The organism is Rhodococcus sp. no. 34 (assembly GCF_054589475.1).
The window spans coordinates 409,827-454,399 of sequence record NZ_BAAILK010000026.1; the positions used below are offsets into that span (position 1 = coordinate 409,827).

General features: G+C 61.8%; 43 protein-coding genes and 1 pseudogene. 19 read left to right on the plus strand and 25 right to left on the minus strand.

The window, feature by feature from the left end:
• A partial coding sequence (locus ACYP01_RS10960) for an ABC transporter substrate-binding protein (protein WP_459679914.1) occupies nt 1-695 on the plus strand: 695 nt, incomplete at its 5' end.
• Nucleotides 696-705: 10 nt separating this feature from the next.
• On the opposite strand, the gene ACYP01_RS10965 is transcribed toward ACYP01_RS10960, so the two are convergent.
• Nucleotides 706-1,305, minus strand: a complete 600-nt coding sequence (locus ACYP01_RS10965; protein WP_007734129.1) for a TetR/AcrR family transcriptional regulator — start codon at nt 1,303-1,305, stop codon at nt 706-708.
• A 118-nt stretch (nt 1,306-1,423) separates the two neighbouring features.
• On the opposite strand from ACYP01_RS10965, the gene ACYP01_RS10970 reads away from it, so the two are divergent.
• The gene (locus ACYP01_RS10970; protein WP_459679916.1) at nt 1,424-2,368 is read left to right on the plus strand and encodes an alpha/beta hydrolase family protein; all 945 of its coding nucleotides are present in this window, start codon (nt 1,424-1,426) and stop codon (nt 2,366-2,368) included.
• A 226-nt stretch (nt 2,369-2,594) separates the two neighbouring features.
• Here ACYP01_RS10970 and ACYP01_RS10975 read toward each other — a convergent pair whose 3' ends face one another.
• Entirely contained in the window at nt 2,595-2,741 is a 147-nt protein-coding gene (locus ACYP01_RS10975) for a hypothetical protein (protein ID WP_251014658.1), read from the minus strand.
• A gap of 125 nt (nt 2,742-2,866) precedes the next feature.
• On the opposite strand from ACYP01_RS10975, the gene ACYP01_RS10980 reads away from it, so the two are divergent.
• On the plus strand, nt 2,867-3,301 hold the full coding sequence (locus tag ACYP01_RS10980) for a cupin domain-containing protein (RefSeq protein ID WP_003945598.1): 435 nt from the start codon (nt 2,867-2,869) through the stop codon (nt 3,299-3,301).
• Here ACYP01_RS10980 and ACYP01_RS10985 read toward each other — a convergent pair.
• Nucleotides 3,290-4,495: a cytochrome P450 gene (locus ACYP01_RS10985; RefSeq protein WP_459679920.1), complete on the minus strand. Its 1,206-nt coding sequence runs from the start codon at nt 4,493-4,495 to the stop codon at nt 3,290-3,292. The two genes, ACYP01_RS10980 and ACYP01_RS10985, sit on opposite strands and share 12 nt — an antisense overlap.
• Nucleotides 4,496-4,634: 139 nt before the next feature.
• Between ACYP01_RS10985 and ACYP01_RS10990 the strand changes: the two genes are divergently transcribed.
• The 3 genes from ACYP01_RS10990 (at nt 4,635) to ACYP01_RS11000 (ending at nt 8,373) form a co-directional block, all read left to right on the plus strand.
• Nucleotides 4,635-5,495: an SDR family oxidoreductase gene (locus ACYP01_RS10990; protein ID WP_047269612.1), complete on the plus strand. Its 861-nt coding sequence runs from the start codon at nt 4,635-4,637 to the stop codon at nt 5,493-5,495.
• Nucleotides 5,492-6,220, plus strand: a complete 729-nt coding sequence (locus ACYP01_RS10995; RefSeq protein ID WP_003945787.1) for an acetoacetate decarboxylase family protein — start codon at nt 5,492-5,494, stop codon at nt 6,218-6,220. Before ACYP01_RS10990 ends, ACYP01_RS10995 begins: the two co-directional genes overlap by 4 nt.
• 95 nt (nt 6,221-6,315) lie before the next feature.
• Entirely contained in the window at nt 6,316-8,373 is a 2,058-nt protein-coding gene (locus tag ACYP01_RS11000; protein ID WP_459679923.1) for a neutral/alkaline ceramidase, read from the plus strand.
• A gap of 81 nt (nt 8,374-8,454) precedes the next feature.
• Here the strand turns inward: ACYP01_RS11000 and ACYP01_RS11005 are convergent, their stop codons facing one another.
• The gene (locus tag ACYP01_RS11005) at nt 8,455-9,651 is read right to left on the minus strand and encodes an MFS transporter (protein WP_459679925.1); all 1,197 of its coding nucleotides are present in this window, start codon (nt 9,649-9,651) and stop codon (nt 8,455-8,457) included.
• A 143-nt stretch (nt 9,652-9,794) separates the two neighbouring features.
• Here ACYP01_RS11005 and ACYP01_RS11010 point away from each other — a divergent pair, with 143 nt between their 5' ends.
• Nucleotides 9,795-10,241: a MarR family winged helix-turn-helix transcriptional regulator gene (locus ACYP01_RS11010; protein ID WP_003945852.1), complete on the plus strand. Its 447-nt coding sequence runs from the start codon at nt 9,795-9,797 to the stop codon at nt 10,239-10,241.
• Here the strand turns inward: ACYP01_RS11010 and thrS are convergent.
• The gene (thrS, locus tag ACYP01_RS11015; protein WP_459679928.1) at nt 10,238-11,458 is read right to left on the minus strand and encodes a threonine--tRNA ligase; all 1,221 of its coding nucleotides are present in this window, start codon (nt 11,456-11,458) and stop codon (nt 10,238-10,240) included. The genes ACYP01_RS11010 and thrS overlap by 4 nt on opposite strands.
• A 330-nt stretch (nt 11,459-11,788) precedes the next feature.
• Between thrS and ACYP01_RS11020 the strand changes: the two genes are divergently transcribed.
• Both ACYP01_RS11020 and ACYP01_RS11025 read left to right on the plus strand, forming a co-directional pair.
• Complete coding sequence (locus tag ACYP01_RS11020) at nt 11,789-13,063, plus strand: DUF445 domain-containing protein (RefSeq protein WP_003945674.1); 1,275 nt, start codon at nt 11,789-11,791, stop codon at nt 13,061-13,063.
• Between the two features lie 2 nt (nt 13,064-13,065).
• On the plus strand, nt 13,066-13,890 hold the full coding sequence (locus ACYP01_RS11025; protein WP_003945623.1) for an Abi-alpha family protein: 825 nt from the start codon (nt 13,066-13,068) through the stop codon (nt 13,888-13,890).
• Nucleotides 13,891-13,958: 68 nt separating this feature from the next.
• Here ACYP01_RS11025 and hsaB read toward each other — a convergent pair whose 3' ends face one another.
• From hsaB to hsaA, 4 genes are read right to left on the minus strand one after another with little or no spacing between them, the layout of a single operon-like run.
• On the minus strand, nt 13,959-14,543 hold the full coding sequence (gene hsaB / locus ACYP01_RS11030) for a 3-hydroxy-9,10-secoandrosta-1,3,5(10)-triene-9,17-dione monooxygenase reductase subunit (protein ID WP_003945677.1): 585 nt from the start codon (nt 14,541-14,543) through the stop codon (nt 13,959-13,961).
• On the minus strand, nt 14,540-15,442 hold the full coding sequence (gene hsaC / locus ACYP01_RS11035) for an iron-dependent extradiol dioxygenase HsaC (protein ID WP_003945585.1): 903 nt from the start codon (nt 15,440-15,442) through the stop codon (nt 14,540-14,542). Before hsaC ends, hsaB begins: the two co-directional genes overlap by 4 nt.
• Nucleotides 15,442-16,320, minus strand: coding sequence for a 4,5:9,10-diseco-3-hydroxy-5,9,17-trioxoandrosta-1(10),2-diene-4-oate hydrolase (gene hsaD, locus ACYP01_RS11040; RefSeq protein WP_003945808.1), 879 nt, complete (start codon nt 16,318-16,320; stop codon nt 15,442-15,444). The genes hsaC and hsaD overlap by 1 nt, the downstream gene beginning before the upstream one ends.
• A 10-nt stretch (nt 16,321-16,330) precedes the next feature.
• Nucleotides 16,331-17,506, minus strand: coding sequence for a 3-hydroxy-9,10-secoandrosta-1,3,5(10)-triene-9,17-dione monooxygenase oxygenase subunit (gene hsaA, locus ACYP01_RS11045; RefSeq protein ID WP_039973406.1), 1,176 nt, complete (start codon nt 17,504-17,506; stop codon nt 16,331-16,333).
• A 195-nt stretch (nt 17,507-17,701) separates the two neighbouring features.
• Here hsaA and ACYP01_RS11050 point away from each other — a divergent pair, with 195 nt between their 5' ends.
• Both ACYP01_RS11050 and ACYP01_RS11055 read left to right on the plus strand, forming a co-directional pair.
• Nucleotides 17,702-18,862, plus strand: coding sequence for a Rieske 2Fe-2S domain-containing protein (locus ACYP01_RS11050; RefSeq protein WP_003945847.1), 1,161 nt, complete (start codon nt 17,702-17,704; stop codon nt 18,860-18,862).
• A 2-nt stretch (nt 18,863-18,864) separates the two neighbouring features.
• The gene (locus tag ACYP01_RS11055) at nt 18,865-19,236 is read left to right on the plus strand and encodes a hypothetical protein (protein WP_003945499.1); all 372 of its coding nucleotides are present in this window, start codon (nt 18,865-18,867) and stop codon (nt 19,234-19,236) included.
• 1,336 nt (nt 19,237-20,572) lie between these two features.
• Here the strand turns inward: ACYP01_RS11055 and ACYP01_RS11060 are convergent.
• The 8 genes from ACYP01_RS11060 to ACYP01_RS11095 all read right to left on the minus strand — a co-directional run bounded on the left by ACYP01_RS11060 (nt 20,573) and on the right by ACYP01_RS11095 (nt 26,817).
• Nucleotides 20,573-20,698: a hypothetical protein gene (locus ACYP01_RS11060; protein ID WP_268248251.1), complete on the minus strand. Its 126-nt coding sequence runs from the start codon at nt 20,696-20,698 to the stop codon at nt 20,573-20,575.
• Nucleotides 20,699-20,707: 9 nt separating this feature from the next.
• A complete protein-coding gene (locus tag ACYP01_RS11065; protein ID WP_113682122.1) occupies nt 20,708-21,223 on the minus strand; it encodes a hypothetical protein in 516 nt (171 codons plus the stop codon).
• Nucleotides 21,224-22,656: 1,433 nt separating this feature from the next.
• On the minus strand, nt 22,657-23,274 hold the full coding sequence (locus tag ACYP01_RS11070) for a TetR/AcrR family transcriptional regulator (RefSeq protein ID WP_113682120.1): 618 nt from the start codon (nt 23,272-23,274) through the stop codon (nt 22,657-22,659).
• A 74-nt stretch (nt 23,275-23,348) separates the two neighbouring features.
• Nucleotides 23,349-24,605 carry an NAD(P)/FAD-dependent oxidoreductase gene (locus ACYP01_RS11075; RefSeq protein ID WP_459679934.1) on the minus strand — a complete coding sequence of 419 codons (1,257 nt, stop codon included), beginning with the start codon at nt 24,603-24,605 and terminating at the stop codon, nt 23,349-23,351.
• Nucleotides 24,605-24,796, minus strand: a complete 192-nt coding sequence (locus ACYP01_RS11080; RefSeq protein WP_459679936.1) for a rubredoxin — start codon at nt 24,794-24,796, stop codon at nt 24,605-24,607. Before ACYP01_RS11080 ends, ACYP01_RS11075 begins: the two co-directional genes overlap by 1 nt.
• 30 nt (nt 24,797-24,826) lie before the next feature.
• Nucleotides 24,827-24,997, minus strand: coding sequence for a rubredoxin (locus ACYP01_RS11085; RefSeq protein ID WP_007734092.1), 171 nt, complete (start codon nt 24,995-24,997; stop codon nt 24,827-24,829).
• A complete protein-coding gene (locus ACYP01_RS11090; protein ID WP_003945652.1) occupies nt 24,994-26,169 on the minus strand; it encodes an alkane 1-monooxygenase in 1,176 nt (391 codons plus the stop codon). Before ACYP01_RS11090 ends, ACYP01_RS11085 begins: the two co-directional genes overlap by 4 nt.
• 171 nt (nt 26,170-26,340) lie before the next feature.
• Nucleotides 26,341-26,817 (minus strand): HIT family protein, encoded by a 477-nt coding sequence (locus ACYP01_RS11095; RefSeq protein WP_007734089.1) that lies wholly within the window; start codon nt 26,815-26,817, stop codon nt 26,341-26,343.
• A gap of 140 nt (nt 26,818-26,957) precedes the next feature.
• Here ACYP01_RS11095 and ACYP01_RS11100 point away from each other — a divergent pair, with 140 nt between their 5' ends.
• Complete coding sequence (locus tag ACYP01_RS11100) at nt 26,958-28,565, plus strand: FAD-dependent monooxygenase (RefSeq protein WP_459680237.1); 1,608 nt, start codon at nt 26,958-26,960, stop codon at nt 28,563-28,565.
• Here ACYP01_RS11100 and ACYP01_RS11105 read toward each other — a convergent pair.
• The 6 genes from ACYP01_RS11105 to ACYP01_RS11130 are packed head-to-tail and all read right to left on the minus strand — an operon-like array spanning nt 28,552 to nt 34,131.
• Nucleotides 28,552-29,040, minus strand: coding sequence for a VOC family protein (locus ACYP01_RS11105; RefSeq protein WP_003945419.1), 489 nt, complete (start codon nt 29,038-29,040; stop codon nt 28,552-28,554). The two genes, ACYP01_RS11100 and ACYP01_RS11105, sit on opposite strands and share 14 nt — an antisense overlap.
• Nucleotides 29,037-29,789, minus strand: coding sequence for an SDR family NAD(P)-dependent oxidoreductase (locus ACYP01_RS11110; protein ID WP_003945607.1), 753 nt, complete (start codon nt 29,787-29,789; stop codon nt 29,037-29,039). The genes ACYP01_RS11105 and ACYP01_RS11110 overlap by 4 nt, the downstream gene beginning before the upstream one ends.
• 3 nt (nt 29,790-29,792) lie before the next feature.
• A complete protein-coding gene (dmpG, locus tag ACYP01_RS11115) occupies nt 29,793-30,836 on the minus strand; it encodes a 4-hydroxy-2-oxovalerate aldolase (protein WP_007734084.1) in 1,044 nt (347 codons plus the stop codon).
• Entirely contained in the window at nt 30,833-31,735 is a 903-nt protein-coding gene (locus ACYP01_RS11120; RefSeq protein WP_054826815.1) for an acetaldehyde dehydrogenase (acetylating), read from the minus strand. The genes dmpG and ACYP01_RS11120 overlap by 4 nt, the downstream gene beginning before the upstream one ends.
• 8 nt (nt 31,736-31,743) lie before the next feature.
• Complete coding sequence (locus ACYP01_RS11125) at nt 31,744-32,529, minus strand: 2-keto-4-pentenoate hydratase (RefSeq protein WP_459679942.1); 786 nt, start codon at nt 32,527-32,529, stop codon at nt 31,744-31,746.
• Between the two features lie 3 nt (nt 32,530-32,532).
• A complete protein-coding gene (locus tag ACYP01_RS11130) occupies nt 32,533-34,131 on the minus strand; it encodes an FAD-binding protein (RefSeq protein ID WP_459679944.1) in 1,599 nt (532 codons plus the stop codon).
• A 115-nt stretch (nt 34,132-34,246) separates the two neighbouring features.
• On the opposite strand from ACYP01_RS11130, the gene kstD reads away from it, so the two are divergent.
• From kstD to ACYP01_RS11165, 7 genes are all read left to right on the plus strand, one after another.
• A complete protein-coding gene (gene kstD, locus ACYP01_RS11135) occupies nt 34,247-35,971 on the plus strand; it encodes a 3-oxosteroid 1-dehydrogenase (protein ID WP_007734077.1) in 1,725 nt (574 codons plus the stop codon).
• Nucleotides 35,961-36,818, plus strand: coding sequence for a MaoC/PaaZ C-terminal domain-containing protein (locus ACYP01_RS11140; protein WP_003945880.1), 858 nt, complete (start codon nt 35,961-35,963; stop codon nt 36,816-36,818). The genes kstD and ACYP01_RS11140 overlap by 11 nt, the downstream gene beginning before the upstream one ends.
• Before the next feature lie 69 nt (nt 36,819-36,887).
• Nucleotides 36,888-38,651 (plus strand): cholesterol oxidase substrate-binding domain-containing protein, encoded by a 1,764-nt coding sequence (locus ACYP01_RS11145; RefSeq protein WP_459679946.1) that lies wholly within the window; start codon nt 36,888-36,890, stop codon nt 38,649-38,651.
• Between the two features lie 856 nt (nt 38,652-39,507).
• The gene (locus tag ACYP01_RS11150) at nt 39,508-39,795 is read left to right on the plus strand and encodes a MerR family transcriptional regulator (RefSeq protein ID WP_003945791.1); all 288 of its coding nucleotides are present in this window, start codon (nt 39,508-39,510) and stop codon (nt 39,793-39,795) included.
• A 133-nt stretch (nt 39,796-39,928) separates the two neighbouring features.
• Nucleotides 39,929-41,116: a serine hydrolase domain-containing protein gene (locus ACYP01_RS11155; RefSeq protein WP_459679949.1), complete on the plus strand. Its 1,188-nt coding sequence runs from the start codon at nt 39,929-39,931 to the stop codon at nt 41,114-41,116.
• 188 nt (nt 41,117-41,304) lie between these two features.
• Entirely contained in the window at nt 41,305-42,114 is an 810-nt protein-coding gene (locus tag ACYP01_RS11160; protein ID WP_003945630.1) for a PE-PPE domain-containing protein, read from the plus strand.
• 82 nt (nt 42,115-42,196) lie between these two features.
• Entirely contained in the window at nt 42,197-43,045 is an 849-nt protein-coding gene (locus ACYP01_RS11165) for a sterol desaturase family protein (RefSeq protein WP_007734069.1), read from the plus strand.
• A gap of 18 nt (nt 43,046-43,063) precedes the next feature.
• On the opposite strand, the gene ACYP01_RS11170 is transcribed toward ACYP01_RS11165, so the two are convergent.
• Nucleotides 43,064-44,371 (minus strand): FtsX-like permease family protein, encoded by a 1,308-nt coding sequence (locus tag ACYP01_RS11170; RefSeq protein ID WP_459679952.1) that lies wholly within the window; start codon nt 44,369-44,371, stop codon nt 43,064-43,066.
• Nucleotides 44,368-44,573, minus strand: a pseudogene (locus tag ACYP01_RS11175) (ABC transporter ATP-binding protein); the annotation flags it as partial. The gene ACYP01_RS11170 and the pseudogene ACYP01_RS11175, both read right to left, overlap by 4 nt.

Sequence of the window (44,573 nt, forward strand, 5' to 3'; positions counted from 1 at the left end):
AGATCGTCGGTGCGACATTCCAGAAGAATCCGTTTGCGATTGTCAGTTCCGCTGCGGCACCGATCAACTCACCACAGGACATGATCGGCAAGAAGATCGGCGTCCAGGATTCCAATCAGCTCGTCTTCGGAGCTCTCCTGGCAGCAAACGGCCTGACCGAAAGCCAGATGACGATCGTGCCCGCGCAGTTCGATCCGAGCCCCTTGGCGAACGGCGAGGTGGACGGCTGGGTCTCCTACGTGACCAATGAGCCGATCACACTGGCCGCCAAAGGTTTCCCCAACGCCCACTTCCTCTTCGCGGACTACAACCTGCCGTTGGTCGCCGAATCGTTCACGGTTCTCCAGTCCACCATCGACAACGAGAGGGACAAACTCAAGGCATTCCTGAAGGCCGAGATCCAAGGATGGAAGGATGCGGTCGCCGATCCGGCAGAGTCGGCACGGCTTGCCGTCGAGGTCTACGGCAAGGACCAGAACCTCGAACTCGAAGAGCAGATCAAGGAAGCCACCGCCCAGAATGATCTGGTGGTGTCGGCAGATACCAAAGCCAACGGGTTGTTCACGATGACACCCCAACTGATCGAACAGAACATCGCGGCACTGTCGAAAGCGGGGCTGGAGATTACGGCGGAGCAACTGTTCGACATGTCGATCCTCGAGGAGGTGTACGCCGAGAATCCGGAGTTGATCTGACTGCCGAGCGTCAGCGAACCTCCCGCGCGAGTACGCCCGAGATGAATAGCTGTACAAGGACCTCGGCCTTGTACCGGTCATCGGACCCAGCACCGATACAAAGGTTCCCGATGCCTTTGAGCACGTTGTACGCATCGACCCGCGAAGCAGTGCCAACGGACTCGAGCGCTGCCGCGAGGAGGGAGTCACATACCGGAACGAGGCGGTCGACGAAGTAGATATGCAGAGCGTCGGACCCGGCGCTGTCTCCTTGCAGTGCACCGGCGAGCCCATGCTTGGTTACCAGGAACTCCACGAACAAAGCCACCCATGCCCGCAAAGCCGCCTCGGGCGTTGCACTCTCCGCGAGCATCTGTGGGCCCGCGTCCGCACACGCCTCGACTTGGTGTCGGTATACGGCTACCACCAACTCGGGACGCGTCGGGAAGTGGCGGTAGATCGTCCCCATGCCGACGCCGGCCTTCGCCGCAATCTCCCGCACCGGAGCGTCGACTCCGGACTCCACGAACACTGCTGCCGCCGCGTCGAGCAGCGCCTGCTCGCTTCGACGTGGGCGACCGACTTGCTTGGGAGACGCGACGCGCGACTGCTCGTCCTGGGCATCAGCCATGTGCACTCCTCGCTGACTCACAACATATGTTTGCATTACGGAACAACGCTCCGTAATGTTGCGGAGCGACGCTCCGATAAACAGTATCGCAGGGTGCAGCCTCAGCAAGGAACTTGCCATGACCTCATCAATGATCGACACTCTGAACGGCATCATCGGCGCCGGCACCCCGGTCGTCTCCGTTGCCCCCGTCGAGTTGTTCGCCCCCGATCGACCTGTCCCGCTGGAAGTACGTGTGTCTGCTCCGGCAGCAGGCACGAACCTCCCCGTTGTGGTGTTCTCCCACGGCAACGGCTGGAACCTCGATGGATACTCGCCACTCACGGCATTCTGGGCATCCCACGGATTCGTGGTGATCCAGCCGACACATCTGGACTCGCGCCGGAACGGTTTCGGGTTCGACCACCCGGTTTTCCCGACGATCTGGACCGAGAGGATCGCGGATCTCACACGCATCCTTGATCAGCTCGACACCATCGAATTTGCCGTGCCCGGGCTTGCCGGCCGCATCGACCGCAGTCGAGTTGCCGCCACTGGTCACTCCTGGGGCGGGCAAACCGCTCAGTCGCTCCTCGGAGCAAGGATCTTCGACGAGGCCGGCCAGGTCGGCCAGGACATGTCCGACAGTCGCGTCACCGCGGGAATCCTGTTCGCAGCAACCGGTCTCGGCGGCGAGAACCTGCATCCGTTCGCGCAGGCGAACTTCCCGTTCATGCGCCCCTCGATCCAGGAACTGACGACGCCGACACTCGTCGTCGCGGGCGACCACGACCAGTCCAAGATGTCCAGCCGCGGACCTGACTGGTTCACCGACGCCTACACGCACAGCCCCGGAGCCACCGACCTCCTTTCCTTCTACGGTGCCGAGCACGCACTCGGTGGAATCGTCGGATACGAAGTCGCCGAGACCACCGACGAGAACCCAGAGCGGGTCGCCGCCATCCAACGGATGAGTACTGCCTACCTTCGGACCGCGTTGCGCATCGATGAGACCAGTTGGCCAGCGGCCCGGGCCGCGTTCAGCGACAACGCCGACCCGATCGGCCGAGTCGACACCAAGTAATGCGGCAGTGATCCAACTTATTGGCCGAAGTTGAACCTGAGATTCGCATTTATCAAAGTGTTGAGCCGCTTTCGCATTCTGACAACCTCTGCCTCGGGCGGTATCGGATCGTCCAAGAAGAGCGTCCAACGCAGCATCGTGCTGTTTCCGACCGCCTCGATGTCGAATCGGATGACGGCGTCGGGTCGGTCCGGCCAGATCGACGTCCAGATCACCAGCTCCGGTTCTACAGCCTGACGATCTCCGGTGAGATCTCGCTCTCGAGAAGTTCCAGCCAGTGCCGGGCGGGCTGGCGGTACGGATCGATCAATGCCTCGAACATGAAGCGCGCAGGCGGCGGCTGGCTCCGGCGCCTCGTCGCGACTTGCTGCATGACACGAGCGTAACCGCCTCTCAAGGGCATACCTCTGCCTTCACCCTGCAAGATCCACGAAAACCGGGATAAATCGGACACTGTCGGAGGACACTCAGGAGCACATCCGTCTGGGAGGGCCGCTCATGCGTAAACGCCATCAGGTTCTGCTTGCAGTGTCCGCAGCGATCGGACTGTCGCTGACGCCGATCAATGCGTCGGCAACACCGAGCACGGGAGTACACGGAGAAATCCTCGGGCAGGTGACTTTCGACGGCAAGGACTACATCCTGCGCCAGATCACCATCGACCCCGGCGGTTCCACCGGTTGGCACTTCCACGACGGGACGCTCTACGCGCTGATCGCGCAGGGCACGTTGAGCCACTACCGATCCGATTGCTCCGTCGACGGGATCTACAGCGCCGGAAATACTTTGATCGAACCGAGCGGTTCAGATCATGTGCACATCGGAAACAACTCGCAGACAACACCATTGGTGCTCGAGGTCGTCTACGTCAATCCGGCGGGCAGCCCCCTCTCCGAAGATGCTGCGCCGCCCAACTGCCAACTACCCGGCTGACGGGGCAGAAGAGTTAAACCGCACCGGCATCGATTCGAGCCCGGACACGAAGTTGGCCGCACGCCGCTGCAACGGCGCGTCGGTGGCAAGTTCCATGTCCGGCAGCCTGGCGAAGAGTTGCTCGAACATGATCCGTCCCTCCAACCTGGCCAGCTGATTGCCCAGACAGAAATGAGTTCCGAAGCCGAAGGCCACGTGCGGATTCGGTGTGCGGCCGACATCGAACCGTTCGGCGTTCAGGAACACGGACTCGTCGAAATTTGCCGATTCGAAGAGCAGCAGCATCTTCTCGCCTGCCTTCAGCTGCGCGCCGAAGAAATCGGTGTCACGGGTCAGGGTTCGAGCCATGTTCTTGATCGGCGAGGACCACCGCAGCATCTCCTCCATTGCCAAGGGAATGGCATCGGGATCGTCGACTAGCTCCCGGCGCTGGTCCGGATGGCGCAGTAGCTGTTCCATGCCGCCGCTGAGCACGTGCCGTGTGGTCTCGTCACCGCCGATCAGGATCAGCAGGGATTCGTTGACGATTTCCTGATCGGAGAGGGCTTCGCCGTCGACCGCACTGTGAATCAACGTGCTCACCAAATCGTCGGCCGGGTCGCTCCTCCGCTCGGCGATGGCCCGCATCATGTACGCGGTGAAGTCGACATACGCAGTCATCATGGCCTGCAGCTGCTCCGGGGAAGCGTTGCTTCCCAGTGCTTTCACCAGATCGTCCGACCACCGCAGAAACAACGCGCGTTCTTCCGGACGGACACCCAACATGTCGCCGATGACGGCCATAGGCAGCGGTGCCGCCAAGTCTGCGACGAAGTCGGCTTCTCCTTTCTCACAGACGGCGTCGATCAGTTGATCGCAGATCTCCCGGATACGGCCGGCCTTGGCTTCGACCTTCTTACGTGTGAAACCCGCGTTGACCAAGCGTCGACGCGTGAGGTGCTGCGGGTCGTCCATGTCGATCATCTGCGGCAATGGACCCGTTTCGGGACGGATGCCGCCGGCGTTGGAGAACAGTTCGGGATCCCGCTCGACTGCGACGACGGCGTCGTAGCTCGCGGCCGCGGTGATTCCGTTGGCGTCGTCTCGGTACACGGGCTCGTGATCACGCATCCAGGCGTACGCGTCGCGCACATTCCCGAGGTCTCCGCTGTAGAAGCGTCCGTCGATCAAATCGAAGGTCGGTCTGGTAGCCATCACTCCACCTCTCGCACAACCCTTGCCTCAATAAGTAGAACCTGTTCCTATATAGCGTGGGGCGTTTTCACCGAAGCCGAACCGGAAAACCTCCAGAATCAGCACGCGAGCCCGCCGGAGCAACGACCAGGAGACACGCATGGACGACGACACCGCCTCAGCGGGCATACCCACTTTCGCCGGCACATCGATACTGGTGACCGGCGGCGGTAGTGGCATCGGCCTGGGCATCGCTCGTTCGCTGGTTGGGTCCGGCGCTCACGTCACGATCTGCGGACGCAACAAGGAGAAACTCGATGCTGCCGCCGAATCGATCCGGCAGTCGAGTCCGGAAGGATCGGTCAGCGTCTCCCCCGCCGACGTCACGATCGAGACAGACGTCGTCGCCGCTGTCGCCGCGGCGGTGTCCGTCACCGGAAAGCTCGACGGAGTCGTGGCCTGCGCCGGCGGGAACGAAACCATCGCACCGGTCACGCAACTCGACGTCGACGCCTGGCGCCGCACCGTCGACCTCAACGTCACGGGGACCATGCTGACGATCAAGCACGGCGCGCGGGCACTGGTGGCAGGAGGCGGTGGATCCATCGTCGCGATCTCGTCGATCGCCAGCAGCAACACACATCGCTGGTTCGGCGCGTACGGAGTCTCGAAATCCGGCGTCGACCACCTGGTGCAGTTGGCAGCAGACGAACTGGGCGCCAGCAACATTCGTGTCAACGCGATCCGCCCGGGGCTGACCCGAACGGATCTGGTCGCGCTCATCACCGACGGTGGCCCCATCCTGGACGACTACCTGGCCAACACGCCGCTCGAACGCGTCGGCGAGGTCGAGGACGTCGCCGGACTCGCTTCCTTCCTCCTCGGACCGCACTCCACCTGGATCACCGGGCAGATCATCAACGTCGACGGAGGCCAAATGCTGCGCCGCGGACCGGATTTCCGCTCGATGCTCGAACCCGTCTACGGCTCCGACGGACTCCGCGGGGTGGTGGCGCCATGAGCTACACGATTCTGGGCAAGAAGGTCGAGATGCCCGTCGAAGTTCGCACCGCGTCTGCCTTCATGGCGTTGTACTCGGTACCCAGCACAACCGCGCAGTCGATCATCGATTACACCGGCTTGACCGTGCTCCAGTACCGTCCCGGCCGGGCGCTGTGCGGCCTGGTTTTTGTCGACTACATCGACGGGGATCTGGGGCCGTACAACGAATTCGGAGTGACGTACATGGTGCGCAGCCACACTGCGCCTCCCGAAACCTCGGTGCTGGGAGATCTACGTTCGCTCGCTGCCGGAACAGCAGGGGCACTCATTCACGAGTTGCCGGTGGACGGAGAGTTCACCAAGGCCGCCGGCCGGGAAATCTGGGGATTCCCGAAGGTGCTCGCCGAGTTCGACACCGAGCACGTCGGCTCGGTCAAGCGCGGATCCGTCTCTCGCGACGGCAAACTCATCACACAGTTGAGTGTGAAATCCGGCGTCAGCGTGCCTGGCGGCGGAGCCAACATGTCGTTGGCCGCGTACTCACATCTCGACGGCGCCACCAGGTGCACGTCGTGGGACATGGCACCGACCGGCGTCAAATCTCGCCCTGGTGGAGCCGAGGTTCAACTGGGCAGTCACCCGATGGCGGCGGAGCTTCGGAAACTGGGACTCCCCCGCCGGGCCCTGATGACCACGACCATCAAGAACCTGGCGATGACGTTCGGGGAGGCCACAACAATCTGAGTGTCGGCCGACGGCACCCCTTTCGGTCACGTGTGACTCGGGCTACACTCCTGGACGGTTGACCAACTCGCGTCAGACCGCCCGAAAGGACACTCGTGCAGATCACCCGACGCACCGTACTGGCAGGCGCTGCCGCCGCACCTGCGCTCGCCGCTCTGTCGACGAACCAGGCCGTCGCAGCTTCGCCGGCACGCACCGTTTCACCCGCACGCACCGACAAGTCGTCGGCGTCACTGCAGGTGGGCGTCGGAATTTCCGACGTGACCGGACCGGTCGCCGAAGTCGGCATGATGGGCTACTCGAGCTTCGATCAACGCGCCGAAGGCCTGCACCAGCGAATGCGCGCACGCGCCTTCATCTTCGAGTCCGGCGGGTCGCGGGTCGCCTACGTGTGCGTCGACAACTGCATGATCTTCCAGTCCGTTCACGACGAGGTCCTGCGCCGACTGGCCGGGAGTTTCGGTGACATCTACACCGAACGCAACGTCATGTTGACGGCCATCCATTCACACGCGGCATGTGGCGGGGCCTCGCACAACTACGCGTACAACCTCGCAGTTCTCGGCTTCGAACTGCAGGTGTTCGAAGCCGAGGTCAACGGCATGGTCGAGGCGATCAGCGCTGCGCACGAGAACCTGGCGCCAGGCACGGTCCGTTTCGGGCGGTCCGATCTCACCGATGCCAGCGTCAACCGATCGCGAGTGGCGTTCGACCTCAATCCCGAAGAGGACAAGGCCTACTACCCCGGTGGCAACGACCACCACATGCGTGTCATGCGGATCAGTCGGGGCAGCAAGGACATCGGGGCGATCAACTGGTTCGCCACCCACTGCGCCTCGCTCACGAACGAGAACCATCTCATCTCCGGGGACAACAAGGGCGCCGCGGCGTACTTCTGGGAGCACGACGACCGGGGTGTGCGTTACCTCGACGGCGACACCAGCTTCATTGCTGCTTTTCCGCAGACCAACAGCGGCGACATGTCACCGAACCTCTTCCTAGAGCCCGGACGCGGACCGACCGAAGACGAATTCGAGAACGCACGCATCATCGGACTGCGCCAGGTAGCGGCGGCTCGAACTGCCTTCGACGCGGCGTCCGACACCGTCACCGGTGGCGTCGACAGTCGGATCATGTACCTGGACATGGCAAATCAGGTGGTGAGCGGAAGATTCACCCCCGACGGACGCGAGCACCGCACCGCTCCGGCCGCGATCGGCGCGGCAATGAGCGCCGGAAGCGTCGAGGACGGACCGGCAATCCCGATCTTCCCCGAGGGCACCCGAAACCCCATGATCGACGCCCTGGGCGGTATGGATGCTCCTGTGCCTCAATGGCTTCAGGATGCACAGGCGCCCAAACTCGTAGTCGTTCCGGTCGGCCTGCTGCCACCGGGAGGATGGGTGCCGAACGTACTCAAGATCCAGATCCTGCGGATCGGTCAGTTCTACATCGTCGGTGGCCCTGCGGAATTCACCATCGTCTCCGGATTACGAGTGCGTCGAACCGTCGCCGAGGAGCTTGGGGTTCCCCTCGAGAACGTCATCTTCCAGGGATACGCGAACTCGTACTCGAGCTACTGCACCACACCACAGGAATACGATTCGCAGCAGTACGAGGGCGGTTCGACGATGTTCGGTCGTTACACACTGCCGGCCTATCAGCAGGGGTATGCCGCCCTTGCAGCCGCGATGCGCGACGGCACCGAACCTCCTCGCGGCCCCGCTCCGGCCGACCTGTCCGGGTTCCAACCCAGCTTCGGACCTGGCGTCGACTTCGACGAGCCCTTGCCGGGAACACAATTCGGCGATGCGACCGTCCAGCCCGGCGACAGCTCACCGGGTGCGCAGGTTGCCGTCGAGTTCGTCACCGGCCACCCCAAGAACGACACTCACCGAAACGGGACCTTCTACGAGATCCAGCGCAATACCGGCGGATCCTGGACACGGGTCGCCGACGACAACGACTGGTCCACCAAACTGCACTGGCGCCGGGTCGGGAGCAACGGTTCCGTCGTGCGCATCACGTGGGATGTTCCGGCCGATACTCCGGCGGGTACGTATCGAGTCCAACACTTCGGTGCGTCGAAGGCTCGGGGTAGCGGCGCGATCACGCCTTTCTCCGGGGTGACCGCCGAATTCCGCCTCACCTGACCCGCGTGAACGTATCGCTCCCCTTGTTGGACAAGGGGAGCGATACGTTCACGCGATGGGGTCAGAGCGCAGTGGACAGGTTCAGGCGGCGGTCGGGTGTAGCGAGGTGCTCGGCGTCGACGGCTCTGACGCTGCCGGGCGGTCGATCTTCGCCGCGACGAGCAAGACCAGCAGACCGGCGACAGTGACTGCCGCTCCCATCCAGATCGGGGAGGTGAAGCCGAGTCCCGCGGCGATGGTGATTCCGCCCAGCCATGCCCCGAGTGCGTTGCCGACGTTGAAGGCGGCAATATTTGCACCCGACGCCATGGTCGGTGCGGCCGACGCGTAGTTCATGATCCGCATCTGCAACCCGGGTACCGTCGCAAAACCGAAGGCGCCCATGAAGAACAGTGAGATCACGGTCATGACCTTGCTCTCGGCGGTGGCGGCGAACACGATCAGAACAACGGTCAGGATCGCGAGAATCCAGACCAACGCCTTCGTGAGCGAGCGGTCGGCCGCCTTGGCGCCCAGGAAGTTACCGACGAACAGGCCCGAACCGAAGAGGATGAGCAGCCACGGAACGCTGGACGTCGCGAAGCCGGTGACCTCGGGGAGGGTGAAGGCGATGTAGGTGAAGGCTCCGAACATTCCGCCGTAGCCGAGGATGGTGATGGCGATCGAGAGCCATACCTGCTTGTTGCGGAATGCCCCCAACTCTCCGCGCAATCCGCCACCGGTCGTGCTGGCGGGTGTCGTCGGGACGAGTGCTGCAATTCCGATCAGGGCGATGACGCCGATAACGGTGATGGCCCAGAACGTCGAGCGCCATCCGAGTTGCTGGCCCAGCAGCGTGCCGAACGGAACGCCGAGAACGTTGGCGATGGTCAGGCCCGCGAACATCATCGCGATGGCGCCGGCGCGCTTGTTGGGCGCGACCATGTCGGCGGCAACCACCGAGCCGATTCCGAAGAACGCACCGTGGCACAGCGCCGCGACGATGCGTCCGCCCATCATGACCTCGTAGGAGGGAGCGAGCGCGGACATCAGGTTGCCGATGATGAACAGCACCATGAGCGAGAGAAGGACCTTCTTGCGCTCGAAGCGGGTGACGGCAGCGGTCAGGAGGATCGCGCCGATCGCCACCGACAGTGCGTAGCCCGAGATCAGGTAGCCCGCGACGGACTCGGTGACCTCGAAATCAGCCGAGACCTCGGGCAGGAGGCCCATGATGACAAATTCGGTGAGGCCGATCCCGAACCCGCCCATAGCGAGGGCAATGAGACCCAATGGCATCTCGATGTTCCTTTCACAGATTTACGCGTAAGCCGTTAGCGGGCGTGTGCATTAGTTGCAGGCGCGCTATAAATAGTTGCACGCGCGCGCTACATGCGCAAGCTGGTAACCTGGAGGCGCAGGAAACGGACAAGGAGAATCACATGGGGATCGCCGACGACGCCGTCGAAATCCGTTCGCAAGGGTGGCGCACGCTCGCAGCACTGCACGGCGCCCTCGACACCGAACTGGAACGCGCGCTCCAGCGTGAGCACAAACTGTCCGTCGTCGAATACACCGTGCTCGACGCACTGAGCCGCCAGGATGGCTGGCACATGCGGATGGCTCAGTTGGCTCGCGCTGCCGCACTGAGCAGCAGCGCCACGACGCGCTTGGTCAATCGACTCGAAGATCGAGGACTATTGACGCGCATCCTGTGCGCCGACGACCGTCGAGGCATCTACACCGAGCTGACGCCGGCCGGCCGCGAGCTTCTCGAAAGCGCACGGCCGACGCACGACGCCACCCTCGAAGCCGCACTCGACGAGGCATGCAAGACACCCGAACTCGCGCCACTGGTGCGCGCCCTCCACGAGCTCCCCGTCGGCTAGAAGTCTGCCGGAAGCAGGGCACGCTCTTTGATGCCCGAGACCACCTGAGCGACAAACACACTCGCATCGACGACCACGCGCCCACCACGCGCGGGGACCAGAACGTCGACGGTGCCGCCGTGCACCTCGTTGTCCCCGATCACCGCGATGTACGGGTCACGGTGAGTGCGTGCCTCGCGGATGCGACGTCCCAACGATCCGTCAGGCGCGATCGCCACTCGAACATCGCGAGCCTCGAGATCGGCCCGCAAACGCTCGGCCTCAACCTGGTGCCGGTCGCCGACGGGCAGAATCGAGACTTGGTTGGGTGCCAGCCACGGCGGCATCCGCCCTTCGAACCTTTCGATCAATAGTGCAGTCATGCGTTCCATCGACCCGAGCAAGCCCCGATGGATCATGACGGGGCGAGCCTTGGATCCATCTTCGGCGGTGTACTCGAGTTCGAACCGCTCCGGTTGGTTGAAGTCGAGTTGCACGGTCGAGAGTGTTTCCTCGCGGCCGTGCGCGTCTCGCACCTGGACGTCGATCTTGGGACCGTAGAACGCTGCCTCCCCCTTCGCTTCCACGTACTCGATCGAGCGTGCATTCAGTGCTCCGCGAAGGTGATCCTCGGCGTCCGCCCACTGCTCGTCGGTGCCGAGATACTGCCCCTCTCCCCCTCTGATCGAGAGGCGGTACTTCCGTTCGGCAATCCCCAGAGTCGAGTAGCAGCGCTCGATCGCGTCGAGCGCGACGATCACTTCCGCTTGCACTTGTTCGCGACTACAGAAGACATGTGCGTCGTCGAGATTGATCTGTCTGACTCGACTCAATCCGCTGAGAACTCCGGAGAGTTCGCTACGGAACATCGAGCCGAGTTCACGAACGCGGAAAGGTAGCTCGCGATAACTACGACCGCGAGCGGCGAATACCTGAGCGTGATGGGGACAGTTAGCCGGACGAAGGAGAAATGACTCTCCGCCTATCTTCATTTCGGGAAACATGTCGTCCGAGAACTTGGACCAATGCCCAGATCTCTCGTACAACTCTTTCTTCGCCATAACGGGGGTATAGACACCCCGGCATCCGGATCGCGCTGCTTGTTCGGCGGCGAGCTTTTCGAGTTCGTTCCTGATGATCGCGCCGTCCGGTAACCAGAGTGGGAGGCCCGCCCCGACGGTGGGGGTGGTGGCGAAAAACTCCAGGTCGCGCCCGAGTTCGCGGTGGTCAACGCTCATGAGAGGTCTCCAAATCGTTCAAGGGGAGACGCACACGGAGCGACGAAACAGGAAAGCCCCGGGGCGATAACTCCCGGGGCTGAAAGGGTTCGGTCAGCAGTTGCTAAACGATGCGCCGGAAGAGAACCGGCGTCGTCGTGTTGTGCGCAATACTGACCATGTACGTGAGGTTACATCAACTTCCTACCCACCTACAGCCCGAATTGTCGGGCCTCTATGCTGACGCAACTGGGAAGGCGCAGCAGTAGCCAACGAAACACCCACGAAGAGCGAAGTTTCGGCAATCATGTCCGAACGTGAGGTTCTCGGATATGAGGAGGATGTGCGACGGTGCCGGACCACTTGCTCGAACAGTTGATCACCATTCCTTTGTTCACGGGAATCATCGGGTACATCACCAATTGGTCGGGCGTCCTGATGCTTTTTGCGCCGATCAACTTCCACGGGATCAAAGTGCCCGGACTCAAACTGCTCTTCCCGTTCCTCCCCCGGCGCGTTCAGGTGATCCCCGCGATCACCAGCGACGGCAGATTCGGTTGGCAAGGCATCGTCCCCTCGCGGGCGGAGAAGATGGCGTCGATCGCCGTCGACAAATCCCTCGCGAAAGTCGGCAGCATCGCCGATTTCTATCGCGTCCTGGACCCGGACAGCATCGCCGAGCACTTGGTGAACATTTCTCGCAGTGAAGTGCGCGGCGTGGTCACCAGAATCATGACGGCCGAGAATCCTCAGCTCTGGCACAACCTTCCGACGTCGGTGAAGGAAGCCGTCTTCCGCAAAGTGGAGGACGATCTGCCGGCCAGCGTGCGCATGATCACCGACCGCATCGAAGAGGACATCGACGAGTTCATCGACGCGAAGCTGATGGTGATCCGCTACCTCTCTTCGCACCCCAAACTGCTCAACGACATCTTCCGCACGATGGGCAACAAAGAGCTCAGGTTCATGCAGAACTTCGGCTTCTACTTCGGATTCCCGATGGGCTTCGTGCTCGTCGGAATCCTCCATCTGGTTCCGCAGTGGTGGGTGCTTCCCATCGGCGGTGTGATCATCGGATACATCGTGAACTACCTCGGCATCACGATGATCTTCGAGCCGATCACCCCCAACCGTTGGGTGCCGTGGAGGCAGGGGCTCTTCCTGAAGCGACGCACCGAGATCATCGCCGGGTACGCAAAAACCCTCGCCGATCACGTCGTGACGCTCGAGAACATCGGCACCGAACTCCTCGAAGGTCCCCGCTCGGACCGAACGCGGCGGATGCTCGATCAGGTACTGCGCGAATCCGTCGACGACGCAGCCGGCTGGGCAAAGTCGGTGGTCAAGATGACCGTCGGTTCACAGAGCTACAAGCGTCTGCCCGGACTGGCCACCACCGAAGTGCTCGACCTGTACCCAAGGGTCTTCGAGGACGCGGAGTTCGCCGAGAACCAGTCGGAGAAGATTCGTGTCTTCGTCACCGAACGCATGAGCATCCTTTCACCGGAAGATTTCAGCGAACTACTACGCTCAGCCGTCAAGCAGGACGAGTGGCTGTTGTTCGTACACGGGGCCGTGCTGGGCTCGTTTGCCGGTTTCCTACACCTCGCAATATTCGGAGTATGAGCATGAGTGAGCACGACCATCGCATGATCGTCGAAGCGGAATCGTACGACTGGGCTGCGGACATCACGCCGGTCGAATCCGTCGAAAAGCGTCTGATCCGTAGCCTCGTCGGGCTGACCGCCACGACGACGCTCACGTCGATCAAGCTGACGGGTTGGGCTTTCGGAACGGCGAAGGAGGCGACGCGGCAGATCGTTCAGGCTGCGGCCGAAGCCGCGGCAGAGGCCGCTGAATCGGCCAATGTTCAATCCGAACGTCGGGCCGAGAACTCCAATGGAGACGGCTCGCGGACCGAGAACCTACGGGCAGCAATGGCAACTCGAACCAATCGCAAACAGAGTGTCGAAGCCACTCTCGCGGCGCTGCGGGCACGCGGCGACAGGTTGCTGGACCGTTCCGCGGACGTGACCGATCGCGACGATCTGCACCCGGCCTACGACCGGATCCTCGACGAGATCGCGCCGGACGAAGCTCGAATTCTTCGGTTGTTGGCCACTTCAGGTGCGCAACCGAGCGTGGACGTACGTACGGCGCGGCCGTTCGGCGTCGGCTCGGAGATGATCGACGAGGGTCTGTCGATGATCGGAGAACTGGCGGGATGTCGCCATCTGGACCGCATCAGCGCCTACCTGAACAACCTGCATCGGCTCGGTTTGGTGGCGTTCTCACGCGAGCCCGTCGAGGCCGACCGGTACCAGGTGGTCGAGGTACAGCCATCGGTGATCGAGGCGGTCAAGCGAGCCGGACGATCGAACAAGATAGTGCGTCGTAGCATCCTGTTGACGCCGTTCGGTGACGACTTCTGTCATACCTGTTTTTCTCTGTAGGGCCTCCGGCCCTGTGCGCCTTTTTGGTAGTTACCACTACCAAAAAGGCGCACAGGGGGGCTTGCCCCCTACAGCCAGGTATCTTCTGTCGTGGTCGTCAGGAACGCTTCCAGATCGTCACGCCAGGTAGCCGGAACAGTCTTGTCCGGCTCGATGCCCGTGTACTGCCCGCGATAGAAGAGCAGCGGGCGTTCGGTCTTGATCTCACTCATCGACGACACCCGACCGAAGACGACGTAGTGATCGCCGCCGTCGTGGACGGTTTCCACCGTGCAGTCGATGTGTGCAAGGGACTTGTCGATGATCGGCGAGCCCAGAGGCGATGGCGTCCAATCGATGCCCGCGAACTTGTCCGGCTCACGTGACCCGAAACGAGCACACACCGCCTGCTGTTCCTCCGCCAACACGTTGACGGCGAACTTACCGGTCCGCTCGATTGCCGCCCACGACCGAGAACCCTTGGTGGGGCAGAACAACACCAAAGGCGGGTCGAGTGACAGGGCCGCGAAAGACTGACATGCGAACCCGACAGGCTCACCGTCGTCGACTGTCGTGATGATGGTGATGCCCGTGCAGAATTGCCCGAGAACCGTGCGGAACTGGCGTGGATCGATCGCCTGCTCCGCACTCACCGACGCGTCGGGCGAACTCACGGCTTCATTCCCACCGTGAAGTCGTGACCCCACAGGCTCACGGCCGTGCTTTCCCTCGCGATCCAGTTTTCGTCCTCGACCTCTAGCCCCTCACAACCGAATTCGATGTCGAACCCGCCTGGAGTCTTCATGTAGAACGAGAGCATCTCGTCGTTGACGTGGCGACCGAGAGTCGCCGACATCTTGACCTTCTTGCGCAGTGCCCGGTCGAGGCACAGTCCGACGTCGTCGGAGTTCTCCACTTCGAGCATCAGGTGCACGATGCCCGTCGGGTTGGGCAACGGCAGGAACGCCAAGCTGTGGTGACGCGGGTTGCAGCCGAGGAACCTCAGCCACGCCGGGTCGCCGTCCGCGGGCCGGCCGACCATCTGCGGAGGCAGACGCATCGAATCGCGAAGCTTGAATCCGAGTACGTCGCGGTAGAACCGCAGCGAAGCATCGTCATCGTCGGTGGTGAGCACGACGTGGCCGAGCCCCTGCTCACCCGTCACGAACCTGTGCCCGTACGGGCTCACGATCCGGCGGTGTTCGAGAGCAGCTCCGTGGAACACCTCGAGGGAGTTGCCCGAGGTGTCCTCGAACGCGATCATCTCGACGACGCGACGGTCCTTGAGCTGCTCCGCCGTGCCTTCCTTGAACGGAACACCGGCTGCCGACAACCTGTCACGGATATCCTGCAGCTCAGCGGCATTCGCGGTTTCCCAACCCGAGACGAGCAGACGGTCCGTGTCGTTCGGAACGATGACAAGACGCGCCGGGAAGTCGTCCATACGCAGATACAGCGATTCCGCGTCGACGCCCTTGCCCTCGATCATTCCGAGGATCTTGAGTCCGTATTCGCGCCACGCAGCCATGTCGGTGGCCCCGATGCGCATGTACGCCAGAGATCGAATACCCATCATTTACCTCCGTCGAGCAGGAAGTCGGTTGCGAGCCGGTTGAATTCGTCGAACTTCTCGAGCTGCGCCCAGTGACCGCAACCGCCGAAGACGTGGAGCTGCGCGCGCGGGATCATCTTGAGCGCGACCAGTGCGCCGTCGAGAGGGTTGACCCGATCCTCACGGCCCCAGATCAGCAACACACGCTGACGAAGCTTGTACGCCTCGCGCCAGAGCATGCCGAGCTCGAAGTCACCGCTGGAGAAGGACTTACCCATCGCCTTGGCCGCAGCCAGCGACTCGGGAGTGCTGGCGGCAGCAAAACGTTCGTCGACGAGTTCCGGCGTGATCAGCTTCTGATCGAAGACCATGATCCGCAGGAATGCTTCGAGGTTTTCTCGGGTGGGCTGGTAGCTGAACTTTCCGAGGTTCTTGACGCCCTCGGTGGGGTCCGGCGCAAACAGGTTGACACTCAGACCGCCGGGGCCCATCAGAACGAGGCGACCCGCACGGTCCGGGTAGTCGAGCGCAAAGCGAACAGCAGCGCCACCACCGAGCGAATTGCCCAGCAGATCAACGCGACCGGTGATCTCGAGCGTGTCCAGGAGATCGTTGAGCGCCGACGCACTGTGAACGAAGTACTGCGGATGCTCCGTCGGCTTGTCGGACTGCCCGTAACCGGGCTGATCGACCGCGATGACGTGAAAGCTCTTCGCCAACACCGGAATGTTGCGGGCGAAGTTAGACCACGACGACGCGCCTGGGCCACCGCCGTGCAGCAGCACGATGGTCTTGTCGTTTCCGACGCCCGCCTCGTGGAAGTGCAGTTTCAGATCGGGGCGCACTTGCGCGAACCGTGAAGTGGACTCGTAGGTGAGGGCTTCTTCGGTGGTTGTCACTGAGCCTCCTCTAGACCATCGTGTCGGTGATCGGCAGACCGAATTCGCCGGTTCCGAACATGACGTACGCGCGTTCGGGATCGTTGGCGGCGTGGACGCGACCAGCGTGAGCATCGCGCCAGAAACGCTGAATAGGAGTGCCGTTCTGCAGCGCCGTGGCGCCGGAGTTCTCGAAGAGCTTGTCGATCGAGGCGATCGCGCGGCCCGTGGCGCGCACCTGGTCACGTCGAGCGCGCAGCCGCAGTTCCATCGGAACCTCTTCGCCCGCAAGGATCAACGCGTACTCGTCGGCGACGTTGCCGGAGAGCTGACGCCACGCGGCGTCGATGTCGCTGGATGCCTCGGCGATGCGCACCTTGGCAAACGGATCGTCCTTCGACTTCTCGCCGGCGAACGCAGCGCGAACACGCTTGCCCTGGTGCTCGACGTGCGCTTCGTAAGCTCCGTAAGCCATTCCGACGATCGGCGCCGAGATCGTGGTGGGGTGAATGGTTCCCCACGGCATCTTGTAGACCGGCGCGGTGTTGTTCTCGAGGCCCGGGGCGGTCAGTTCGCTCATCGCCCGGAAGCTCAGCACGCGATGCTTGGGAACAAAAACATCCTTGACCACAACGGTATTGGAGCCGGTTCCACGCAGGCCGACCACATTCCACACGTCGTCGATCTGGTAGTCCTCGCGAGGAATCAGGTAGCTCACGAAATCGACCGCGCGGCCGTCTTTGAACACCGGACCACCGAGAACGGCCCAGCTGGCGTGGTCACAACCCGAGGACCACGCCCACGCACCGTTGACCTTGTATCCGCCCTCGACTACTTCACCCATACCCATCGGGGCGTAAGAGGACGAGATGCGAACGTCAGTGTCGTTGCCCCACACGTCTTCCTGCGCCTGCTGAGAGAAGAGGGCGAGGTGCCAGTTGTGTACCCCGATGATCGAGGAGACCCACCCTGTGGAACCACACGCGCTGGCGATCTTCTTGACCGCGGAGTAGAACAGCACCGGATCGGCTTCGTATCCGCCCCACTGCTTCGGCTGCAGCAAGCGGAAGAAGCCTGTTTCCTGGAGAGCCTTGATGGACTCGTCGGGGATACGACGCAGATCCTCGGTCTCCTGTGCGCGCTCGCGCAGTGCCGGCAGTAGTGCGTCGAGCCTCTGCATCACCTCGTGGCTGTCATGGTTACCCACTTCGACGCTCCCGTCTTCCTCGATCGGTTGGTTCACTTACACTTGAGACTAGAACACGTTCTCTTTTCTGTCGAGACGCTGACAAAGGTCCCGTTTGTGGCCGCAATGCTGTAACAAGTGCCCCCAAAATCTGGCGGAACCGGATCGAGTTCTATAACGTGTTCTACTAACAGCTAGAAGGGATGTGAGGTCACAATGGCGCAGATTCGCGAGATCGACGTCGGAACGGTGCAAACTCGTTTCGCCCGCGGTTGGCACTGCCTGGGTCTACTGAAGACCTTCAAGGACGGCAAACCGCACGCGATCGAGGCTTTCGGTACGAAGCTCGTGGTGTTCGCCGACAGCAAGGGCGACATCAAAGTTCTCGACGGATACTGCCGTCATATGGGTGGTGACCTCACACAAGGCGAGGTCAAGGGCGATTCCATCGCCTGCCCCTTCCACGACTGGCGCTGGGGCGGCAACGGCAAGTGCACCGGCATTCCTTATGCCCGCCGCGTGCCTCCGCTCGCACGCACCCGCGCGTGGACGACCCTCGAGCAGAACGGTCAGCTCTTCGTCTGGAACGACCCCGAGGGCAATCCGCCACCCGAAGAGATCGTGATTCCTCGTATCGAGGGCGCGTACAGCGACGAATGGACCGACTGGACCTGGAACTCCATGGTCATCGAGGGGTCCAACTGCCGCGAGATCATCGACAACGTGGTCGACATGGCGCACTTCTACTACATCCACTACGCCTTCCCGACGTACTTCAAGAACGTCTTCGAAGGTGAGATCGCCACTCAGTACCTCAACACCACGGGCCGTCCCGACATCGGAATGGCCTCCCAGTACGGCGGCGACACGCTGCTTCGCTCCGAAGCTGCGTATTACGGACCGTCGTACATGGTCAATCCCCTGTGGAACAGCTACAGCGGATACGAGGTCGAGAGTGTTCTGATCAACTGCCACTACCCGATCAGCCCGGACTCGTTCGTGCTGCAGTGGGGCGTGACGGTGAAGAAGCCGACGGGTGTCTCCGACGAGATGGCCGACAAGTTGGCCGGCAAGTTCACCGAGGGCATCAGCGAGGGATTCCTGCAGGACGTCGCGATCTGGAAGAACAAGACCAAGATCGAGAATCCCCTTCTCTGCGAAGAAGACGGCCCCGTCTACCAGCTACGACGCTGGTACGAGCAGTTCTACGTGGACAAGGCCGACGTCACCGAGAAGATGACGCAGCGCTTCGAGTTCGAGGTGGACACCACCAAGGCAAACGAAGCCTGGCACGCCGAGGTCGAGGAAAACCTCGCACGCCAGAAGGCCGAGAAGGAAGCTGCAGCAGAAGCGGCAAAGAAGGAAGCAGAGGTCTAGTCGTGAGCGCCTCGATCGGAACCGACGCACGGTGGGCTCGTTGGGCCAAGGCACCGGACTTTGCCGGGCAAACGGAACGGCTCGAGGCGATCGCGGCCCAGACGATCGAGGACAAGCACGAATACCTCGACTCGGGTCTGCAGGAAGTCGACTGCAAGGCATGCGGCGCGTGCGTACTGGTTCGCAAGAACACGTACAAACACACCAGCGTTCAGTGGACTTCCGACCCGGCGCTGCGTTGCCACACCTTCAAAGAGGCAATTGCTTCCGGGCAGTCGTCGGCATTGAAAGACGGATGCCCGAAACTGCACGACAGCATCGCCGACGCGGTTAGGGACGGCACCATCACAGTGCGTGATCCCGAGGTCAGCTGACCGAAACCAACCAACGAGGGCCGATCCGTACTGGGTCGGCCCTCGTTCTGAACGGCGAGGTTTCCGCGGTTATGCCTGATGAATCCAGTCTGCCAAGTCCAGTCCATCGGAACGTGCGACGCACCTACCTGTGTGCATCTGGGCGTTCTGGCGCCGCGCTGCTCGCCCACGCCGCGTTCGGTGAGAGAGCGCTCATGCGTGTTGGTGTGCGTTCGACAAGTCGAGTGCACTCCGTCCGCCACGATCATGCCTGCCCATTCCTATAGCGTTAACTCGCCTGCGGAGGTCTCGATCGCAAGGTGACATTCGTACTGTGCAACAAAGTCTTTCATAAACTTTTGGAGCGTAGCCAGATCGTCCAGGGGCACGATCTGACCGCCCATCGCGATGAGTCTCGTTCGAGATCGGCGTTATGCGAATCTGCCGATCGGGCTACACGCGCGGGCCACCTTGGTCGCCGCGGCGATGCTCCAGGAAAGACGCCTTCCCAAGTGACGGAATCGCCTCGCGCGCAGAGTGGAATGTCGATGTGCGCGCGTGCGGGTGGCGGAATTCCACACACGGCGCGTTGGCGGCCGTTACGGTGCCTCACTCGAATCGTTCGAATGCTGATTCTCAAGCTGTGTGGCAATGGGAAGAAGCACGCGTTAGATCGGCATCGAAGTTTCCGGCGGGCGAGGCGGGTTGCGTGCCGTGGGCTTGTTAAGCAATCAGCATCGCTTTTCGATTCGTCCGGAAACTCTCCCACAGCAGACTTTCCGGAATCCCAAGCGTCGTTCACGTAATCCCCTACGAGCGTGGTGGTCCCGACTCTAGTCCGTAGGCCGTTCCTGCGGGCCCAGCACTCCGTGAGCGCTGGTACACATGCACGCCGGTGGGCTCCATGCGGGATTTCTGCATGGAGCCCACCGGTGTTACCGCCGTCTTGTCGGCCCTGTTAGAGCCGGGGACGAGGGTTAGTTACTGCTCATTGACTCAAGACTCGACCACCCTGCGCCTGCGCTTGACGCGGTGCTCAGTCCGGACAGTATGAGGATTCCGACGACATTCGTAAGATTGACGACGCCGGTCCAGAAGTCGGATGACATTGGTGTACCTCCTGTCAGGATAGTCCGATAAGGAATGGCATGACCGCAGCGCTCGAGCCATCCCACGATCCCGTCATGACCGCCAAAAGGTCGACGAAAATATTTTGAAGTGACATCGTTTCCCTTCCGTGTTATTCAAACCCGATTGACAGCTGCAGTGGAGCGACGAACAGGAGCTCAAAGAGCACAGGCACCATCTGCTGCACTGTTTGCCCGAGTGACGCTGTGGACTCGGCTATGGATCCCATCTAGCTTCCTCCATCACTTGAATAGCTGGTCATGGACATCGTGTTGAGGCCGTCGAGGGAACCGGCGAGTACCGGTGTCATTCCGTAGACCAGGCCACTCAACAGCCTGACGAACTGTGCGATCAAGACCTTCTCCTATGAAACTGTGAAGTGGAACGAGTTGGCCGAATCGAGACCAGATACCTTGTGCTGCAAGAAGGTTCCCGTCTTGATCTGGGTCGACTTGGTGATCAGTCCACCCTTCCACGGATTGGAGCTCGTCACGCTGGTGGCTGCGGGGCTGGACGTAGCCAGGCTCGTGACCTCCAAGGTGACGTAGCCGCCGCCGATGATCGTCGGAACCAGTGTCGAGTCACCCGCGATGCAGTACCCGCCATCTGCTCCTGTCGATACCGTTTGGTTCAGGATCGGCGTCGTGCCGCCGGAAGCGTAGAGCTTTCCTGTCACCTGTACGTTCTCAACCGCCACTGCAGCAGCCGGCGGTGCTCCGGTCTCCGCCCATGCGGCGGACTTGTATACGTTGCCGCAGACTTGGTAGTCGGCGCTCGGCACCTTGTTGACCGCGGGGGCGGCCTGGGCGACGCCGGTAAACAGGAGGGCAGAGGCGGAGGCGACTGCTGCCGCTCCGACAAGGTTTCGTGTAATGCTCATCGTCAAGTGAACCTTTCAGGTCCGGATGGACACGGTTATTTTGTTTTGCGATGTGCGGATCGGAGAAACTCCGGTTTGCACCCTCATACAAACAATCACTCGCCACACAGGCCTCCTATTACCTTCTCTGCGCAGGGCGAAAGCGTGCCGAGAATTAGATAGGAGAACCCATTCCTCTCCCCAACTTCCGTAACCGTGGAGAGTGGTATCGGAACCTGAACTCGTAGTCAACCTATGAATCGCTGTCCCGACTACGTCACCATATACAACGTGTTCTACTTTTTGAGTGATTTCGTCAAAGTTTGCGAAAAGTTTGAAATTTGCCAAGCCTCGGCCACGAAGAATGCCGCGTTCGTTCTTGGCTTGCTGGGCGATCAGGAACGATTGACCATTGGGTGCCGACTGGCTTTCGACGAGGGTAGACGCCAGCGATGCAGCGGCCTGCGGTTCGCTTTGGCGCTCGACAGGAACTCGTTCGTTTGCATTCCTGCGTCCACTGCCGAGCTGCCATGCCTGCGTCTGCAACGGGAGTGAACAGCGCTTTCATGACTCCATGGTGCGGCGGAGTTGGCGCCAGAGCGGTGACATCGACGACCTCCGGTGATTCACCATTTCGGTTGAGGGCTCGGAAGGAGAATCCACGATCGCGCATCCCCGAGGAGGAAACTTCAAGTAACGGACGTTGTAAAGCTTCGTTAGGTTAAGTTAATTCCCGACCACACGGCCAGTCGCCAGCCAAATAGAAGACCTGCCCACCCTGTACTTGTTACTCCACCGTTTGGAGGTTCGAAGAGTTCATACTTTTGAGGGATATACGAAATGAGGAATGTTGATATAATTGGCATCTAAAAAATCTTGCTATGTGCACTATCGCGTCACAATTAAATTAAGGTCACTGATCTATTTACGGTCGACTCCGGGACGCATCAAGGCTCTATGAAAATGAAAAAGTCAATCGGGAGAGAGGTTGGTTCGGCCTCGCCAACTGGATGGGGGGAGGCTGAACGCAAATCGAAATGCAGTGACTGAAATACGCCGTCCAAGTAGTTGTTGATGCCGCATTTTCTGCGTTTGTCAACTTTAGTGTGGACGGCGACCGAGTCTTACAGTTTTCACGGTAGTGCCGCACGGAGCCGCGGTGATGTCGTGTTGACCGATCGAAGGGTTGTCGTGGCGGGCTTCCCATCGGATAGTTTGGTTGCCGCCCGTCACCGCTCGCCTTCAGCGTAATTCGTCGCCGGACAAACCACGTGCTAAGCACCAAAGATGCCGCCACACAGATCCCGGCGACGAAACGACCGCAACACCCCCCCAAGAGCTGCATATCGGTGCCGTCGTACGCCTGCAGCGCGAGCGTAATTGCGTTGGCGAACAACGAAATTGCCAAGGCACAAGCCGCGAAGGTCTGGATACTCCGCATCCCGGTATCCGTTTCAGGCTGTGCCCGAACCGATGACCTGATCGAGGAACGGCCCGAACATCTCCCCCAGGTTCTCGGCGATCTGATCGGGAGCACCGAAGGACAACGTCACGTGACTGATCGCCAGACGCACTATCGTGCTGCCGAACATCTCGGCATGGATGCGGTCGACGTTCGCCCAACTTGTCATGAAGATCTCGGCCAACCTCGCGCTCGCATGTTCGAGCAGCGGAGTCCCGTCGGTGGTGACCAAACTCAGCAGGTCGTGCTGCGGCCGGGGACCGACAATGCTGACCACCATCGGATCCCGGGCACCGGCGTCGAAGAAGGCACGAAATGCAGCCGAGACCGCGCCACGCGGATCCGAATGATGCAGCGTTACTTCGCGTTCCACTTCTTCGAGAAACTCGTCGACAAACCGGATGAGGTATCCGGACGCCAATCCCTGGCGAGACGTGAACTCCTTGTACAACGTCTGCCGGCTCATACCCGCAGCTTCCGCGATATGCGCCATCGTGATGTCGTTCCACGATTTCTCGGTCAAGAGTTCGCGTGTGGCGTCGAGCGCTGACGCACGGAGGAGTTGACGAGCTGCCTCGTGGTACGGGACACGGGCACGAGCGGTGGACATATCGGGAAGATTTCCATCGCCCGTGCTCGGTGTCAAAACGGTGGACACGCAAGCCACAGAAGTCACGAGTGCACTCAGAGCACCGGTGAGGCGACAAGACCCGCCGCAAGTTCGGTCAGATCCCTGTTTGTATCGGCGAGTACGTCGGCGCTGATGTCCGGGGAGCGTTCGATAAGGGTTCGGACGGCACGAAGGTCCTTCGGCCGGCCCACGCTCACAGCACCGACGATATTTCCGTCGCGCATGCAGATCGCAGTGAAGTCATAGGAGTCCAAGTCTCCTCGAACAATCACGGTGTCGTCCGCGCCTGGCCAACCCGCTACTTGAATGTTGCGGCCGAATTGGTTCGACCAACTCCAAGGGACGGATTCGAAGGGTTCTTCCTTCCCGACGATGGTCTTGGCAACTGCAACTGCGTGGTCCTGCGCAGTGTTCCAGTGCTCACCACGGTGCATGCCGCCGAGAAAACCGTTGGGCACGTTGGCCACATCGCCGATCGCGTACACATTGTCGACGGAGGTCCGGAGGTATCGGTCTACCGAAATCCCGTTGTCCACCGCAATACCCGCAGCAGCAGCCACATCGGTATCGGGCAAGGATCCGATTGCGACGACGGCCAACTCCGCTGTCCACTCGCGTCCGTCACGCGCACGTGCGGTGACGCCGTCGGCACCCGTCGTGAGCGTCTCGAGGTCGACTCCCGTCTGCAAGGCGACGCCCGCCGAGACGTGCAGCGCGGCGATCTTCTCCGCTATCGACGGTGGAAGCAGCCTGGACAGGGGCACCGGTTGCGCTTCGAGAACCTGCACACTGCAACCCAAGTCGCGTGCCGTTGACGCCACCTCCGATCCGATCAAGCCACCGCCGACCACCAATAGCGAGGATCCTTCGATCAGCTGGGATTGCAAGCGTCGCATGTCTGCGATATCCCGAAGATAGTGAACGCGCTCGGAATCTTCCGCGGCCAACCGTCGGGACCGTCCACCCGTGGCAAGAATCAGAACGTCGTAGTCGATGCTGTCACCGTCGGCTAAAAGTACTGTGCGGGAATCTGTGTCGATACTCGTGACAGTTGCGCCGATCCGAAGATCGATACCCTGCTCGTTCCAGAAAGTCGACGGCCGCAACCGAACCCGATCGAACGACGCTTTCCCGGACAGTAGCTCCTTCGACAGCGCTGGGCGGCGGTACGGCTCCTCAGGTTCGCTTCCGATCAGGATGATGCTGCCGCCGAACCCTTCCTTGCGCAGGGCCTGCGCGGCACCGGAACCGGCGATGCCCGTGCCCACGATCACGACGGTGCGTGTGTCGGGCTCGCTGACCGCTGTCATCAGCGGTCCACCTCCACCATTTCGAAATCGACTTTGGCGGCACCACAATCAGGGCAGGACCAGTCTTCGGAAATCTCGTCCCAGCGAGTACCCGGCTCGATACCGTCGTCGGGCCAGCCGATCGCTTCGTCGTATTCGAACCCGCACTGGAGGCAGCGGAACAATTTGTAAGCAGTGGCAGTCTCGGACATCGGTTTTCCTTTCACCGGTGGGTATTTCGATCAGGATTGCGTGACGAGGGTGAAGTCGACCTTCTCGCGGACGCCGCAGTCGGGGCAGCACCAGTCGTCCGGAATACTCGACCACGGCGTGCCGGGCGGAAAGCCTTCTCGCGCAGCGCCTGTCGATTCGGTGTACGTGTAGTCGCAGATCGGGCAGATGTAGGCGTTCATGCGTTCACCCCGTAGGCTGCGAGGATCTTGGCCCGCTTCTTCGGCGCGATGTTGACCTGGGTGATGTCACCTCGGTAGTGCTCGAGAACGCGGTGGTCCATCACCTTGCGCCACAGGGGCGGGACTGTTGCGAGCATGATCATGCTGGCGTAGCCGCTCGGGAGCTGAGGGGCCTCTTCCATACTGCGAAGCGCTTGGTAGCGCCGTGTCGGATTCGCATGATGATCGCTGTGCCGCTGCAAGTGATAAAGGAAGACGTTGGTGCAGATGCGATCACTGTTCCAGCTGTGCGCCGGCGTGCATCGCTCGTACCGTCCGCTTGCGGTTTTCTGACGTAGGAGTCCGTAGTGCTCGAGGTAGTTGATCGCTTCGAGCAGCGAAAACCCGATGAACGCCTGGATCACGAGGTACGGCGCGATGCCGATCCCGAACACTGCAAGCGCGACACCGAACAGAACAACCGACATGAGCCAGGCGTTGAGCACGTCGTTCTTGATGCTCCAGTGCGTGGTGCCCAAACGCTCGAAGCGGGTCTTCTCGAGATGCCACGCCGACTTCAATCCCCCGCCGACGCTGCGCGGCCAGAAACCGTAGAGGGTCTCACCGAAGCGCGAGGTCGCCGGATCTTCCGGAGTCGACACTCGCACATGGTGGCCACGGTTGTGCTCGAGGTAGAAGTGACCGTAAGCACTCTGTGCGAGAACGATTTTGGACAACCAGCGCTCGACGCTCTCCTTCTTGTGCCCGAGTTCATGGGCTGTGTTGATGCCGATTCCGGCCGTCACACCGATCGTCACTGCGAGTCCGATATTGGAGAGAACGCTCAAATCCCAACGCGCCCAGATGTAGCAGGACAGGAAGAAGGCCGTGTACTGCAGCGGCAGATAGGCGTAGGTGCACCACCGGTAGAAGCGGTCGTTCTCGAGTTCGTCGATCACCTCGTCGGGCGGATTCTTCCCGTCCTCACCCGCCAGGATGTCGATGACGGGAATGAGAGCAAACGCGATCAGTGGGCCGGTCCACCAGAAGACATTCCATCCGGTGGCGGTAACAAGCCCCACGGCGATGAAAGTTGCCGATGACGGAATCAGCGCCAGCAGCCACAAGTAGCGTTTCCGGTCTCTCCAAGTTGCGAGCCGACCATCTGGCTCGGTGTACACCAACGCCGCCATCGAATTCTCCAGTTCTCGTTCGGATCAGTGAGTGCGTCCTGCGCGGTAATCCGCGACACGAACAACATCTATGTATAGAGAGTGGACAAATGATAGCGTTTTGTCAACGATTTTTGAGGTAAAAGTTTTACAAACACGCAGATTTGTACATCACTTGGATGTGGCGGCAGATCAGCGTTCAAGGAATCGAGGGCGCAAAAGTGCGCCGAAAGGCGCTCGCGCCTCAGGCGGAACGTAGGCCGCCTCGCCATGCCGGGAATACAGGTGGTCGTCCTCGTATCGCGGAAATACGTGGACGTGGTGGTGCCAGACGTCCTGGTTGCCCGCCGGTTCGTTGTGCTGCCGGGTCGAGACGCCGTCGCAGCCGTAGGCTTCACGAATTGCAACAGCCACGGCCTGAACCAGGTCGAAAACCGAGTGCCCGACGCTCGTGGGCAAAGTGTAGAGATTCTCGAAGTGCTCGATCGGCGACACAAGTACGTGGCCGGGGTTGCCCGGCCACCACTTCGGGGAAATCCGAGCGATTGCGTGGTCGGTTCGAGCAACCAGGTCGGTCGACGAGTTGTGCTCGTCGAACTCGCCCAGCGCGAAGCGACAGAACGGGCACCGGTACCCCGGCGGCTCATGATGCAACTCGCCTGCCTTCACGTCGCGATCTTCCCACGACCTCAACGTCTGCAACCCGTGCGGAAAGCCCCAAAATGCCCGATCTGCGCGAATTTCCCCAAAACAAAAGTTCGCGTACCCATACTGAAATGACCGACTGTCCCCGACGTGAGTGGGTCCTCATGGATACCGACGTATTGGTAGCGGGCGCCGGCCCGATCGGATTGACCACCGCGATCGAGCTGCGCAGACGCGGTATCTCCTGTCGAATAGTCGACCCCCTCGACGAACCGCGGCAATACGCGAAAGCCGTCGGGATTCAGCCACGCACTCTCGAACTCTTCGAGAACATGGGGGTGCTCCGCCAGGCACTCGACGCCTCGACATTGATGCGCGGTCAGATCATGTACACGAACGGCGTCGAGGTCGGCCGCGTCGACCTCACCCTCCCCGACGACGTTCCTTACTGGTTTCTCTGTCTGCCTCAGTACTCGACGGAGCGCATCCTCACCGAGCGCCTCACCGAGTTGGGAACAACCGTCGAACGCGGAGTCGGCCTCACTGCATTCGAACAGTCCGACGACGCCGTCACCTGCACCCTCAGCGACGGCAGTACCGTGACGGCTCAGTACCTGGTGGGTTCCGACGGCGCGCACAGCGTGGTCCGCAAAGGGCTGGGCCTGAGCTTCGAGGGCGGCGCATTTGCCGAGAGCTACATGCTCGGTGACGTCGAAGTCGACTGGTCGATACCCAGCGGCTACTCCGTCCGCGCCAACCACACCGCCGACGACGGAACCACCGACGACCTACTCGTCTGCATCCCACTTCCCGGACACAAGCGGTACCGCATGTCGATGCTCGTTCCGGACGAGTTGATGCCGGACGAATCGTCGAACAAAGCCGCTGTACAACACGGTTTTTCAACCGGAAAGACACCTGAACTCCATCACATCCAGGCTGTGCTCGACAGACTGTCCCCAGAACCGACAACCGCCTCGATGCTGCGATGGTCCTCGGTCTTCCGCATCAGCCACCGCATCGTCGACGCTTACAGCCGCGGACGGGTTTTTGTCGCCGGCGACGCCGCGCACATCCATCCCCCGACTGGCGCGCAGGGCATGAACACCGGGATCCAGGACGCCCACAACCTCGCATGGAAGATAGCGCTCGCCGTCAAAGGTGTTGCGAAAGCGGATCTTCTCGAGACCTACGACGCCGAAAGGCGGCCGGTCGGTGAAGAAGTCGTCGGGATGACGGTCCGAAATGCTCGAGAAGGAATCGGTTCGGGAGAGTCCTCCATCGACACGGCAATGCGGCGCCAGGCTCAATTGTTGATCGACTACTCGGAGAGTCCGCTGAACACCGGGCGTAATTCTTCGAGTCCACACGTTCAACCGGGCGAGCGTGCACCCGATGCACGCGGAATGCGCCGAGACGGTGTGCAGTATCCAATTCGGTTGTTCGACTTGCTGTCCGGAGTCGACCACACGTTACTGCTGACTTCGGACGGATCCGCGGAGAGCATCAACAGCTTGGAGAAGGTCGCCGACGCCGCAATTCGATCAGCGCACGGCTTGCTGGACGTCTACGCGATAGTGCCACCGGGAACCGTGACCGTCCACTCGCTGGTGCCGATCATCGAGGACAACGCCTCGCAACTGTGCGCCGCGTATGGGGTCGAAGGTACGGCGGCGCTGGTCATTCGCCCCGACGGCTACCTCGGATTCCGTGGTCACCCGGAGAACGTTTCCGATTACTTCACGAAAGTGTTTGCCGTCAATCAGGAATGAGCGAAGCGAACATCAACCGAATCTCGGGCGAGAGCTTCATCAACTCGACGTATCCACCCAACGGCCCGGCATCGAGGTAGGAGAACTCCATGCCGGCGCCCTCTACCCGACCTTGTTGCACCACCGACATTCCGCGACGCTCGGCCTCGAGCAACGTCGCCTCGTAATCGTCGGGAACCCAAGCCATGTGATGAACTCCGACGCCGTGAGTCTCCAGGAACTCCGTGTACAGGTTGCGTCCGGACACTGGTTGGATCAACTCGAGCTGTTGGCTGCCCGCATATCCGATCGACACGTGAACGACATAGTCCGCGGGCTCACCTCGATACGTTGTGGTCTCGGGACCAAAGGCGATGTCTGGCATACGTAGCCATCGCTCCACTCCCCACTGCCGAGTGAACTCCTGTTCGGCGGCCTCGATCTCCTCGACCACCCAGCAGATCTGGAAGATCGGTCCCGAGACCAACGGGGTCATGCCATTTTTCCGTTGTCCACCGAGTAGACGGCCCCGTGTATCGCCGAGGCGTCGTCGGAGGCGACGAAAGCCACCATCTTCGCAACGTCCTCGGCTTCCATCAAGCCACGCGGCGAGGCAACCTTCATGACGAGGTCGAAGTCGACTCCGTCGGGGAAGGTGAATCCGGTGACTTGAGGAGTCATCATGCCGCCGGGGCAGATTGCGTTGACACGCAGAGACTTTCCGGTGAACTCCATCGCCATCGCTCGGGTCAGTCCGATGAGTCCGTGCTTGGCAGCACAGTATCCAGCCGAGTACGCCTGCCCTTCCAGTCCCGCGATCGAGGAGACGTTGACGATGTTGCCGCCCCGTTCCAGCAAGTGCGGCAGTGCTGCTCGGGAAAGGAAGAACGGTCCGTTCAGATTGACCGCAAGGTCATGTGCCCATTCGGAATCCGCAATGTCTGCCGTATGACGAAGCGAGTGCGATCCCGCCACGTTGACGAGGATGTCGATACCACCGAGTTCGTCGACGCACGCCTGCACGGCCGCATCACACTGAGCGGAATCCGAGACGTCCGTCGCCGCGAAACGACGCTCTCCATCCGCGCCGACCACCTCGACCATCGACTGTCGCAGCTTTTCCTTGTCGCGGGCGATACCGAAAACCTGTGCGCCCCTGCGGTGGAGTATCTCGGCCACCGCGCGCCCCAACCCTGAGGACGCGCCGGTCACCAAGGCCACTTTTCCGGCCAGCACGTCTGCCATGACCTAGGAAGCCGCTGCTTCGCGCTGGAGTTCCAGCGCGATGTCGATCAACTGATCTTCCTGTCCGCCGACCAACTTGCGCTTACCTGCGCGCACCAACAGCTCCGCGGACGACACTCCGTACCGCTCGGCCTGACGCTCGGCATGCTTGAGGAAGCTCGAGTACACGCCGGCGTAGCCCATCATCAGTGCTTGACGATCGAGCAGGCATTCCTGCGGCATTGCCGGGCGCACAACATCTTCGGCTGCATCGGCGATGGCGAAGAAGTCGATACCGGTCTTGACGCCGATCTTGTCGCAAACACCGACGAAGGCCTCGACCGGGGCGTTGCCGGCGCCGGCACCGAACCGACGGGTACTACCGTCGATCTGCTTGGCTCCCGCACGAACTGCCGCAATGGAATTGGCGACGCCCAGGCCCAGGTTCTCGTGGCCGTGGAAGCCGACCTGAGCGTCGTTGCCGAGTTCCTGAACCAGCGCCTCGACGCGATCGGATACCTGCTCGAGTACCAGCGCGCCGGCCGAGTCGACCACGTACACACACTGGCAACCCGCGTCGGCCATGATGCGAGCCTGCTTGGCCAGCTTCTCCGGCGGAATCGAGTGAGCCATCATGAGGAATCCGACTGTTTCGAGTCCACGCTCACGCGCGAGGCCGAAGTGCTGGATGGATACGTCTGCCTCGGTGCAGTGAGTTGCAATGCGGCAGATGGACGCACCGTTGTCCTGTGCGATGACGATGTCGTCCTTGATGCCCAACCCGGGCAGCATCAGGAAGGCGATCTTCGCGTTGGTCGCCGTCTCGACTGCAGCTTTGATCAGTTCCTGCTCGGGAGTCTTCGAGAAGCCGTAGTTGAAGGAGGATCCGCCGAGGCCGTCGCCGTGAGTGACCTCGATGACCGGCACTCCGGCTCCGTCGAGGGCACCGACGATGGCTCGTACTTCGTCGACGGTGAACTGATGACGCTTGTGGTGGGAGCCGTCGCGCAGCGACGTGTCGGTGACGCGGATGTCCCAGCTCGAATCGAAATGAATCATGTCGCTCATGCCTTCACACTCAGAAGCTTCTGGGCGATTTCCTCGCCCACCTTGGTGGCTGCTGCCGTCATGATGTCGAGGTTGCCCGCGTACGGCGGTAGGAAATCGCCTGCGCCTTCGACCTCGACGAACGTGGTGACCGTTGCATAGCCACCGGAAACGACGCTCGGTTCGTCGAACTGCGGTTCGTTGAGCAACCGGTAGCCGGGCACGTACTGCTGGATGTCCTTGACGACGCGGTGAATGGAGTCGGTGATCGCGGCCTGGTCGGCGTCTTCGGGGATAGCGCAGAAGATTGTGTCGCGCATGATCATCGGCGGGTCCGCGGGGTTGAGGATGATGATCGCCTTGCCGCGCTGTGCGCCGCCGATGGTCTCGATACCGCGGCTGGTGGTCTTGGTGAACTCATCGATGTTCGCGCGAGTTCCCGGGCCGGCGGACAATGATGCAACGGAGGCGACGATCTCGGCGTACGCCACGTCGACGACACGCGACACCGCGTAGACGATCGGAATGGTTGCCTGCCCACCGCAAGTGATCATGTTGACGTTGGGTGCGTCCAGGTGCTCACGCAGGTTCGCGGGCGGAACCACAGCCGGGCCGACCGCGGCCGGAGTCAGGTCGACGGCACGGATACCGGCGGCCTCGTAGCGTGGTGCTGCCTCGCGGTGCACGTATGCCGACGTCGCCTCGAAGACCAGGTCCGGTTTCTCCGCCTGGCTGAGCAACCAGTCGACGCCCTCGGCGGAGGTCTCGAGTCCCATCTTGCGGGCGCGCGCCAATCCTTCACTCTCGGGATCGATTCCGATCATCCATCGCGGTTCGAGCCACTCGGAACGCTGCAGTTTGTACAACAGATCGGTACTGATGTTTCCCGATCCGACGATCGCCACACTTGCCTTGGTCATGACTACTCCTACGTGAACTGAAGAGAGACGGAACCGAGGCCGCTGAACTCGGCTCGGAAGTTGTCGCCTGGATGAGCGTCGATCGCTCGCGTGCACGAACCCGGCAGAACGATGTCGCCGGCCTTGAGCCGAACTCCGAACGTGTCGACCTTCTGCGCCAACCACGCGACAGCGGTGACCGGGTTACCGAGAACCGCATCGCTGCGCCCCTCCGCAATCCGCTCGCCGTTGCAGGTCAGCACCGCGTCGATCGCCTTGATGTCGATGTCCGACGGGCGAACTCGTTCCTTGCCGAGAATGAACCCGGCGGAGGACGCGTTGTCCGCGATAGTATCCGAGAGGCCGATCTTCCAGTCCTTGATCCGGCTGTCGATCAACTCGATGGACGGCGCATAGGCGACAGTGGCGTCGATGACGTCTTGTTCGGTGCACCCGGCGCCCGGCAGATCTACTCCCAGAATGAAGGCGACCTCCACCTCGACGCGCGGGAAGCAGAAGCGCGACGTGTCGACCGGACGGTTCTCGAACTCTTCCATCTCGGCGAGCAGGTGACCGTAATCTGGCTCGTCGACGCCCATCATCTGCTGCATCGCCAGTGACGAGAGTCCGACCTTGTGTCCGACCACCTTTGCGCCACCGGCAACACGACGCCTGATGTTGATGAGCTGGATCTCGTAGGCGTCGACGACGTCGATGTCCGGATACGTGGCGATCAGCGGGCTGATCGGAGCGCGATCCCGTTCCGCCGAGTCGAGATGGTCGGCAAGTTCGCCGCGGATCTGCGTCGAGAGCATCGTTCAGGCCTTTCCGACTGTGGAGAATGCGGCTGCGTGCTGACCGGCTCGTCGTCCGGAGAATACGCAGTCGGCGAGCGACAAGCCGCTCACATACGAGTTGGAACAGATACCGACCGCGGTACGGCCGGCGGCATACAGACCAGGGATACCCTCCCCGGCCTCGTTTTTCACCATGCCGGACGATTCGTCGACCACCAATCCACCGAGCGTGAGCATCGGGCACGGATTCATCATGTTGGGCTTGATCGAGACGTCGTACATCGTGAACGGCGCAGACAGTATCGGCCTGACGAAGTCCGACGGTTTACCCATCGGATCAGGTTGTCCGGCAGCGGCAGCGGAGTTGTGCGCGTCGACGGTGGCTTGAAGGCCGGCGACGTCTATCCCCGCTTTACGGGCGACCTCGGCAATGGTGTTGCCACGCACTGCGGTACGCATCATGCCAGTGGTCTGTACCCGCTGGAACCACATCGACTGGTCACTGATCTGCGATTTCGCTTCGCGAACGAGTTCGGAATCTGCCAGCAGCCAACCGATTCCGTTGCTCTTCTCTGCCATCGCCTGACCGAGAGCGGCACCGTAACGTGACTCGTCGACGATTCGCGCACCGGATTCACCCACCAAAATGGAACCGAGCAAAGCACTCGGCGGGACGATGAATCGCCAGGCGGACACATTGCCGAGCTTGTCGGTGGCTCCCCCGGCTTCGACACCGAGGTTGATGCCTTTGCCATCGTCCCCGGAGGTGCCGAGCGGGATACCGCCCTTGTAGGCGGGAGCATGGGTGCGCATCATCTCGCGATTGGACACGAAGCCGCCGGCGCTCAGGATCACGCCGCCGCGTGCCTGGATGCGAATCCGCTTGGCGTGCTTCTTCTCGATCTTCGCGATGAGTGCGTCGAGAATCGTGCGCAACTGCGGTGCGTAGACGCCGGGCTTGGAGGACAGGGACCCGAGCGTCGCGTGACGGCGACGAACTCCGGCAGGTGCGTCACGCAGCGTCAGTGCTTCGACGCCGATCACCCGGCCGTCCTCGATGATCAGCCGGTCCGCTCGCGTCTGGCCGAGCAACTGGACGCCCTTCGCCTCCGCGGACTTCGCGAGCGGGCCGTACAGCATCTTTCCCGACGTGCCACGCCCCTTGGCGCGATGACCACGCGGAGCAGGTTTTGCGATGTCACGGAACCCGCCGGCCGATTCGCTACCCGAGAAGTAGAGGTAGTGCTTGTTGCTCGGGTACGACGTCTTGTACGGACAGAGTGAGGCCTCGAACGGCACGCCGTGACTGCGCAGCCAGTCGATCGACGCCGGGCTCTCGTCGACGAACCGGCGCAGAGTCTGCGGCGTCACCGCGTCACCGACCTCGCGGTTCAGGTAGGCGAGCATGGCTTCGGGACTGTCCTCGACACCGGCTTCCTTTTGAATCACGGTGCCGCCGCCGGCGTAGTAGATTCCTCCGGAAATCGTGCTGGCACCACCACCGAGTGCTCGGTCGATTGCCAAAACCGACGAACCGGCCGCTACAGCTTCGAGCGCCGCACTGGCGCCCGCCACACCGAACCCGACCACAAGGACGTCAACCGAAGTATCCCAGGTCACACCGCACCATCCTCAATCTCACTGCAACGTGTTTCGTTATCAATGACAACGTCCGGAAATACTTCCTGGCAGAAAGCATGGACTGACACCCCCATCATTCTATAACGTGTTCTACATGAGCAAGCAGGAATACGACATCGTCGTCGTCGGCAGTGGTGCCGCAGGTATGACAGCGGCCTTGACCGCAGCCCACCAGGGCTTGAGTGTGGTCATCGTGGAGAAAGCCGCCCACTACGGCGGATCGACCGCCCGTTCCGGTGGTGGGGTCTGGATCCCCAACAACGAGGCACTTCAAGCGGACGGTGTCACCGATACACCGGAGGCCGCACGTTCCTACCTGCACAGCATCATCGGCGACGTTGTCGCTCCCGAACGCATCGACACCTATCTCGAGCGCGGTCCCGAGATGCTCTCGTTCGTGTTGAAGAACAGCCCGCTCGAGCTGCAGTGGGTTCCCGGCTACTCCGACTACTACCCGGAAGCACCCGGCGGACGCCTCGGTGGCCGCAGTGTCGAGCCCACCCCGTTCGACGGCAACAAGTTGGGCGCCGACCGCAAGAACCTCGAGCCTGACTACGTCAAGGCCCCCAAGAACTTCGTCATCACCCAGGCCGACTACAAGTGGCTCAACCTGCTGATGCGCAATCCTCGCGGACCCCTGCGCGCCATGAAGGTCGGCATGCGATTCCTCGCAGCGAAGGCCACCAAGAAGGATCTGCTGGTTCGCGGCCAGGCACTGGTCGCCGGTATTCGACTCGGACTTCAGTCCGCCGGAGTACCCATCCTGCTGAACACCCCGCTGACCTCCCTGTACACCGAAGACGGCGCAGTTCGCGGCGTCAACGTCATCGTCGACGGCGAGGAGCAGGTCATCCGCGCTCGCCACGGAGTCGTGTTGGGATCCGGCGGATTCGAGCACAACAAGGAAATGCGTGAGAAGTACCAGCGCGCACCTATCGGCACCGAATGGACCGTCGGCGCGAAGGCAAACACCGGCGACGGTATCCGCGCAGGCCAAGAAGTGGGCGCTGCAGTCGATTTCATGGACGACGCCTGGTGGGGCCCGTCCATTCCGCTGACCGGCGGACCGTGGTTCGCGCTCTCCGAGCGCACCCTCCCGGGCTGCATGATGGTCAACATGTCGGGCAAGCGCTTCGGCAACGAGGCGGCTCCGTACGTCGAGGCAACCCATGCGATGTACGGCGGTGAGTACGGTCAGGGCGAGGGCCCCGGCGAGAACATCCCGACGTGGATGATTCTCGATCAGCGCTACCGCAACCGCTACACGTTTGCCGGTATCACTCCCCGCTCCCCCTTCCCCGGCCGCTGGCTCAAGGCCGGCATCGTGGTCAAGGCGGGAACCATCGCCGAATTGGCAGAGAAGACAGGGCTTCCCGTCGCATCGCTGACCGAAACCGTCGATCGGTTCAACGGCTTCGCGCGCAACGGCAAGGACGAGGACTTCGGACGCGGTGACAGTGGTTACGACGCGTACTACGGCGATCCCCGACTGAAGAACCCCAGCCTCGCCGAAATCAGCAAGGCTCCGTTCTACGCCATCAAGATGGTTCCGGGTGACCTCGGCACCAAGGGCGGAATCTGCACCGACGTCAACGGCCGAGCATTACGCGAAGACGGAAGCGTCATCGACGGCCTCTACGCGGCTGGCAACGCGAGCGCTCCGGTCATGGGCCACACCTACGCCGGACCAGGCGCGACCATCGGTCCCGCAATGACTTTCGGTTACTTGGCCGTACTCGACATCGTCGAGCGTGCGAAGAAGGCCGAGACAACCGAAGCACCTGCAGCTGAAAAGACGGCGGTCGACCATGCCAATTGATCCGAAGATCGCACTCGGCGCCGAGCTTGCGCCACAAGAGTTCTCGTGGACCCCGTCGGACGTGCAGCACTACCACTTGGCCCTGGGGGCAGGTGCTCGTCCGCTCGATCCGAACGAGCTTCGATACCTCGACGACGAAAAGCCTCAGGTACTACCCACCTTTGCCACCGTCGCCGCCAACTTCCACGCCACCGAAGCACCGAAGGTGTCGTTCCCCGGCGTCGAAATCGATCTGGCGAAGGTAGTCCACGGGAGCCAGGAAGTCACTGTCCATCAGCCGATCCCGGCAAGTGGAAGTGGCCGCACCACAACTCGAATCGCCGAGGTCTGGGACAAGGGCAAGGCCGCGGTGATCGTGCAGGAATCCGTCACGGTTGACGCCGAGGGCAACCCGCTGTGGACAGCTCGCTCGTCCATTTTCGCCCGCGGCGAGGGTGGTTTCGGGGGTGAACGTGGTCCGTCGGAGTCGATTACGCTTCCGGATCGCGAAGCAGATGAGACAGTGGTGACGCCTGTGCTTCCACAGCAGGCTTTGCTGTACCGGATGTGTGGTGATCGGAATCCGTTGCACTCGGATCCGCAATTCGCCTCCGCGGCAGGCTTTCCAGCGCCTATCCTGCATGGACTGTGTACTTACGGAATGGTCTGCAAGACCGCAGTGGATACCATGCTCGACGGCGACAGCAGTCGGGTAGCCGGATTTCGGGCCCGCTTTGCCGGGGTCGTATTTCCCGGCGAGAACTTGAGTATCCAGATCTGGAAAGACAATGGGCGACTCCTGATCTCAGCTTCTGTACTGGAGCGCGAAGCTCCTGCCCTGGCTGACGTAGTTCTCACTCTTGTCTGATACCAACCTGTCTGATACCCACCTGTTAGAACTCACCGTAGTTCTCGAACCCGATGGAGTAGCCCGAAGATGACGGCACAAGACGAAAAGTTCCGACTGTCCCGACGAGGTTTCATGGCCGCTGGAGCCGGCGCCGTGGCAGCGACCGCATTCGCCGGCTGGACGCCGGCCTACGCCGTCCCCGCCGGCTCTTCCGGCTCCGCGGGTGGTCCCGTGTCCACCCTCACGCCGCCGCCTGCCTTCCCCGAAGGCATCGCGCTGTACCAGCAGGCATATCAGAACTGGTCCAAGGAGATCATGCTCGACGCGATCTGGACCTGTTCGCCCAAGACGCCCGAAGACGTAGTCCGCCTCGCTAACTGGGGTCATGCCAACGGCTACACCATTCGTCCCCGCGGCGCCATGCACGGCTGGACGCCGCTGACCATCGTCAACGGTGCGCCGGTCGACAAGGTCATCCTCGCCGACACCACGGTCCACCTCACCGGAGTCTCCGTCAACGCCGGTGGCAGCCCAGCCACCGTCACCGCAGGACCCGGCGCGACCCTCGACGCCATCACGACCGCACTGCAGGCACAGGGCCTCGGGTTCGCGAACCTGCCGGCGCCGGGTGTGTTGACCATTGCCGGCTGCCTCGCCGTCGACGCTCACGGCGCAGCTCTCCCCGCCGAAGGCGAAGCACACGTTCCCGGACAGACTTTCGGCTCACTCTCCAACCTCGTCACCTCCCTGACCGCAGTGGTCTGGAACGGCAGCGAGTACGCACTGAGGACGTACGCGCGTAGCGACGCGGCGATCAAGCCGCTGCTGACTCACCTCGGACGCACCTTCCTCACCTCCGTCACCTTGCAGGCCGCCCCCAACTACCGCATGCGCTGCGTCAGCCACACCGACATCGGTTGGCAGGAACTCTTCGGCGCCCGCGGAGCGTCCGGACGCACCTTCGAGAAGTTCGTCCGCGAAAACGGTCGCGCAGAAGCAATCTGGTACCCCTTCACCGAACGCCCGTGGATGAAGGTGTGGTCACTTGCCCCCACCAAGCCGCCGTTCTCGCGTGAGGTGACCGGACCGTACAACTACATCTTCTCCGACAACCTCCCGGAGCCGGTCACCGACATGATCGGCCAGATCAACTCCGGAAACCCGGGCATCGCACCGGCATTCGGGCAGATCATGTACGCCACCACCGTTGCCGGACTCGCCGCGACGTTCTCCAACGACCTGTGGGGATGGTCCAAGGACGTCCAGTTCTACATCCGGGCCACCACCCTGCGCCTGACCGAGGGCGGCGGAGCCGTCATCACCTCTCGCGCCAACATCGGCCAGGTCATCCACGACTTCACCCAGTGGTTCAACGGCCGCATGGAGTACTACCGCTCCATCGGACAGTTCCCCCTCAACGGGCCCGTCGAAATCCGTTGCTGCGGCCTCGATCAACCGTCGGATGTCGAGGTCGACTCGGCAGGCGCCCCCACCATCTCGGCCATGCGCCCTCGCCCCGACCATCCGGAATGGGACACCGCCATCTGGCTCAACGTCCTCGGCGTCCCCGGAACCCCCGGCATGTTCGCGTTCTACCGCGAAATGGAACAGTGGATGCGTAATCACTACAACAACAACGACGCCACCTTCCGCCCCGAGTGGTCCAAGGGCTGGGCGTTCGGCCCCGACAAGCCGTACACCGACACCCCGATCATCACCCAGGGCCTCCCCCAGACCTACCGCGACGGCGTCCCATCGAGCGACAACTGGGACACCGCCAACGCCGCATTCAACGCGTTGGATCCGCACAAGGTCTTCAGCAACACCTTCCTGGACCAGTTGCTGCCTTGAGGTTCAAGTACTGAGCGCACACTCTGACAACTCGACGGTCGTCGCCACTCCCCTTACTTTCGGGAGTGCGGCGGCCGTCGTGCGTTGCAGTGAGCGGGATGAAGGAGTCCCCCGCATCCCGACGAGGCAGCTGCCTCAATCGCGATCAGGATGGATCGCCTCGTGCATACTTTCCACTGCCCTGGCGTGAGTTGAGAGCTCGGACCGAGCCGACCGAATCGTGGCGCTGTCGCTGCGTGCCCCCGGCTCGGACGACGACGAGTCCTCTCCGGGGTTCGGCGCGCCACCAGCTGGATGCTCGGAGGAGCCGGTGCGCTCTTCCCTCTCCGCGCGGGCGCGCAACAACGACTCGGACTTCGGGGTATTTCGCATCGGAGCATTGTCCCAGATCCATCTCCTATGACTCACATTGAGCGCTCTAACCCCCGGCGACCAGGCCGTTCCTGAATATCAACACCTAGAATGTTCGCAACAAAATATCTACAGCGGTCAGGGTAGACATTCTCGCGAGGCTGTTGTATCTTTTTTCTCGTAGCAAGGAACGAGTCAAGAGATGCGGGAGAGATGAACTACCCGCAAGCAGTACCGCAGGGCAGGGACGTGCCGGGGCCGAATTCGTGTGTGAGTGTGTAGTCGGACCCGGCACCCCCCTTCAAAGCGGCTACCGGATGTCTTGTGCGAGTCCGGAAGTTCGAAAGAATGCAGTTATGTAAGTAAGTTCAACCCCATCCGGCCCCCGGCGCTCCTCGCGCCGGGGGCCCCGTCCGTTCAGCGAAAGAAGCGAGCCATTCCGGCAGATACACCACCGGGGGACCCCTCCGGCAGATTCGACGACGAGAACTATCCTGCGTACAGCATGGGACATGCGGCCGAGATCCTCGGTGTCAGGCAAGCTTTCCTTCGTAGCCTCGATGCCGCGAAACTGCTTACCCCACAACGCTCTGAGGGCGGACATCGCCGCTACTCCCGCTACCAGCTGCGCATCGCAGCCCGCGCGCACGAACTCGTAGCCAACGGCACGGCGCTCGACGCGGCTTGCCGCATCATCATCCTCGAAGACCAACTCACCGAAGCCCGTCGCATCAACGCCGAGCTTCAGCAAGCGCAGGACCTGCGAGAGGAACCGGACGCGGCACCCGAATGAGGACTGCACTGGAACAGCAGTTGCGCCTATACGGTCGATCTGACCCCTCCTCCTTCCAACTGCGGTAAATTCGGCCAATTGGGACATTGCTCGGCGTCGGTTGCTCGATTTCCACATCGAAGGGATCGCAGGCATGACTTCCTCCCACCACCGCGCTCGGGTGCGGCTGTCTGCTCTGTCGATCGCCTTGACCGTTGCCATTGCAACCGCTGCGTGCAGTTCCGACGATGACTCCGCAACAAACACGGGCAGCGCCTCTCCCAGCACCTCGAGCAGTCGAGAATCCACCGAGATCACGGACATCGTCCGCCGCCAAGTGGCCGACTTGGGCCTCAGTGCCGCTGTGTTCGGGGTGTGGCGAGGCGACGACGAAGTTGCTCTCGGCGCCGTCGGAGAGTCCCCTGTCGGAGTTCCGGTGACAACCGACATGCAGTTGCGCGTCGGCCAACCGATGGAACCGATGCTCTCGACAGTCCTGCTGCAACTCGACGAAGAGGGAACGCTTCCCCTCGATCAACCGATCGCGAAGTGGGAACCGAACTTTCCACGCGCAGACACCATCACTCCGCGAATGCTGGCCAACAGCACGTCGGGCATCTCCGACTACGTGACCGATCCACAGTTCCTCAAACTCTTCACGGACAACCCGATGAAGGGCTGGACTTCTCGAGAGATCCTGGATCTTGCCAACTCCCGCCCGCCGTTGTTCGAACCCGGCACCAGTTGGGCGTACGCGCACAGCGACCTGACGCTGCTCGGCGACGTCATGGAGAAAGCGACTGGAAAACCGCTGGGCGAACTACTTCAGCAGCGCGTCTTCGATCCACTCGGGATGGATCACAGCAGCGTTGTACTCACGTCGCAGATGGACGAACCGATCCTGCACGGTTACACCAATGAACGTGGAGTATTCGAAGACTCCACTTTCTGGAATCCGACGGCGTTCCTGCACAGCGGAAACATGAACGCGCCTGTCGCCGACGTCGGAAAGTGGGTGCGCGCGCTGGGAACGGGAGAGTTACTCTCCGACAAGGCTTTCGAGCAGCAGATGGCGCCGACGACTGCGGGCTTGGGAAGTATGACGGCGGACAAGTTCTTTTCCTTCGGGACCGGGCACCTCGACGGCTGGCTGGTGATGAACCCGTCGTACGGCGGTTACAACGGTCTCGCGCTCTACTACCCCGATTCGAAGACGACGATCGTCGTCTACGCCACACTCGGGCCGACAACCAACGCGGACCTCAACAACGCCGTGTCGATGGGGAAGGAGATCGGAACCCTCCTCGAGCCGGATCACCCGCCGCAGGTACCGACGCCGTGACGCCCCACACACGCTGGTAGTAAACAGCGCCGGTCGGCAACTTCCTGTTTACGCACGGATTACCTCCAGGACTTATCGCCCCATCACCATTCTCTTCAGTACCGAACGAAACGCGTCGGACCGCGGGTTGTCTCGCCAGTGAACGAGAACGTAGATAGATGGGGACAGGCCCGATGAGGAAATACGCGATGTCAGTGGCATGCACGGTTGCAGTCACAGCGGGGGTGACTCTTGTGATGTCGGTACCTGCCGGAGCGGACCCGAATGACGGTGGGTCGTGCCCGGCCGGTGCGGTATTCGCGGTCGGCGGAACGTGGGATCCGACGGGACAAACGACGCAACCCGTCACCGACCGCTACGTCGCCCAGGGTTACGCCTCCAAGCCGGTGACCTACCCCGCCAGCTTCTGGCCGCTCGGCGAACAGACGTACGACCAGAGCGTTGCCGCCGGCGCCCAGACGCTTCGCACTGAAGTCAACGCTTTCCACGCTCAGTGCCCGGGCAGCGAGATCGTCGTCACCGGATACTCACAGGGAGCGCGTATTGCCGGCGACGTGCTCGGTGACATCGCACGCGACGGATCCATTCCGCAGTCGCAAGTCGAAGGCGTCCTCTACGCCGACCCTCGCAACTCGGCCGGGGGCATCGAAACCGTAGTGCCCAATGTCGTTCCGGGAGCGACGATGTCCGGAGCACGCGGCGGATTCGGAGACATCGCAGTACAGGAAGTCTGCATCGAGGGTGACGGCATCTGCAACATGCCCAAGCCGCGTGATGCGCCCGAGGTGTTCGTGGATTCGGTCTTCGGCTACTTCACGAAGCACAACACCTACACGCCGATGATGTCCGAGCCCGCTCCGCCTGCTCCCCCGGCGCTGCCGCAGACACCGTCGGTGCCACTGCAACCGGCTGACGTCGCCACTGCGATCGTGACACGGGTCGTCGAGAACATCACTCCGTATCTGAGCGCTGCACTCGCCACCGTGCTGACGAAGTAACGCGACACCGCTTGTTCGGCTGACTGAAAGTCGACCGATTCGTACAAGTCGAGGACCACCCGCGCCGTGCACCATCGAATACATGCTCACCTTCATCGTCAGATACGGGTACGTCCCGTTCATGCTCTTGGGAATCAACGGAGCCGCAATCGCGCTGGCGGCATCCGGCGCGCCGAAATGGTCACTGGTGGCATTGATTCTCTTCGCAGTGGTCTGCTCGTTCGCGGCCGAACGGGCGCTTCCCTACGAATCTTCGTGGAATGCCCCGGGACCGGACAGGTTTCGCGACGCTGTCCATGCGTTTGTCAACGAATCCCTCATCTTGGTCAGCGTCGCGGTAATCCCGTTGATGGCCGCGGTGATTCCGTTCGACGGGCTGTGGCCGAGCGGTCTTCCGTTTGTCCTTCAGGTCGTCTTCGCAGTGTTGGTTGCCGATTTCGGCATCACCGTGGTGCATTTGATCAGCCACAAGGTTGGATGGTTGTGGCGTTTCCACGCGGTTCATCACAGCCTCGAACGGTTCTACGGTATGAACGGACTGATGAAGCACCCCGTGCATCAGACTTTCGAAACCGCCGGTGGCGTCCTGCCACTGATCCTCCTCGGGATGCCCGTTCCAGTTGCCTCGGCGCTCGCGGTTTGTGTCGCTGTCCAACTCCTGCTTCAGCATTCGAATGCCGACTACCGCATCGGCCCCCTGCGTCCGATACTCGCCCTCAACGCCGGCCACCGATTCCATCACCTGAAGTGGGCGGGAATCGGTGACGTCAATTTCGGTTTGTTCACTCTGATCTGGGATCACATGTTCCGCACTTATTCTTTCGATCCGGAAAAGCGCTTCAGCAGTGACGATCTCGGAATGGCGGCCAAGCCCGACTACCCGGACGACTACCTCGGCCAGTTGGCCGAACCGTTCCGGAGACAGAACTGACGGACGAGGGGCGGAGATTCAGCCCGCGGTTACCCGTCGCATGACGGGCTTGGCTGCAAACGCACTGGCCAACACCAACGCGATCCCCACAGCCAGGGTGACGCCCAACTGAACCAGCGCCATCGGAGTGGTCAATACGGCTGCCCCTGCCAGTGGGAAGAGGAACAGCAGTGCAGCGCCGGCACCGGCCAGTGCCATCACCACCACGGGAGTGCGAACGTGCCTCATGCGGGCGCTGTCCATCACCTCGACAGGTGTGCCGGCCAAAGTCAGACTCCGATACAGCTCACGGTTGTCGAGGATCCCGGATACCTGGGTGAGCGCAGACGAGATTGCCGCCAACGTGAATGTTGCTCCGAGAGTGAACAACACCCCGGTTCTCATGTCCGCGAACAGGAACTCCTGCCCTGGCTGCAAATCCTGCCCTTCCCCGTTGCCTATCGCGGCGAGGAGAGATGTGCCTGCGGCAACAAAGCTGGCCATCGTCACACCGCTGACCGTGCGCCACACAGCCTTCGGATTGTCCAAGACCCGACGCGCCGCAATCAGCGAAGCACCGTCTTTGGCGCATTTGAGCATGATCCGTCCAAGCAGCGAAATGACGAACGGACCGACCAACGCAACAACGCCGAAGCAGAGACCAAGGCCCACCAGGATTGCCGCGATGCTTGCCGCGGAGCCCCCGAATGCACTCCATCCCACAAGAACCCCCACCCCAGCCACCGCGAAGATCATCTTCGGTGCGGCGCTGGGATTGCCCGCCGTGACGCCCAACGGGCTCACGAACACCTGGCGCATCCCGAGCATCGACGTCAAAGCAGCCAGGATGGTCATTCCGAATACGATGCCCACCAGCGGAAGTGCGCCTACCCAAAGCTCACTCCACTCGAATGTCCGACCTTGAAATCTCAAGAGAGCTACGAGCGGCAACGCGAGGAGGTATCCCACCACACCGATCAACGCACCGGCCAAGCCCTGGATACCCGATTCCGCAGCGCACAGCGCAACGATCTGGCGAGGGGTGGATCCGATGAGTCGCAGCGAGGCAAGTCGTTCGTCGCGACGGCGCGCGCCCAAGCGGGCCGCCGCCAGGCCGAGAGTGACGGCTGGAACGATCATCAACACCGAAGCAACCCCTGCGAGTGCTAGGTACGCCTCGGCTTCGGGTTCGCTCGATCTGCCCGCAAATGCACCGTAGCCGCCGAGCACCGTCAGCAACAACGTCGTCGAGGCGGCAAAGGCCGTTACGGGAAGCGCGAAGGTACTCAAGGCCTTTCGGCCTTCACCTCGCACCGTCATCAATGCAACGCGCGCTGTGGCCTTCATGCCGCCACCTGTGTCCCGACGAGCGAACCGGCCTGCATCATCATCGTGCGATCACACCACCGAGCGACTTCGGCATCGTGAGTGACGACGACCAACGCAGAACCGATCTGTTGAGCCGAATCACGCAACACCCTCATCACTTCCCAACTCGTCTGCGCGTCGAGGGCACCGGTCGGCTCGTCCGCGAAGAGAACGGCGGGTT

Bases quoted from the DNA above. Each gene is read 5' to 3' on its own strand.
- ACYP01_RS11165 (WP_007734069.1), top strand. From the start codon at position 42,197: ATGCTCACCTTCATCGTCAGATACGGGTACGTCCCGTTCATGCTCTTG.
- ACYP01_RS11025 (WP_003945623.1), top strand. From the start codon at position 13,066: ATGAGTGAGCACGACCATCGCATGATCGTCGAAGCGGAATCGTACGAC.
- ACYP01_RS10975 (WP_251014658.1), bottom strand. From the start codon at position 2,741: ATGCAGCAAGTCGCGACGAGGCGCCGGAGCCAGCCGCCGCCTGCGCGC.
- ACYP01_RS11110 (WP_003945607.1), bottom strand. From the start codon at position 29,789: ATGGCAGACGTGCTGGCCGGAAAAGTGGCCTTGGTGACCGGCGCGTCC.
- ACYP01_RS10970 (WP_459679916.1), top strand. From the start codon at position 1,424: ATGACCTCATCAATGATCGACACTCTGAACGGCATCATCGGCGCCGGC.
- ACYP01_RS11140 (WP_003945880.1), top strand. From the start codon at position 35,961: ATGCCAATTGATCCGAAGATCGCACTCGGCGCCGAGCTTGCGCCACAA.
- ACYP01_RS11065 (WP_113682122.1), bottom strand. From the start codon at position 21,223: ATGAGCATTACACGAAACCTTGTCGGAGCGGCAGCAGTCGCCTCCGCC.
- ACYP01_RS10995 (WP_003945787.1), top strand. From the start codon at position 5,492: ATGAGCTACACGATTCTGGGCAAGAAGGTCGAGATGCCCGTCGAAGTT.
- ACYP01_RS11170 (WP_459679952.1), bottom strand. From the start codon at position 44,371: ATGAAGGCCACAGCGCGCGTTGCATTGATGACGGTGCGAGGTGAAGGC.
- ACYP01_RS11145 (WP_459679946.1), top strand. From the start codon at position 36,888: ATGACGGCACAAGACGAAAAGTTCCGACTGTCCCGACGAGGTTTCATG.
- ACYP01_RS11125 (WP_459679942.1), bottom strand. From the start codon at position 32,529: ATGCTCTCGACGCAGATCCGCGGCGAACTTGCCGACCATCTCGACTCG.
- ACYP01_RS11005 (WP_459679925.1), bottom strand. From the start codon at position 9,651: ATGCCATTGGGTCTCATTGCCCTCGCTATGGGCGGGTTCGGGATCGGC.
- ACYP01_RS11080 (WP_459679936.1), bottom strand. From the start codon at position 24,796: ATGTCCGAGACTGCCACTGCTTACAAATTGTTCCGCTGCCTCCAGTGC.
- ACYP01_RS11085 (WP_007734092.1), bottom strand. From the start codon at position 24,997: ATGAACGCCTACATCTGCCCGATCTGCGACTACACGTACACCGAATCG.
- ACYP01_RS11010 (WP_003945852.1), top strand. From the start codon at position 9,795: ATGGGGATCGCCGACGACGCCGTCGAAATCCGTTCGCAAGGGTGGCGC.
- ACYP01_RS10990 (WP_047269612.1), top strand. From the start codon at position 4,635: ATGGACGACGACACCGCCTCAGCGGGCATACCCACTTTCGCCGGCACA.
- kstD (WP_007734077.1), top strand. From the start codon at position 34,247: ATGAGCAAGCAGGAATACGACATCGTCGTCGTCGGCAGTGGTGCCGCA.
- ACYP01_RS11100 (WP_459680237.1), top strand. From the start codon at position 26,958: ATGGATACCGACGTATTGGTAGCGGGCGCCGGCCCGATCGGATTGACC.
- ACYP01_RS10965 (WP_007734129.1), bottom strand. From the start codon at position 1,305: ATGGCTGATGCCCAGGACGAGCAGTCGCGCGTCGCGTCTCCCAAGCAA.
- ACYP01_RS11050 (WP_003945847.1), top strand. From the start codon at position 17,702: ATGGCGCAGATTCGCGAGATCGACGTCGGAACGGTGCAAACTCGTTTC.
- ACYP01_RS11150 (WP_003945791.1), top strand. From the start codon at position 39,508: ATGGGACATGCGGCCGAGATCCTCGGTGTCAGGCAAGCTTTCCTTCGT.
- ACYP01_RS11105 (WP_003945419.1), bottom strand. From the start codon at position 29,040: ATGACCCCGTTGGTCTCGGGACCGATCTTCCAGATCTGCTGGGTGGTC.
- ACYP01_RS11160 (WP_003945630.1), top strand. From the start codon at position 41,305: ATGTCAGTGGCATGCACGGTTGCAGTCACAGCGGGGGTGACTCTTGTG.
- ACYP01_RS11070 (WP_113682120.1), bottom strand. From the start codon at position 23,274: ATGTCCACCGCTCGTGCCCGTGTCCCGTACCACGAGGCAGCTCGTCAA.
- ACYP01_RS11120 (WP_054826815.1), bottom strand. From the start codon at position 31,735: ATGACCAAGGCAAGTGTGGCGATCGTCGGATCGGGAAACATCAGTACC.
- thrS (WP_459679928.1), bottom strand. From the start codon at position 11,458: ATGAGCGTTGACCACCGCGAACTCGGGCGCGACCTGGAGTTTTTCGCC.
- ACYP01_RS10980 (WP_003945598.1), top strand. From the start codon at position 2,867: ATGCGTAAACGCCATCAGGTTCTGCTTGCAGTGTCCGCAGCGATCGGA.
- ACYP01_RS10985 (WP_459679920.1), bottom strand. From the start codon at position 4,495: ATGGCTACCAGACCGACCTTCGATTTGATCGACGGACGCTTCTACAGC.
- ACYP01_RS11155 (WP_459679949.1), top strand. From the start codon at position 39,929: ATGACTTCCTCCCACCACCGCGCTCGGGTGCGGCTGTCTGCTCTGTCG.
- hsaC (WP_003945585.1), bottom strand. From the start codon at position 15,442: ATGGGTATTCGATCTCTGGCGTACATGCGCATCGGGGCCACCGACATG.
- dmpG (WP_007734084.1), bottom strand. From the start codon at position 30,836: ATGAGCGACATGATTCATTTCGATTCGAGCTGGGACATCCGCGTCACC.
- ACYP01_RS11075 (WP_459679934.1), bottom strand. From the start codon at position 24,605: ATGACAGCGGTCAGCGAGCCCGACACACGCACCGTCGTGATCGTGGGC.
- ACYP01_RS11090 (WP_003945652.1), bottom strand. From the start codon at position 26,169: ATGGCGGCGTTGGTGTACACCGAGCCAGATGGTCGGCTCGCAACTTGG.